Below are 57,671 nucleotides of genomic sequence, written 5' to 3'. Positions count from 1 at the left end.
TTTTCTATATTTTCCTTAAATTCAATTATTGAATAAGCTAGCAGGCTTTTTAGAATAGATATTCTGAGAGCCTGCTTTCATATTTAACTGTCAATTGTATAAGTATTTGATCCCCTCCCTTTTAAAACTGCGATCCTACTTCTTATCAAATTCAAAAACCACAAGATAAGGCTGTTTCAAGAGAGAAATATCTCTAGGGGATACTCCCTTTATTACTAATCTTCTTAATCTCCCCATTAATATATTTTTTATCAGTATTTATAAAAACATTAAGTTCTCTAAAAATTTGTCTATCATAAGGTGGAATCTTCTGATTTTTTAGATGTATCCATCTCACTTGCCACCTCAAACTCCTCTCCGCCTTTCACAAAGAGATTTCTATAAACTATCGATCTCTTTTATTTATAAGTAATTATTACCTATTTTTAATACAATTAAAAATTTATAAGAGCAGATATTTTTCTATGACTCCAATAAATCAAATGATGTAATACTTATTTTGTTAAATTAGGACAATGGTCAAAAAAAACTGTAATTTTATGCCAAATAATACACCTAGGATGGAAAGAAAAGTATAAACTACAGAATACAGTGAGAGAAGTGTAAATTTATAGAGGGACTTTATAAGTGGTGTCTCTGAAGCACGGAGCCTCATATTAAGCAAAAGAAGTATAAGGAGGAAAAATGAAAAAAACAATGCTAGCTTTATCCTTAGTAGGCCTGTTAATGGCATGTGGAGAAAACGGAGCTGACAAAACAAAAGGAGCTGATAAGATGGTGACACTAACAAAGGCGGAGAGGGAAAACAAAACAGAGGAGGAATTACTAGGAGTTCTGCTGTCAAAAGCAGTGTACAAGGAGGCAACTCAAAATCTGAAAGGAACAGAGGATAAACAAAAATTGGAATTTTTAAAGAGGAGGGCTGTCAACGACTACTATATCCTTTCGGTGGCAAATAAAAATACCGATGTTTCGGACGAAGAAATATTAACAATCTACAACAAAAACAAAGGGGATCTCCAGGGAAAAGCCTTAGAAGATGTTGAGGGTGCAATAAAAAGCTTGATATACGAAGCAAAATTAAAGCAAGAAATAGGAGTTGTTGTGGGAGAAATCAGAGATAAATATGCTCTGGATGAGCAACTTAAAAAATACTTAGAGGATAAATAATACTACAGAAGAAGGAGAGGCCCTGAGATGAAGATGAAATTGATTTTACTAGTAGCAGCACTTTTAATTACAAGCTCAAAACTGGGATATTCGGCGAGTATTGAAGCTGGAGAAAGTGTAGCGATTGACAACAATGGAAACCCTCAATTGAATGAAAGAGAAGCTTTAAAAAATACAGTTTCGGGAGAGCTAGTTGAAAATAGAGGGGAAATTTTAATTGAGGGGACTCATCCTTCAAATAACAGCAACCTGGCAGGGATAAGAGTCGACGGAGCGGATGTAATAAATAGCGGTACCATAAAATTGACAACTTATGATGCGGGACAAGGAATTAATGCAAAAAATTCCACAGTTGAAAACTCTGGGAGAATAGAAATATCGGGGGGGAGTACCAGGGGAATTGTGGCGACAGATAGTGAGATAAGCAATAGCGGTGAAGTAGATATTATAGAAGGATCGCGTATGGCTACCGGGATAGAAGTTTTTGGAGGAAGCAGCACAAACAGTGGGACTATAAGTGTAGGAGGAAGTATGTCCAACGGAATGTCAGCTTGGGAAGGAGCAGTTCAAGAAAACAAAGGTGAAATAACAGTTACCGGAGATCAGAGTGTTGCTATGATAAGCCAAGGAAACTCGACATCTTTAAATACAGGAAAAATTACATCTGAAGCTTACCAGGGGAGAGGAATTATTTCTTATGAAGGTTCTCACCTGGAGAATAGCGGAGAGATAGTCATGGGTGGCTACCAAAACTTTGGGATGGTAAGTGATAACAAATCAGGGGCTCCGTCGACCAACAATGTCGTTAATAATGGTGAGATACGTATGACTGGAGATATCAGTGTTGCAATGGCAGGGATGGGAATAAATGAGATTCAAAATAATGGAACTATCTATATTGAGGGCTCGGGTGGAGTAGGAATAAAATACAGTAATGTAAATGATGTAAAAAATGACGGTGAAATAATATTAAAAGGAACTGCAAACTGGGCGTTTGGAGTAGACATAGTTAAAGACACTGAAGTAAAGAGCGTGGGAAACATATCGATTATTGATTCAACATCCTCTGGAGCAATTAAGGTAGAAGGAAGCGTAGAAAAAGGGATCAATGAAGCAGAGGTAAGCGTTAAAAACGGAAGTGGTATTGCAGTAATTAAGGTTGATAATACAGGCGAAGCGATAAACAGAGGAATTATCGATATAGAGGGTGGAAAAAATAACTATGGGATCCACTCTAAGGATGGAAAAAAAGTATCAAATGAAAATCTGATTTCTATTGGCGGAACACAAAGTGCAGCTATCTACAGTCCTGGAGGGGAGTTTATACAAAACACAGGAACAATAGAGCTAAAAGGAGATACTCAGACAGGCATATACTATGAAAATGAAGATGCGGGGCTAGTAAATACGGGAGAGATTATTATAACGGGGAATAATGGAACAGCCTTTGATGTGAACAGCGAGAAAAACACAAGTGTAAGAAGTGTTGGAAATGTCACGATAGCTGAAGGTGCAAGTAACTCTTCAGCGGCTTATGCAAAATACAGTATCAAAACCGCAACGAATGAAGGAAGTATAAAGGTTCATGGAAAAAAATCGTCAGGTCTGACTGGACTGGACGGGACCACCCTGGAAAATAAGGGGACTATTTTTGTGGATACAAATGAATCTTATGGAATTTATGCGGTTAATGATGCAACGGTCATAAATGAAGGGCATATAAGCAATATTGCTGAAGATGGAATAGCTATATTTATGGGAGTAGAGGACAGCAACCTGTATATGGATACAAACTCAACGATAACAGGAAGCGTTTACTCTGCAGGAGGGGTAGCAACTTTTTATGGGACAAATACCAACGACAGTTTGGCTGTTCACGATATAAACTACGATTTAGTCAATTTTTCCCACCTAGACCTTAAGGAGGGCTCCTTTAATGTGGGAAATGATACTCTCCTTATAGCCCCTAAAAGTAATGTATTGGCTTCGGATCACTTTGATACATCGGAATATAGCGGGAGTCTTGTAATATCTGAAGGAGCAGAGGTGACGATGCAAGTAGGAGTAAATGAAGGATTGAGCAGTACTATTCATGCAGAAACTATGAGTATCGAGGGGAAGCTAAACTATATGCCGATAGATCAGGTGTATGTGACGGAAGAGGATGAAATAATAATTACAAATATTTTTACAGAAGAGGAGATAACCGGAGTATCGGATGAGACGGTAGACGTGATAAATGTAGTAGAGGGATGGTCGGGAGACTACCTTCTTTCAGAGGACAATACCAACTTAAGCTTGGTGCTCACAAGAAGTAGTGAGGGGAAATACCTGCCAGATTCATACTATGATGGAGTCTTCAACTATCCGCATACATACTTGGATGTGAAGAACGTCAATGAAGCAGCTCAGATAACGCGAACATTTGGGGTTATAGATAAAATTCATAATGAAGAGATACCATATATGTTTGAAGTAACTGCAATAGGCGGTGCAGGAAATTATGATGGTGGAGATGGAAAGGGTAAGTTTAACTACCGAAGGTATGGGAACGAGGTTAAGTTTTATAATAAAATTACAGACGATATTTTATATGAGGGAGGGTTCTCCTATATAGAATCCAACATAAAATACCGGCATCTGAGTAAGGAAAAGATGCAGAGTTACACACTGACTTCTAGCTTAGCAAGGGAATTTGATGACGGATTCAAACTAGGAGGATATATCTCCGCTTCTCTAAATAAACATGATTTGGAGAGAGGGGTTACAGGGAAAAAAATAATTTTAAATACCGACTACGATACATTTACCGGTAAGGTGGGAACCGCTTTAGGGCATGAGTATAGAGTAGACAAGAATACGCTGTACACTTCCTACCTCGATGTTGGAGTACTCTATCAATACACGGAGGACTATACAGAAAGGGGAGATACCAACTACGCGATGCATATAAGTGAAAACGAGACTTTTACCCCGGTACTTAGTTTAGGAGTGGATAGAACGGTTCGTGACAAAAATATAAGAACTAATATAGGCGCCAAGCTAAACTACTATATGGGGGATCCTATGGAGAGAAGAGAGAGTTACTTCCTGTTTAAACCTGAAGTAAGATATGATGTTGAACCGGTTAATATGCCGGAAGTGACGGTGGCTTTTAACATGGGAGCGGAAATAGATCTATCTACCAGAGTTTCAGTGTTTCTTAATGGAAAAATAGAGGCTGGAAAGGATCTCTGGGAAGCTTTGGGGAGGATAGGGGTGACATATGAATTTTAAAAGTTTTCTTTATTTAATGGCTATATTTTTAATCTTTGGAAGCACTTCCAAGGCAGATGATGCTGTAAAAGTAGAGCTGGTGGACAGGAGTGTCAAGGAGTTAAGAAGGGGAGGAAGCATCGAAACAGAGGAATACCTAATAAAAAATGAGGTTGGCAACAGAGAAGAGGAGAGGTATTACTTTAAGGTTGAAAGTCTAAAGAGAGAAAAAGTTATGGAGAAAAAAGTATTTGTCAAAGGGGAAGTTTTTAACAATGCCACTGGGGAGAAGGAAACAGGGATTCCTACCTGGCGTAAGATTTATCAGATAAAGATGGTGAATGACACAGAGGGACGTATAAAGAAGGTGTTTGAAAAATCCTATGTCATGAGTCTAGAAGGCAGGGAAGTGATAATGTATGTTCCCATAAAAACCATAAAAAAGAGGCACAGATACTACGATTCGGTTGGAAAATCTGGTGAAAGAGAGTCTGCAGAAGAAGTGGATATAGAGAAATTTTACAGGAAGATATTTTATGGCTCAGGGGAAAAAAGCTCTGTGAAAACCGAGGCGCTGTTGAAGGAGATAGTTCCTGAAAGTACATTGATGGAGTATAACACCTTGGATTTGGGTGATTTAAAGGAGGTGGTGGAGAATGAGGATGAGGAGGAGTTTTTTTTAAAGGGTACTATAAAACTTTAATGAGGTGAGAAGATGAAGTATATACTTTTGATGGCAGTGGTACTGATTGTGACCTCCTGTAAGCCTTATCAAGAGAGATTAAGGGTTGTCAGTTACGACAAAGTAAAGCTGCCTGAGGTAGAAATTAAAGCGGAGGTCGAGAGTGGACTTGGAAAGAAGCTCTTAGTTTTAGATGACATATTGGGGACATTTGATTTTGATAGGGGAACCTTGCAATACTCTACAATAACTTCAGAGACTGTAAGGGAAAGTGTTGTAGATAAGATCTTTAATAAAAGCGGTGTACTCACGATAATAGGTCATACAGATAGCATAGGAAGCAAGGAGTACAATGTAAGTCTGTCATACAGAAGAGCCAGTTCGGTAGCCGACCTAATAATGAGTTTGCTACCTCTAGACTCTGGAGTAGAGGTTGAGATAATCGGTAGAGGGATGGAAGACCCGCTGGTTCCCAATGACAGTAGATCAAATAGAAGAAAGAATAGAAGGGTAGAGATTTATTTTGCAGAGGGGGAGGCTGAGTGAGGAGAGGAAGAAGCCTGATCTATATAACTTTATTAATAGTAATAATATCCCAAGCGGTAGCTGCGAAAGAGGTGAGAAGTTCTGCAGAAAGAACCCAGGAGTTGGAGATGAGGAGACTCAAAGATGAAAGGGTTCAGCAAGAATTAAAGGGTGAGTTAAAGAAGTTGGAGACCCAGAAGGAGGAGGAGGAGAAGCTAGAGATTACCTCGGACCAGAAGTTTTATATATCAAAAATAACCTTAATCAATGCAGAGCTCATATCTACCAAAGAGAAAAGAGCAATAATTTCAAAGTATGTTAACAGAGAAATAGGCCTAAAGGAGATAGATGAGCTGATAAGGGAGATAACTAATCTTTATATAAAAAAGGGGTATGTTTCAGCAAGGGTCAGCATCCCCACGGATCAAAACTTGAAATCTCAGGAGCTAAAGCTTAAAATTTTTGAAGGGAAAGTAGAGGAAATTAAAATAAACGATGGGGGAAGAAAGGATAACCTCAAAAAGAAGTACAACTTACAATTAAAAGAGGGGGACGTGGTAGACCTAAGAAAGATAGAGCACAGTGAGAGCATAATAAACGGTGTCCCTAAAAGCAAAGGAGTCTATAAGTTGGTCCCGGGAGAAAAATATGGCCAGACAATTTTGGAGGGGGAGACTGAAGGGAGTAAGATAGGAAACTTTGATCTCACCTATGATAACTTGGGGCAGGAAGGCACTGGCAGGAACAACGTGAGAGCAGGCTACAGTCACGGAGATATAATAGGAATCAGTGATGTCTTATATATTCAAGGTTCGACGACCCTTAAGGATGAGAGGGAACAGTACAACAGAAGTGTTTTTGTTGACTATAAGATCCCCCTGAAGCTTTGGGAAACTGGATTAGCTTACTCCTATTCTCGGAGTAAGGAGCATATAGATGGGGATGTAAGCACTATTCTTCAAGAAAGTGAAGTAGAAAGCATAAAGCTAAAATTGAACAGGTCACTCTATAATGGAGCAAGGGGTAAACTGAAGATGGTATCTGCTTTTACTGTAAAGGAATCCGACTCATATATCCAGAAAAGCTGGGTGGAGACCACCAGTTATAAAAGCTCACAATATGATATAGGAGTTTCCTACACAGGAATTATCTCAGGTGGAAGTGCCTATGGAAAGGTTAACTATGTAAGGGGATTAGGAAGTCTGGGAGCAGACAAGGACCCAGATAACAGTGAAGCAAGGAGGCAGTTTGACAAAATTAAGCTTTATGGAAGATACTACAAGCCTTTGAAGTGGTTGGAAAATTCATTGGCATATGAAACTACATTGGAAGGTCAGTATAGCTTAGACGACTTATATAGTTCAGATAAATTCTATATAGGTGATGACCTCACAGTGAGAGGATTTCAAAATGGTGTAAGTGGTGAGAATGGAATGTTTGTCAGACAGCAGCTCTACTACAGCATTAACTCGGGAGGAATGGCAGGAAAGTTAAAAGTTATTCAAGGAGCTCAACTTTTTATAGGAGCGGACTATGGGTTTGCTGATAACAGTATAAATAAGGAGAGCAGCCAATACCTCAGCCGAGAAGAGGTGTTTTCAGTTTCTGTTGGAATCAAAAAGAACTTTGCTAGAGGAAGCTTGAGTACAACATATTCTGTACCAATAAAAGCACCAGACTATGTGGAGAAAGACGAAGGAGGAATATTTTATATTTTAGCGAGTATTTATCTTTAAAAGTTATGAGGAGTTGAGTGAATAATGAGGAGTAAATTAAAAGAAAATCGGGTAGCTAAGGCCGCTATAGGGTGGGCCATATATAACATAATGGTTCCATATAATGTTACTGCGTATGCTGCTGGAATTATTGTTGATAAAAATACTCTGGAAAAGCATAGAGCAACCCTTGGAAAAACAGCCAACGGAATAGATCAAGTGGATATAGTAGCTCCAGATAACAATGGACTCTCCCACAATAAGTTTTTAGAGTTTAATGTCAACGAAAGAGGAGTAATATTAAACAATTCAGCGGGCATGAGTTTAACTACACTTGCCGGTCTTGTTTATGGTAACTCCAATATAACTCCTGGAAAGGAGGCCTCGGTCATTCTATCGGAGGTTACAGGATTAAAAAGATCTGAGATAGAAGGCTTTGTAGAGGTAGCTGGAACGCAAGCAGACTTTATCCTAGCAAATCCCAACGGTATTTATATGGCAGGTGGAGGGTTTATAAATACCCCCAGAGTTACTCTGACAACGGGGGAAGTTATTAATGGAGTAGATGGCAACCTACAGCTGAGAATAATGGATGGTATTGTAGAGGTAGCGGGAGCAGTAAATATAGAGAATACCGACTACTTTGAGATATTATCTAGGGCAGCAAAGATAGGAGGAGCATTAACAAGCAGTAGTGGAGAAAACAGAAGCACAAAGGAATTGAAGGTGTTAACAGGAGACAATACCTATGACTATAACAGCTCAACCTATAAAAGCCATGAAAGTTACGGAAAGTACGATTTTGCAGTTGATGCCAGCGAACTGGGCTCGATGTCAGCGGGTTCCATAAAACTTATATCTACGGATAAGGGTGTGGGTGTAAACAGTGAATCGAAGATTGTAGCAACACTAGGAAATGTTGAGATAGATTCACGGGGAAATGTAGGCATAAAAAGTGCGGTCTCTCGAAAAGGGGACATAAAGATAGAGAGTAGAGAGGGAGATGTACGAATAGTTGGTGAAAAGGCTAGTATTCAATCAGCTAATAACTTGGAGATCAGCGCAGCGGAAGGTGTAGAGATAGCTGGAACAGGATTTTCAGACCCTTACAAGGGGGGGGCGCAGGCAACAAATAAGGTTGATATTACAGGAAGAAATCTGAAAGTATCGGATGGAAACATGGTTTACAGCGAAAAGGGGAGCATAGATATTAAAGCCGATGAAGCAGTTGATGTTTCGAAAGGAGCAGTTTTGCTCTCAGAGGGAAAAGATATTAAAGTAAGTGCCCAGGAAGTAAGCAATACAGGCTCCATTAGTGCAAAAGAGAATGTATATGTCCAGAGTGATGAGATGTATAACAGCGGTCAAATGCAAGCTAATAAATCAATTGTTTTAGAAGTGGATAAGCTGACAAATTCAGATAAAATACTGGGGCTTGGGTCCATAGAAATCAGTGGGGGGAAGCAAGTAACCAACGACAGTTCAGGAGAGCTTCTCAGTAATGGAGAGGTCAAATTAGAAGGTTATGATAAAGTTGTAAACTCCGGGGTGATCCAGGGGAAGGATGTTAAGAGTTCGGACAACAGGAGTTTCCTCAATACAGGGAAGGTTTCCGGGAATACCTCTGTAGAAATGAAGGGAGAAGAGTTAATCAACAGCGGAGAAATTACCTCTGCGGGTTCCCTGAATTTAGATATGGAAAAATTAATAAATGAAAAATTTATTATATCTAATAAAAAGATGGTAATTAGCAGTGAAAGGATCTTAAATAGTGGCCAATTAAGTAGTGGAGCAGGGAACTTGAGTATAGAGTCGGAGAGCTTGACAAATAGCGGGGCAATTATTTCAGGCAGAAACCTGGATATAAGCGCATCGAATATACTGGAAAATAGTGGGTCGATTGTTTCAAAGAATGATCAGGTTATAAGATCTGTAAACTTAAGAAACAGCGGCTCTTTTATTTCCGGTGGGAGTTTTGATGATGAGGGCAATCTTGTTCTAGGTGAAGGAAGTTTAAGTCTGATAATAGAGGAAGCCCTAAGCAATGGAGGATCTCTAATAGGAGGTACAGGTCTAAATATAGAAGCAAAATCCATTGGAAATACAGGGAAGATTCAAAACTTTGGAGATGAAGGGAGTATAAAAGCTGGAAGCGATCTCGAAAATAAAGGCAGTATCTATTCAGCGGGAGAACTTTCCATTGAAGCGGCAAGGATAGAGAACACTTCTGCAGAGGGAGGTGAGGTGACCGCTTCAATACAGGCCGGCGGGGATTTAAGGGTCGGAGCATCGGAATCCCTGAGTAACAGCGGAGTGATGGCCTCGGTCAAGGGGTTAGAGATAAGCACCGCGTCGACACTGGAGAACAGTGGGCAGATAAGTTCCGGGGAAGATCTGGATCTAAGGTCTGAAAGATTAAGCAACAGCGGGAATATCCTTTCGGGTAAGGGGCTAGAGATAAGCGCCACGTCGATACTGGAGAACAGCGGTTTGATCGTCTCCGGAGGAGATCAGGCTATAAGATCTGGAGAGTTAAGCAACAGCGGTTCTCTTATCTCGGGGGGAAGCTTTGACGAGGAGGGCAATCTTGTACTAGGCTCGGGAAGTTTAAGTCTGATAATAGAGGAAGCCCTAAGCAATAAAGGATCTCTAATAGGAGGTAGAGGTCTAAATATAGAAGCAGAATCCATTGAAAATACAGGGAAGATTCAAAACTTTGGAGATGAAGGGAGTATAAAAGCTGGAAGTGATCTCGAAAATAAAGGCAGTATCTATTCAGCGGGAGAACTTTCCATTGTAGCGGTAAGGATAGAGAACACTTCTGCAGAGGGAGGTGAGGTGACCGCTTCGATACAGGCCGGCGGGGATTTAAGGGTCGGAGCATCGGAATCCCTGAGTAACAGCGGAGTGATGACCTCGGTCAAGGGGTTAGAGATAAGCGCCGCATCGACACTGGAGAACAGTGGGCAGATAAGTTCCGGAGAAGATCTGGATCTAAGGTCTGAAAGATTAAGCAACAGCGGGAATATCCTTTCGGGTAAGGGGCTAGAGATAAGCGCCACGTCGATACTGGAGACCAGCGGCTTGATCGTCTCCGGAGGAGATCAGGCTATAAGATCTGGAGAGTTAAGAAACAGCGGCTCTCTTATCTCGGGGGGAAGCTTTGACGAGGAGGGCAATCTTGTACTAGGCTCGGGAAGTTTAAGTCTGATAATAGAGGAAGCCTTTAGGAATGAGGGGGCCCTGATAGGAGGTACGGGTCTAAGCATAGAAGCGGAATCCATTGAAAATACAGGTGGGATTCAAAACTCTGGAGGTAAAGGGAGCATAAAGTCTAGAAGCGATCTGAAAAATAAAGGCACTATCTACTCAGCGGGAGAGCTAGAGGTCGAAGCAACAAATATAGACAACCAAGATAAGATTCAGGGCGGCGAGGTAAGTTTAAAGACAAACATCCTGTGGAATGGAGAGAAGGGGCAGATATACAGCGAGGGGGATGCAAAGGTAACTTCGGAGCTCATTAACAACAAAGGATTTATAGGTGCTAAATCGACTCTTTCAATGGAAGGCAATAGGCTGACAAATGAAGGTGAGGGGCAGATAGCGGCAGAGGATATCTCCATTAAAAGTACGGAAAAACTCAGCAATTCAGGTATAATTTTAAGTGAGAACAGCATCGACATAGAGGGTTCGGAGGTGACCACGGAAAAAAATTCTGTAATTAAAGGAAAAAATATCTTAATTATTAAAGCGGATCAAATAATTAACCGTGGAACTCTTCTCACAGAGGGAGAGGGAAGGATAAAATCCAAGAACCTGGACAACCAAGACAGTGGCTTCATAGGAGCGGTGGCCGCGGAGAACACTGAAAGCAAGGAAGGTACAGAATTCCCAACCTCTCCTGTTATGAATATAGAGGGCGGGGATATAAAAAATTCAGGTGAACTATACAGTGGTGAAGAGCTGAATATCAAAAGTGAGTCCCTTGAAAACACGGGAAAGATCAGTGCAAAGGAAGACATAAAAATTATTACGGAGATTCTCAAAAATAGTGATTCGGGGGTTCTGATCTCCGCAGCCAACATAATTATGGAAGTTAGTGATGGAGTAGAAAACAGCGGTGAAATCCTCGCCAACAAGGATATTATTGCTGCAATATCAGGGGTAGGACTCATCAATGATGGAGGGGTTATCAATGCATCTGGTAGTGTTTCTATAGTAGCAGAGTATGTTAATAACATGCAGGGGAAGATATATTCAGGGGTGGAAACAAGGATCTACACGATGAAGCTTGACAATGCCGGCGGTGAAATAATAACGAACGGAAGATTGATTATAGACCTTACCCAGCTTGGAAGCCACTCCAATGACCTGGAGTTAAAAGGGAAGATCTATGGGGACACTCTGATAGAGCTTAAAAACTTCAATGATATTATCAACAGGGAGATAGACCTCATGACCAATGGTGATATCAGGCTGACCTCCGATGGAGATATAGTAAACGATAAGAAGATAGTGGCACTGGGTAACCTGGAAGTAGCGGCAGGCGGTTACGTTGAAAGCAAAGGGAGCCCGGGGGAGGAAGCCCTGCTGCAGTCTGGAAAGGACCTGACCATAGATGCAAAGAACTATAAACACAATGAGGACTCCAAGATCTACGGCGGGACTGGGAAAACGAAGATTAATCTTCAGGAATCCTTTGAGAACAAAGGTAAGATGCTGGGGCTAGGAGAGATCTCCCTAGAGGTTGCAGATGGGCGAACGGTGACAAATAGCGGACAGATCCAGTCCAACGGGGACCTAAGTATTACAGCGGATGAGATACTGCTGAAAGCAGACACGTCGATCTACGCTTCGGAGAACATGAGCCTAGTGGCCCGAAGGGGAGATATCATCAATGAAGCGGGGGCCCAGATCCTGACCCTCATAGGGGATCTGGAGATGAAAGCTGGCGGTAGCATCTATAATAAAGCCACCGAAGAGAGATCTGCAAGTATAAAAAGTGGAGGGAACATAGTTGTAGAGGCAGTTAACTTTTACAATGAAGCAGTCAGATACAGCGGCGGCTTGAGTGCAAGAGTAGACTTTTTAAACATGAGTGATGATGAGATATATAAATTTATACTTAACGAGGATATAGTGAAAGCTATATATGAGGGTGAGGCGCTTGTTGCAGACAGGTACATGGTCATTCAGGGGTGGGGAAAATTCGTAAGTATTTGGGAAGAAGAAGCCTTCAGAGGTCAAGATTGGTGGAATAAGGACTATTATTTTGATGTGACGTATAACTCTCATAATTACCATAATTCCAACCTGGTGAAGGGGAGTTTTCATGTAGATTATTATAATAGTGAGCTGGACACCAAGAAACATGCTGAAGTAACAGGTAGTTTCAAAAATAGTCTTGATGCAAGCGACATTCTAGTGAGGCAGAGCTCCCTAGAAGCTGGCGGAACTGTGACTATGAATTTGTCAAATAACCTTGAAAATGGAGGGGTGATAAGGGGGGACCAAGGAGTCGAAATAAATGCAAATGAAATAAGAAATATAACCTTTGCAGATGAAATGGAGTATGTCAGAGAGATTTCAGTAGGGTTTAAATTTAGCAATATGTCATTCAACCCACACCATAACTGGACAGAAAAAAATGGGGTAAAAAGAGTAACTGCCACTGAGTATTTGGTCGCCAAGGATAAAGCATTAATAAGTTCAGGGGGAACGGTCAAGCTAAATGCAAAAAAAGTAACGAATGAAACAACAGCGGGACACGGCATAAGAAGTGTTGAGGAGGGGAGTTCCGACAGGGTAGATCAATCCGATAAACCTGATTTTGAAGAGCAGGAGACAGTTAAAGAAACAAAGGTTGATGAAAGCACCGTTATAGTTGAAGATAAAACGGATGGGACGGAAGTAGATGACATCGATAGGGAGATACCGGATATGGATGTTGAGGGTGTCGATACAGGTGTTGAAAGCAGCGGTACAGAGGTGCCGAAGATTGAGGGCGTCGATACAGATGTTCCAGAAACTGGCAGTGAGGTAGATCCAATCAAGGGAGTTGAGGTCGTAGTCGACCCATTGGACAAGATCGAGATACCGTCGGGAAACAATGGTATCTTCGTAAGGAATGATGATACATTGGAAAAAGCCGATAGGCCCCTCATAGAAACAAACATTGATTTCATCAATCAAGACAACTACTATGGAAGCGACTATGTTTTCGAGATGTTGGGAGCGGATCCAGAGGATGGGGTCAGACGGCTTGGGGATGATTACTATGAGACCACACTTGTAAACCAGATGTATCTGGAGGCTACAGGGGGAAGAAAGTTTGAGGGAGAGGAGTATGACGAAGTTTCATTGATGAAGGCTTTGCTGGATAACTCGGTTTTAGCTGCCGAGGAGCTGGGGCTGGTTGTGGGCGAACCTCTGACGGAGGAGCAGATGAAGGAGCTGGACAAGGATATAGTCTGGTATGTAAAGGCAGAGGTTGACGGTGTGGAGGTCTTAGTTCCTCAAGTTTACATCTCATCAAATAGCCTCGCAACAGGAAGCACAGCGATAGACAGCAGCATAACAGGGTCTGTAATCGTCGGAGATGTTGTGGCTGTGGAAGCGGACAGGTTTGAAAATATAGGATCGACGGTAATAGGAAGTGAACTGGTTCAGATCGAAGCGAACGATATCCTCAACCAGTATGGTGAGGGATCAGGTGCTAATATCTTAGGAGGAGATATCTACCTGACAGCAGAAAATGACATAAAAAACGTGGGAGGTACGATAGCTGGAACAGGAAATGTAATTCTAGAAACCACAACAGGGGATATAATCAATGAGACTGTGGTAGAAAGAACTGATTCTGTTTATGGGTATGTGGACTCTGTTAAAGCTGTTGGAGCAATAGCCGGAACAAATGTGGTGATAGATTCCGGCAACGATGTGATCATAAAGGGCGGTGTAGTAGACGCGACAGAAAAAGTGAACATCTCTGCAGAAAACGACATAAAAATAGACACCGTAGAGCTGGAGTACTTTTCGGACATAGATACTACAACGGAAAGATTCACAGAAAGCGCCACTGTAAACATCGGAAGTCAGATAAGTGCCGGAGAAGGTGTTGGAATTGCAGGCGTTGGAGATGTTGACATCCTGGGCAGCAGCATAACCAGTGAAAGGGGAGACATAATAGTAGTCGGAGATAAGGTAACCGTCTCAGGAGTAAAAAATACATCGGAGAGCAAATATTCCAAGAATAGTGGAGACGGAGTGTTTTACAAGGACCAAGAAGATATATACATGTACAATGAAACCTTAGAGAAGTCAACTATAGACGCAAAGGATGGAAACTTTAAAATATCTTCAAACCAAGATCTGGACATTATGGGAAGCTCCCTCAAGGGGACAGGAGATGACAATATCCTGTTATCCAAGGAGGGAAGTGTAAATATAGGAACCATTGAACTGGAACAAAAGTATGAAAGGACGGCGGAGAGTTGGGGATTCGGAGGAGTGGATACTGGGATCTCCGACACAATTTTAGGTGCAAGGGAGGATGTGTTAGGCTCATACGATGACACACAAAGTGGAAACGCAAGGACGGGATACTGGTCGTCTCCAGGTTTAAATGAGAGCGCAGAATCCCTTCACGACAAAGGGTTTAAAACGGGAACATCTCTAAGTGAATTTGGGGCAAGTGGCTCAGCAACGGCAACCATCTTCGAATATACCAAGGTCGAGGAGACACTGGATGCCAAACTCTATGAGCAGAGCAGTATTGAGGGTGGCAGCGTAACTATAAAAGCTAAGGAAGACATAAACCTGGAGTCTGTAAAGATAGATGCCGACAATACGGTGGCCATGGAGAGCGAAGACGGGGATATAAATATGACCTATGTTCAGAACGAGATAAACACAAGTGCTGAGCAGACATCGGTGCAGGTGGGAGGTGAGGCAGGGTATGAAGTTCCACTTCTAGCCATAGCAGAAACGATAAATGATATGATCAACTATTCAAATGAATCGGAGTATTCCAGCGGCGGAACCGATCCAGGGGAGGTAGTGGCAAGAGCTGTTGAGCTGGGAGGAGTACTCTCAAAACAGGACGGGACACTTGTGGACACGTATGTAAAAGTAGGGGTTTCCGTGAGTGATTCAACAGTAACCAGCAGCAGCAAGACGGCTATAGACTCCCAGATAACAGCCGAAAATATAATTCTCCAGGCAGAAAATGGAAGCGTAGATATTGCCGGTGCTCAGATTGTAGCTGAGGATGCAATCACTGTAAAAGCTCAAGACCTTAAGGTGGAGGCTTCGAAAAGTGAGTATACCCAGAAGGAAGATGGATATGCCGTAAAGGCAAGTGTAGGAGTAGGAGGAACTGTAGGTGTTACGGATGCAGTCTCAGGTAATGTAACCGGGATGGTAGAGGGGTCTTTCGTGGATTCACATACCGACTCCCTAACCCACAATAACTCCAACATAAGCGGAGCAAATGTCAATTTAGAGATTTCAAATGACGTCACACTGAAGGGTGGAAATATAAGTGGTGAAAATGTAAGGGCAGATATTGGCGGAGATCTGAAGGTAGAGAGCTTACAGGACACCCTGGATCACAACCTTAAATCCACGGACTTCTACGCATCTGCAAGTGTAGAGATGAATGTCTTCGGAGAGGTAAGTGGAAGCGGAAGTGTCGGAGTGACTCATGGACAGGTGGTAGAGAACAAAGAATGGGTAGGTACACAGAGTGGAATCACAGGGGATAACGTTAATGTCAATGTAGATGGGAACACAAGTTTAACAGGGGGAATCATAGCAGCGACCGATGGAAACCTCAACTTCACAACTGGATCTCTAACGACGGAGGACCTCAAGGACAGCAGTATGAGGGACGGGGGATACGCAGGTGTGGGTGCTGACTTCTCTTCAGGTGGAATAGACAGTGTAGATATAAAGGGAGGAAGAGTAGAGGGGTACTACAAGGAACAGGATGTAAATGCCACAGTAGGACAAGGAAATATTGTGGTAGGGGGACAGAGTCTTGAAGATTCCGGAATAGATGTAAACAGGGATCTTGACAAGGCTACCGAAGTAACCAAGGATGAAAAGCATTTTAAGTGGGATATAGACTATACCCTCAATAAGCCTGACAGCTCAAAAAATGAGAACTCGGAAACCCTTAGAAAGAGAGAGAGTGACACTACGGGCACACTTGCTGATAAGAGTGAGGTGGAAGGATTTACACCGACAATAAGTAAAACACCGACTGTCAGCAGGCAGGAAAGCAATAAAGTGAGTACTCCGGTTGCAAATAGCAATAGCAGTCCTAAGATAAGCTCGGATCAGTTACAGCCTAACACCAATGGAGCTACTTCTATAGAGAAGGATAATATAGTCAAGGCGGAGGTTGACACGGATAAGATAAATAGCGGCACAGCTAGTGGGGTAAATAAGGTAGATGTTACAGTACCAAAGGTAGATGTTACAGTACCAGAAATAAGCAGTGGCCAGCAGGTACAACCTAGCACCAATGTAACTACCTCTATAGAAAAGAATATAGTCAAGGCGGAGGTTGACACGGGGAAAGTAGATAAGGTAGATGTTATAGTACCAGAAATAAGCAGTGGTCAGCAGGTGCATATAAATACTGAAAACCCTACAATGAAAAGCGTCAAGCTCAATACTTATAATGTGGAAGCTCCGAAAATAGATGCGAGCAGTCAATTAGTGGATAAGGAGATAACTCCTGTTGACACTAGCAGACTAGTGTTTGAAACGAAAACGGAACACCTCAAAAAGGAGACAGCGGAAAAAGTAACAGTTAAGACGGAAAGGCTGGAAATAGGTGGTATCGACAGCGTGAAGCAGACAGATACTGTAAAAGATGCGGCAAGCCCAGTCCCAGGCATCGGGGGGGCAGGTAGTATCGACAGCGTGAAGCAGACAGGTACTGTAGTCCCTGGTATCGGCAGAGTTGAAATGCGGAATGAAAGAGTTAGGAGTGATCAGGAGTTCCAAAAGCTAACAGGCAAAAAGTCGGGGGAAACAATAAAAGATTCCCAGGGAAGCGAAGTAGACTTCGGTGAAGTGGAAAAAAACAAGACGCTGGTGAGTAAAGGGCAAGGAGCCGATCAATATAGTAGTGAGCTGGATCTAGGTGATGGCAGAGTAATCACCTATGAGGAAAGAGTCTTCAAAAACACGAGACCTGGAAGCATAGTGGGTGTAGGAAGTGGAGTTGCCTTTAGAAATTCAGGTTCAATAGATGTAAAGGGACTGACAGGTGTAGGTAAAAATAACAATGTATTGTTTGATTCCAGTGAGGTCAAAACCAAGGTAGCGAGGGATGTTAAACTGGTAACAACGGTGAAGGAGCAGGATATCTCCTTTAAGGATGAGGTAACGGGAATAGTGGTGAGGGAAGGGGAGCTGGCAAAACTTCCCTATGACAGCACTCTCGGAGGTAAGGTAGTTAAGACAAAGGATCCAGACAGAGTTATTCTCTGGAAGGATGGAGATGCGGAGCCAGTGGTTGTAGTTCGCCCTAAAAACAACCTTGAATCTGAAGAGTTTAAGTTCAGCGATGATATAAGTGGTAAAACAGTGACAAAGCAAGAACTAGCAAACGCCCCCTTCAACGAATTTTTAGGGGGAAAAGCTGTAGATCTTGGAGGTGGAAGATATCTTACACAGGACTCCCAGGGAAGTCTGAATACTGTAGCGGTCAAGGAGACAAGGGAGGTTCCAGAAAGGATCTACGACCCTCAGACGGACAAGACATTTGACGGTGAGGAGTTTGACCGTAGAAAGGAGTTCAATTCCGACCTCGAGACGGATGCTTTAAAGATAGGTGAGGGAAGGTTCTTTATTAAGGATAAAAATGGAGACCTGCAAATAGTCCAACTGAGTGAGAGCAAAGTCCTCCCAGAAAGGGCAGTGGACTCTTCAACTGGCCGTGAGGTGACAAGAGAGGAGTTTGACAGAGAAAAGGCCTTTGATGAGAAGCTGCAGAGGGATGCTGTAGAAATCGAAGATGGAAGGTACTTTGTAGAAAACGGATCGGGGAAGATAGAGATAGCCGAAATAAAGGTTGTAGGAAAAGGCTCCGATAAATATTCGGATCCTGAAACAGGCACAAGGATTGATAGTGATGAGTTTGAAGAGAGGAAAAGCTATAATGAAGCTCTTAACCGTGATGTTGTTGCATTGGGAGATGACCGTTACTTTGCAAGGGGAGAGCATGGAAGGATTGAAATTCTTCAAATAAATAAGATCCAAGTAAAGCCTGCAGTTGCCAAGGACCCTGTCAGCGGTGCTGAAATGCCTGTAACAGCTTTCACCGATAATAAGGTGCATTCCCCAGAGTTAGGACAAGATGTTGTTAAGATAGATGAGGGCAGGTTCTTTATAAAGGATGAAAGGGGAGAGCTGGCTGTATTAGAGGTAAGATATACGGAGAGAGAGGATCTGGGATTTGAAGACCCCCTGACCGGAAAAAAACTTACAACTGAAAGGTTTGACCAGCAAAGCATCTACAATGAGGACCTAGGAAGGGATTCTGTAGACTTGGGAGACAACAGGCACTTTGTAAAGGACGGGGAAAGCACCTTAAAAATACTCGAGGTAGATCAGGTTGCAAGTGTGGTGGACCCTGTCAGCGGAATTGAGGCTAGGGATTCGGATTTTATTTACCATAGCGAGCTCGGAGAAGAAGGAATAAAGATAGGGGAGGACAGGTATTTTACCAAGGATGCCCAAGGCAATATTCTTATCACTGAAGTGATGAAGGGTGAGACTATCTATCGGGATGAAAGAACCGGCAGAGAGATAACAGCTGGCGAGATAGGAGAAGCCCCTGTAAATATCATGCTGGGAGAAAAGGCGATAAAGGTAGAGGACGGCAGATACTTTACCCTCGGCGAAGATGGAAGGGTCGAGGTAGCAGAGGTCGGTTTAAAGGAAAGAGTAGATTACGAATATACCGGAGGTGGTATCAGAAGGGAGCTTACACAGGAAGAGATCGATAGCTTAAAAAGCAACCCTGCACTGAATGGAAAGGTTTTAAAGGTAGAGGGAGACAACTACCTTGTACTAAAGGAGGATGGAGAGGCATACATAAGTACAGGGGAACAGCTGGAAAAAACAGTATACAGGGAAACCGTCAGCGGTCTTCTGAAGGACGCAGTTGCAAAGGAGGATGCAGGAAGAGTAAAGGAGATAATTTCTGAATCCTATGAAAGCTCCAAACTCTCGGAGACGCAGCAAAAGGATCTTGAGTCCCTCAAGAGAATCGGAAGGGACAAGGGAACAAGCGACAAGGAGTATCTGAGTATTGTGAAAAATTATCTGGAGAGTGAGCCTGGCGGAAACTATATAGATGATCGTAGCGGAAAGGTATATGGCGACCCAGCTGGATACCCTTCTGAAAAGATTTCGTTTTCAGGGGACGGTATCGTGGAGGTAGAAGTCAGCAAAAATGAAAAGCTGGTAGTAGACAATGAAAGGGACGAAGTCAGACTAGTGACGAAAGCAGATTCGCCAAATATTTTTAAAAGGTGGAAAAACGAAGCTGCTAGCAACTGGGGGGCAGTATTCGACAGGATAAAGGGAATCTTTTCAGATAAGGAGGAGAGAAGGAGAGATGACGCATTAACAGGAGAGGCTGGAGAACCGCTGTACTTCGAGTTGGAAGAGCAGGCAGGTATGGTTGACAATGCTCTTCAAGATAACGACCTATATGACGGTAGTTATAGTGATACTAAGTCAATTTATGCCGAGATAGGTGGAAGCCAGACGGTCACCACTGGTATTGATGGTAAGGTTGTGGTTTCTGCCGATGTGCATAGAGGGGAAGGTTCCTCAGGGATCATAGCCTCCAATGGAGTAGATAGTGGAACAGACACTTCAAGGGAAGTCAGTAACAGGGACAACATTACTAGAGAGGAAGCCCGTCGAGAACAGTATAGAAAAATGGACGAGATAGATCTGAGAGATGGTGCAGCTGTAAAACCATCCGCCTCTGAAGATGATAAAGTATTTGCTGAAGCTGTCGAGGCGAAGATATCTGGGGTAAAAGATCTAGAAGTTAGTAATTTAAGGGATGAGCTGGGCGAATCCACAACACGAACACGTATTGTAGGAGATGATGTGGAATTTACGTTTGATACAGGGGTAAATGGTCTTCAAGAGAAGGGTCTACATGAGAGGAGTGATATTGCAGGCGATTTGACCAATGACTTAGCAGCTATTTTGGCCGAGTACGACTCGGCGGACGGTGTGGCGGATAGTGAGAACGACCTATATGAGGGCAGTTATAGTGATACTGAGTCAATTTATGCCGAGATAGTTGAAAGCTCAATGGATGAAGCTGCAGCAGATAATTCAAGAGGTGTTGTAGGTGCGAATGAAGGAATAATTGAAGGCGGAAACTGGATACTTTCTAGCAGGCAAGATAATCTAGGATGGAGCAACTCTGGTATTGTTCCAGACTTCAGAAATGAAGGTATGATGAATGTTTTGGACAGTTTAAGTATTCCAAAGAGGAGAGACAGTGATGGTGATTCAATTTCTTTCGAGGCCGCTGATCCAATCTATGAGGAGATAGTACTAGGTGGTCAGCTGGATAATGGTCTGGACAATGCCGCTGATTCAATCTATTCCATGCTAGATGAAGGATTGATGGATGTTGAGTCAGTTTATAACGAGATAAATGAAAGGTTAATGGCTGGGTCTGGAGAGGCTGTAGTCGGTCCGGACGGTGTGGCGGATATTGAGAACGACCTATATGAGGGTAGTTATAATGCCGCTGATTCAGCTGATTCAGACTATGAACCGGTGGAGATGGGGGGTCAGCTGAAACAAGCTTTGCCTGTGGACGTTGTGTCCAACAGAGAGATGGCCACAGATGTTGCTCAAGAGAACTATAGAGCTGAAGGGCTCAAGGCTATGATGAAGGGCAGTGAAGGGGCAGCAATCCAGGATCTTACAGAGAGGGCAAGGGCAGAGTATAGGGCGTGGTACGGCAAGGAGGTAGAGGATGCCAGTACAGCTGACAAGATAAAGCAATTGAAAGACTTGGCAACGATAGCCAATTATGGTACAACTGTGCTGAATGAGTCTCAAAATCTTCGTGTCATTGCGCTGGAGAGTAACTTGGACCTAAGCAACAGTTACCTTGAACTTCAGAAAAAGGTGAACGAAAAGGTTGAGGAGAAAATAGCGGGGAATAAAGAGTTTGCAAAAGATATCTTAAGCTCTACTCTCAGAGAGACAGCATTTAAGGAGATACCGGAGGACAGAAGAGAAATCTTAGTGAACAAGTACCTAGAATACAGGATGGCTGCGTTCCAAGAAGTTAGCGGTATAGATGTTAACCCAACAATTCTAAAACTTGAGAAAGCAATGCAACTAAACGGGTATTTTGATGAGGGCATAGTTAGGGATACTACTTATGCCAATGGTGTAATAGATGAAGTTGCGGTTAAACCTGAGGCAGGCCTTCCTATTTATTACAATGAAAATAGTAAGAAGGTGAGTTTAAATGATGTCTTAGAAACTCTGACCCATGAACTGACCCACAAGGAGCAAGCAGAGCTTATTGCGAACAAAAGTAAGGCTGAGGGTCTTGGGCTTGGTATAGACAGAAAATTATTGAAGTACAGTGGTAAGGTCTATCCAATAGACAGAAGTGACATAAATATGTATGGAAACAGGTATCTAGCGTCGATCCAGGAAAAAGATGCTTTTAGGAGACAGGAAGATCTCCCACTTGCAGTAAGAGTTTTGGCCGATGACAGCCCGTACGATACCTTGGTACCAAGGCCAGACAATGCCGCTGATTCAGACTATGACGATGTGGTTGTTTCTGAAGCAAGGCCAGACAATGCCGCTGATTCAATCTATGAACCGGTGGAGATAGGTGGTCAGCTGGATAATGGTCTGGACAATGCCGCTGATTCAGACTATGACGATGTGGTTGTTTCCGTACCAGCCCCAGACTATGACGCTGATTCAATCTATGAACCGGTGGATGTAGGTGCTCAGCTGGAGCAAGATTCGTCAAATCTTGTTCAAGAGAATGATCTATATGAGAGCGGTGATGTTGATTCAATCTATGACGATGTGGTCGTTTCCGTACCAGCCCCAGACAATGACGCTGATTCAATCTATGAACCGGTGGAGATAGGTGGTCAGCTGGATAATGGTCTGGACAATGCCGCTGATCCAATCTATGAGGAGATAGTACTAGGTGGACAGCGGGAAGAACCTCCGCGTGTTTCTGGAAACCTTAAGAAAATTGGAGACAGAATAGCAGGATTAGCTTCCCGAATAAAAAAAATCTTCACCGGAAAAAATTCTGTGGCCAATGTACCCAACCTAAAAGCGGGCATAAATAATCTTCAAGAGAACGATCCCTATAACAGTAGTTATAGTGATAATGATTCAATCTATGAGGAGATAGTACTAGGTGGTCAGCTGGATAATGGTCTGGACAATGGCTTAGCATCTATTTTGGCCGATTACGACTCGGCGGACGGTGTGGCAGCATCTTCGGATGATGGCTCCAACGATGTGATAGAGAAAGTTGGAAGCTTTGAGACTACCGAAGACTGGAAGAAGCTGAAGTCAGCAACCAATGTAAGGTATATCCAGAAGATTGCAGAAGATACAGAATTAATAAATACTCTCAAAGGATACATAAATGGAGCGGATTTAGAAGGTGGCATTGGGGACGTGCTGGAGGCAGGTATGAAGAAAGGAGAGAAGGAGGATTTAGTAAAGAAGCTGGGGGAAAAAAAACAGCATGCCTTCAATGAAAGTGCTAAGTTAAAGAGTAATCCCGATGCCTCAATAAAATTTGAAAAATTGCAAAGTGAGAACGAACGGGGGAAATATTATCCAAAGGAAAATAAAGTTGCTTTTAAAGAAAACCTAGGGTTACTTGCCTGGCTAACTATTCTGGATCATGAAGTGGGTCATAAATATCAAAATGATCTCTTGGCAAATAAAAAGTTAGCTGAGTATGGAGATCTTGGAACTGACTACACTCAGTTTGGCTTTGACAGAAAAAATTATAACTCCACGGACCTGGCTTATTATAAAGCGAGTATTTTAGAGAGGGACACTAGAGAAAATGAAGGAGTTACAATAAAGGGCCTTGAAATTATAACAAGAGAAGTATTGGAAAACCAAGATTTTAAAGCTGAAGAAGGATATACAGCAATTTCTAAACCGATACTAACCGATGATGTGAGGGAAAAAATTGAAAGGCAGTTAACACCAGTCTCTGAGGAGCATAACAGAGGATTTATTCAGGAAGTATCAGCAAGTGAAGAAAAACAAAAAAATATTGAAAAATATCTGAATAAACAAGAAAAGGAAAAGTTCGAGAAAATAGTCAGCTCCTATGAAAACCTCCAAACCCTTAAAGAAGCAGACTGGTTCAGACCGGAAGAAGTGGAAAGTGAGCTGCAAAGATTAGACAAGGAGTTCAAAGAGCTGTGCTCCTCGAATAAGGAGCTGTCAAGAATTGTAGATGAATCCAGGTTAATTGATAGTCTAGCACACTCAAATTATCCCAGTGGTACCGAGGAATCGGTGGATAGTTTAAACGAAGTAGAAATCATTAGAGGTGAAGGGATCAAGGCTATGATGGAGGGCAGTGAAGGGGCAAAAGCTCTGGACAAGGTTCAATACATGATAGATCTGGGATCTCTTGAAAGGAGGGTACCGAAAGAGAGGGAAGACAAAGTCTTAGATATGGTATTTAAAAGGGTGTACGGGAAGCCTTTGGCAGAGTTAAGTCGGGATGATAAAAAGGAACTCCTGAGAAAACTGTCGGAAGTAGAGGCAGGAATAGCGACGGACAGTTTTGAAGAAGGTCTGGGTAAGTTGAGAGATGATCATATAAGGAGTGTCTTAGAGTTGCTTGGTGAGGATATTAATAAGGACAAGGACTGGTATATTTCCGAAGGATTGGACTACACCGGTAAACTCCTTGCCAGTGTACTGGAGAGGGACCTGGGGTTGAGCAAGTGGCATGATGAAGTGAAATCCAAGGTCGAAAGGATTTTTCTTGCTAAGCTGAAAGAAGCTGAATTTGGTAGTGTTGACCTAAGAGCACCGCTATCCAAATATAGTGAGCGGGAGATAGACGCTATAACTGCCGACTATCTTGGGAGCCGTAGAGAAGCTTTTACAGAAGCTACCCAAATTGAGTTCAGGCCTGTAGATCTCATAATAAAGGGTGAAGAACCGACAGAAGTCAGAAGCTGGATTAATCCAGGGTCGACAAAGGATAAAATAGTTTTTATTAAAAGAAGTAATGATACACTTGGAAATTACTTAAAGGCACTGTTGCATGAGGAGGTGCACATTGAGCAGCGGGAGCTGATTAGAAATAAGGCTATAGCAGACAGCTTGGGACTTGGTGAGGACCGAGAGTTACTAGAGTACAGCTGGAGGGTAGCTAACAATGACTTAGATGTAGGGTACAAAAATTCTCTGATAGAAGGAGATGCCTTCACAACTACAAGGAGTTGGAGTAAGAGGAAGGAGGAGCTAGGGCTTTTGTCTCTGGGGTTTAACTCTGATTACAATGGACCTCATAAAGAATCACTTGAGTTTCTGACCTCTCAAAAAAAATTTAATAAAGCCTTCAAACCGGGACCTCTAGAGATGCAATACGAAGATCTGAGAGAGATTGATAGAGGTAGATTAGACAGAAAAAGGGACAAGGAACTGATCGGTCTGCTGAATTCGCTGGAAGATGAGCTAGGGGGGGTGACAAGTTCCCTCGACAAAGCAAAATCAAAGTTTGAAAGCTCAAATAACAGGAAGAAAAAAACAAAGATACTTCAAAATTTGAGTGAGGCACACGCAAAATATCTAGAAGCCCTAAATAGTCAAGAAGCTCAGATAAAGAGGGCTTGGCAGCTTGAGATAGCAAGTAAGGGAGCAGAAAAGGCTTACTTGGATAAGGTTAACAGGGAAGTTAAAAAAAACTTAGAAGAGTTTTATAAGAAGAACCCTTTAATAAGCAAATACCTTGCAGCAAAGGGTGTAAGTGAGCTGTCCAGCCTGAAAGAGTATGAAGACAAGGTCGAAAAAGTTAGAAGAAGGTATGAAGAGGACCCGAGTCAAGAAAATTATTCTAAATTTCTTGATAAATATTCAAAGTTCCAGAATAAGCTTAAGGAAAAAGAAGATAAGCTGGATAAGATTTTGAAGTCTAATGAGATAAAGGTTGAAAGTGAGAGAAGAGCAGGTAACATTCTGGCGTCATCAGAAGGTTCGATGGCGATTTCTAATGCAGAATGGACTAGATTCTTCGATGACCAGGAAGGAGGTTTAGGTCAAGCAGAGGGCGGTTATCCAATTGGCAGTTCTTCATTTCAGGAGGAGCCTTTTGGAGATAATGACAAGAGGCCGCTGGTAGATGATAAAGATGAGGAAAAACCTAGAAGGAAGATATTATTTCCTAGGGAAAAATCAAGGTCTCTAGTGGATTTAAGTAAGAATACTTCAGAGAAGCCTGTTGGAAGAAAATCGGAGGAGAGCACAGGTGTGATATTGTTGCAGCATAGGGCAAACAGTGAGACGGAAATCTAGACTTAATAGAAGAAAGGCTGGGCGATAAAGAAATAAGGAGTATCTCTAAGGTACTTGGTAAGGATAGGGAAAAAGAAGGAGACAGGTATAAGTACGAAAATGAGGCTTATACCTGTAAACTTCTTGTTAGCGCACTGAAGAGGGATATGCTTGAGCAAGTAGTGTGATGAAATCAAACCTAAAGTTGAGAGGACTTTCTGGCTAAGGGAAAACGGGCTAGGAGAGGTGATGTTTTTCTTCGATAAAGGAAAATTAAAGTGTGAAGGATTATAGTGGCTATAACAAATGATGAAAATGAACGTACAGAGGTAGACGGAGGTTCAGGTATCTTTGGCTATTACATAGAAAATACAACTATAGCTAATAGATCTCGGTTTGACCCCCTAATTATTGGACTTATTTGGTAATATAAATAGTTTTGTATTTTTAGATCCCTCCCTTAATTACCTTGATACAACAGTATCACCCAGTAATTAAGGGAGGGATTTTTATGTCTGGATTACCAACGATATATGAGATTTGAAGTTTTGCATGTCAAGTGAACCCTAAAAAGACGCGGATGCACATGACATGCTTTTTTACTCTGACAGACTTCTTTTATGCACATAATTGATAGCTCCCAATAGCCCCTTTCTAGCCTCTGGCGAGAACTTATAATATAGTTTTCTAGCCATAAAAAAGCCTCCCTTAAGTAATGTACTTATTACCACAGGAAGCTAATTATTTAAAAGTATTTACAGAATTTTTTGCATAGACCCAATTTACATGTAATTTGGGAAAGGCCCTAAAAATAAAACCAGATAAAATTTCAGTTAGAAATTTTTATCTGGTTTTAAATATTTTTAAAAGGTTTCGATTAGTTTATACCTTTTTCCAATTTCCTTTAAATTTTTAGGGGTATAAGGGTAATGTTTATTATTTCTTGGATTAACAACTTTTATTTTTCCGCGAACTAATGGAGAGATGAGATCACAAATTAAGGGATACTCACAATTAGAGTTGGAATGAACTTTTATTTTTCTAGGTTTGCTATTAAAAAAAGATTGATGCTTATGAATTATAAGCTCACTAGGTAATGTTTTTATTTTATTTCTCTCATTTGTAAAATTAATTTTAGAATAATTTCTACTTCGGATATAACTTTCCAAACGATCAATCATATAATTCAAAGAAAGGTCTCCTATTTGGCATTCATTTTTATCATAGGAGCCTCCAACGTCGGAATGGACACCAGGAAACCAGACTTCCTCAACTCCAGGCCCCATCTTTATAAGATCGGGTTCAAAAATTTTCCTATTCTCATCAATACTAAGAATGTGGACAGCCCTTTCAACATTAAGAGAAGTTATGTCTTCATCTAAGATAATTTTTTCCCGTCTATTTCTTAGTTTAATCCCCAAAACCCTAAGGGGAACTGAAAAGGCAGAGACAGTATCCCAGATGCCTAAAAAGGCTATCTTAATTCCCATTTTGCCATTGATCCCTTTTTTTTCGATATCTTTTGCAAATAATCTTGCACTAGCTGCACCTCTGCTAAAACCAAAGATGTAGATAGTATCTCCATCCCTGTATGTTTTTTTTAAAAATTGCATCGCTCTGTGTCTTTTTTTTCTTTCCCCTACAGCAAAAACACCCTTAACAAACATTCCCAAAAGTAAATTTTCTAGATCACTTCCCAATCCCCGGCTATAATATACTATTTGGTTTTCACTTGGAATAATGAGATTTTTTAATTTAACTATGTTAGAAACCACTTCATTATTAAACAATCCTTTTTCATCATTCCATGTTCCGTCAAATAAGATAAATAACTTTCTTCCCATAGATTACCTAATGTTAATCATGTGACAAGTCGAGTTTTGGTGAGGGGTTTCAGGGGAAGCTTTGTCGGAGGCTATGAATTCAAGACTAAAGATCATTAGTTTTAACTTTTGAAGGTTTACCTTAGTTTTGAAAAAGCTTTCAATCCCAAGATCTAGTGTCAGTGTTTTAAGTGAAACTTTAAGTAAATTCAACTTTTCTTCAACTGTCTGTATCTGAATGTCATTACCATAGTTTTTAAAAGCTGCTTCTACTTCAGTTATGAGGGTGATTAATTCATTTTTTAGAATACCCACTTCATCCTTTAAATTATTAAGATTTATATTTTCCATAAAATCCTCCAAAGACATTCAAGGGGAAAATTACTTACCCCTTGAATACAAAGTTATATCTTTAAAAGTTCCTTTACAGTATCCTTGAACTGCCAATTATGGTAGGCATCCCAGTCGATAGACCAAGTCATGAATCCTTTTATATTGTCGATGTTTCTGCTGAGAAGTTCATTCCAGGCAATTTTTATATCTTCCATAGAAGGAACTCCAGTACCTGCAGCACCACGTCCAGCAGGCAGCCCGATCATCAGCTTTTCTGCTGGAAGCGGGCCAACATGGAAAGTCTGTGCAACCGACTGTCCCCAACCGGGACCGTCGTGTCCTAGAATAAGGGCCTGTGTAAATGCAGGGATGAATTTTTTCTGATCACGGCAGTCTACATATATGCCGTCAAAGTCATAGACTCCAGTACCAGGAGCATTATAGTATTGTGGATGAATGGTGGTAATTAGATCCATAGTTTTCTGTATAAGTTTTATATAGAAGTCTCCAAATCCTCTATGGATGAGGTAGGCTACTTCAGGGGCCAAAGAATAAACGAACTCAGGATCGGCGAGTCTGAAGTGCTCTACAATTTCCTGAATAGCCTCAACTATTAAATCATAATTTCCTGAACCTCCAATAGCCCCCCCTTCAAGGTCGATGTCAACTCCATTAAAACCGTATTCCTCTATAATTGAAATAACGCCCCTCTTGAAGGTTTCTTTTTGAGCCTGATCACTCAGCTTGAAGACTGCAGCATCTCCTCCTAGGGATATAATGACATCATGTCCTTTTTGTTTCATTCTTTTAACCTTTTCCTTAAACTCTTCCTTGGTTACTCTTCCAGAAGCGGAAGGATCAAATTTAGGAGTGCATCGGTCTGCTTCATTGAGAATAAAAGCAGCAACAATAGTACCATATTCTGAAGGGACGTCCTCAAGATCAATATAAGAGGTAGGGCCGTTGCCACCCCATGAGGACCAATAACCAACTAATCCTTTTTTGATGGTGGGGTTTTGAGTATGGATGATCGATACTGAATTACTCTCATAGAAAGTTACAGTGTTATTTTCCGTCGAGGCAAAAACGACACTGACCTGATTATTACCTGCAATTAAAGGTAGATCAGCTACATCGATGAAAATATCAACTGTAGTATTATAGAGCTCCGAAGGAAGCTTTCTTCTAAGCGCAATGGAATTATTAACATAGACAGCGTACTCATCGTAAATTTCATCTGAAGGCAGGTAGAATTTTCCATGGACACTTGAGCTATCTTCACCAATCCTTAGAGTTCCTACTGTAACAGCACCACTTATAGGCAGATTATCCGGGAAATCAACCTCAATCTGCTCTCCAGGATTAACCACATCATAGATAGCTTTTAAAAGACTGTTTTTATCCTGAGTATCGTGGGATAACTCCCAGGCCATGATGCCATTTCCCTTCTCCTTGGCTAATCTGGTTTTTTCCTTAATGGTAGGAATTCCGTTGTAGTACATCCCCTCCACTACGTCTTTTTCCGGAGCAGAAGGATCTAGCTCTACCAGCTCCCTGTAAGCTTTGAAGGCAGGTCTTGAGTAAAAGGGAACTCCCAGTACCAGCTTTAATTTATCTATGTTTCTTGTATTTTTCCAGTAGTCCATGGCAGCCAAACTCTGAGAAATTGGAGAATGAAGTTCTCCATCCCCACCGGCATATGCCATTATATTAAGCCAGTCAACGTGCCTAATAGCCTCATCGGTGATGGCCATGGAATGCCAATTCTCCTGCCAGGAGGTTCCAGAACTTATAACACCAGCTTGAACTGCCAGGGTTAAGAGGTGCCCTTGAGGCTTAAGTTTTTTGTTAAATTCTAAGATTAACTGGGTAAAGTTATCGTCATCGCTACCTCTTTGCGGGTGCTCCCAATCAACATCTACACCGTCCAGTTGGTAGTGGTTTACAAGGTTAAAGACCTCGTTTACCAGAGTTTCACGACCAGCTTTAGTCGAACAAATTTCAGAGAATACCGGCCCTAGGAGCTCCTCTCCAGAGGACCAGCCTCCAAGAGAGATAAGCACTTTAACGTCACTTTTCCTGGCTTTATCCACAATTTCTTTGAGCCTGTCGGGATCAGGTAAAGGCATTAGAGAACCATCTTTTTTATCGGTGTCTGGAAGAGCAAAAGCATAGATTAAATGAGTTATTTTGTCCCACTGAATTTCTTTTGAAAGATCACCGTCTTTCCAGTAGGGATAATATCCTACAATTTTAAAGCCTTCTGTTCCTTCAGTGGGGAGAGTATCGACTGTAAGTGTTTGAGAAGTCTTCATAATACTCCCTACCTGAGATTCTCCCTGATAGTGAAACTCCCCTGAAAAATAATAGCTACCAGGCTTAAGAACCGTATTGAAGACAACTTCGGAAGAAACATTAGCTGTTTCCCTGGTCTCTAAAAGTTCACCAGATTCATTCAAAAGTTGGTATATTGTCTTTTTTAACCTCAGCTGTGGGTCAACCACTTCCATAGCTTGCACCGATGCCCTGTTATCCTCCCTTAAACTTATTTTGAGCTCACCAATATTAGGCAAGATGATCTCCTCTTCATCAATTTTTTCTCCATCAAGATAGAGGTGAACCGGCCTTCCATTTAGTAAGCAGTTTGAAATAACGTCTTTGCTGAATGGAGCTCCACCTGCAGATATACCATGGTAGATGAACTTACCGTTTGGAGGCAGTGATATATGGGGCCTACCAGACCAGTCTTTGGCAGATGTGAGCTTCAGCCCCTGGGTTGTTCTTTCATCTTCAAGCTGCCAGTGCTGAAATGACGTTAGTTTAGTGTCAAAGGTCAGTTCCCAATCTCCACCATAATTTTCATCTGTATGGGAGATTACCTCCAGTGTAGCTGCAAAACTATTTCCCCACTTTCCAGGGGCATCTAGTTTAACAGTGGCAACTTTGGCAGCTTCTTCACTCACTGTAAAAATAGAAGATATTTTTTCTAGAATTTCTAAATTATCGCTTCCCTGGTAGAAAAACTTTCCAGAGATATAATAGTTATCAGATCTTAAAGTTCTATTAAAGTGAACTTCAGCATATACATTTGTCTCCTTTATGGTATCGATTTCTTCTCCAGATCCACTAAAAAGTGTGTATTCCACAGATCTTAATCTTAATTCGGGATCGGATATCTGAGTCGATTGAACAGAAACTTTTTTGTCATCTCCAAGTTTAGTCAAGAGATCCCCAATAACTGGAACTATGTAATCTGGAGTTGGGATGACGTAATCCAGGTTGAAGATCATATCTTCAACTTCTTTCATTAAGGCAGAGATCTTTAAAAAGTCGTAGATAGCAGATTCCATAGTCAACCTTGAAGCGGCTGCTTTTAATTCCTCTATTTTTGCCTCCACAATCTGAAATTCACTGCTTAATGCAAGAGACGTTAAGGCATCTTTAGTGTTACTTCTAATCTTTTTAACTTCGTTATTTAAATAAGTAACACGTTCTTTTAAGTGTTTTAATTCATAATTTTTTGTCACGATATTCCTCCTAATAATAATCCAGTATGCGGAGCCCTCATGACTTTTAAACCAATCTTGACAGGATAATATCTCAGAAAATTATCTTTGTCAATTCCAAAAAAAAAAAAATCAGAAAAAGAGTGATTTTTATTGTTATTAAATGAAAAGTCTCAACTGTCTTAGAGTGGTGATATAGGCTGTATTTAGGTTGGAGCACAGCCCTGTTAAATTTAACTAATCAATGTTTTTTAGAAAACGGTTAATTTTTTTTAACTGTTTCTGAATTTTTAATAATTCCCTCTCCTTGTCTTCTCTGCACTTTACTAGTAGAGAGTAGCTACTTTCAGTAGAACCTAAAGAAAAGAAGCATTTTATTTTTTCTATATCCAACCCCAAACTTTTGAGTCTGACAATTAGATTAACTTTAGATAGGATTTCTTCAGAATAGTAGTGATAACCATTATCTGCAATATACTCTGGAGACATTAGATTCTTCTTTTCATAATATCGAAGAGCTTGAACAGTAGTGTTTGTCAGACTTGCAATTTTATTTCTCGTAATATAACTATTTTTTTTATTTTTTGTAGAATTGTTAATTTGATTTGACACAGTATTTTTTCTCCTTCTCTTCCATTGTTGAATTTTTTATTTTGTAAGTTTTAAATTTTAACAAGAGGAATATTAACAGAAGATTATCTATGGACTTATCTCATTTGGAATAAAATTATAATTTTTATTTTTTTTGAAAATGACTATTGACTGTGTTACAGGAACACAGTTTAGAATAAGAACATGTCAGATATTATTTGATTAATTAGGGAGGATAAATGTCACTTTTTAAAAAAATTTTAAAAAAAGGTAAAAAACAAACCAACACCTTAAAGTTGCAAGAAAGTTTACGTATCGAGAGGTTGGAAGTAGCAGCAGAGGAGTTGATGATAAAGATTAACTCTTTGGAAGAGAGAGAAGATGCTCTCTACAAAAAGGAGTTAGAACAACTTGAAGAAAAATGTTTTCTTTTATCAAAAAAAATGGATTCTTTAAATGAAACTTTGGAAAAGGTAGAGTAAAACTCGGAAAAGATAAAGTTATTAAGAAAATGCTCAAAGCCTGATTAACTTTTAAACCAATCAAAATAAATGATTAATGAGGAGGCAAGATACAATGGCAACTAACAATTATAATGAAGAATTTTTAAAGATAAAGTCGACAGATGAAGCCAAGCTGAGGGAGATTCAGGAGAGGTATAATAAAATACAAAATCCTGCACTTGATCTTACTGAAAAAGTTAATAAGCTTAAGATCTTAGTTAATGACTTAGAAATAAGTGATACATTAAATTATCATTTAGAGTTAAAGCTTCTTGTTCAGGAGATAGAGAGAATCCTCGAAAATGAAGAGGAAGGATTGAAAAAAATACCAACAGTGGAGGGATTTGATCTTGTACTCAAAGACGGTTCTTTAGAGGGAGCACTTTTGGGTGTTTTTGATCCTGATTCTGCAATATTGGAAGTTAGATATTCATTATTTAAGGATGGCAGTGTTGTTGAGGAAGTTATCAAAAATTATCCAAGTGAAGTGGTTAGGTTTAATGAAAATTCAGTAGGCTCTTATTATTCAAAGGCTACTGTTGTCTATAACTTGGAGGATGGCACTGCAGATAAAAATATTATAGTTGAATCCAACTATGTAGATATAGAAGAGGAGGTTCTGCCTCTTGAAGAACCTAGAGTTGAAGGTATGATGTTAGAGGATAAAGGAAGCCTAAGTGGAAGTCTCATAGGAGTACTTGACCCTGAGCAAGCGATAACATCGGTTGTCTACAAACTAAAAAATAGAGCAGGAACTGTAGTAGAAACAAGAGCAGAAACTCATCCAAGAGGTAGTGTAGCTTTTGATTCCTACCAAGGAGGAGAGGAGTATCAGTGTTGGGCAGAGTACTACTATGATTTAAACGACAAAAAAGGTGAGCAGTTTAAGGTAGTTGTATCAAACAAGGTGACAATCAACGAAGTGACAGAGGAGAACTTCCCTGAAGATCTTCCACACTCAAACCTTTGGGCCTATGCTAAGGTGGTTAATAACAATGTTGAAGTAACTCTCAATAATACGTGGGGAATCATTTCAGACACCTATGGAGTATATGTGGATGAAAAACTTGTAAAAACAGGAAAAGTTAATCATACCTCCATCAATAAGGGATCGGCAGAAAATAGAGTCGATATTTCATATTATAATAGAGGAGATGTCAAAGTTGTCTATAAAGTTACCTATGAGAGAGGGGATGGCCCAGATAAAGTTGTTTACTATAAGAGTACTACAGGCAATATGGCTCCATCCTTTGAAATGGGAAAGGAAGTTTGCAAATATCCAGAATGGAATCCAAATAAGGAGTATGGAAGTTGGGGAAACCCCGAAAATGGAGGAGAAAAAGTCTATTATAAAGGGAAACACTACCACCATGTAGGATGGGTTAAGAAGGGAGAGGCTCCAGACAGATCACAATGGGGATGGAGGGAGTTTTATTATGCAGAGTGTCCGGAAGATCACGTAATGGATACTTTAGGTAGCGATGCCAATGCTCATCTCCAACCTATGGAGGTAAACAAGGTAGTTGGTTTAGGAACTCCAATGGAAAAGAAGTTTATAGCTTATACCCCAGAGTGGGGGAAGTGGGGAGGACTAAACTATACTCCAAAGATCTCACCATGGGACAAGATTACCCATATGCAGTATGCTTTTATCGATGTAAGACCAGATTACACAAATGGTTTCAATGTAGATCCAGATGATGACCATTCAGCGTTGAAGCGGGCCAACAAAGATTGTCCAAACTTTACAGGGTATCCGCTGGTTACGCCAAACTTTTTTGACGGAAGCGCTGCTTTTTCAAACTATGGAAGCACCAATGCCTTCCATACAGAATATGTAGAGTACAGTAAGAAGTATCCATATGTAAAGACAATACCTTCCTTAGGAGGGTGGTCCAGGTCTGGATTCTTTAGAGATGCCGCTTCCGACAAAAACATAGCCTTCTTCACGGAAAGGTGTGTTGAACTGATCAGAAGATTTGGATTTATGGGTATTGATATCGACTGGGAGTATCCAGGAATCAAGAGAGAGGGAGACAAGGTGGACAACCACTATGATATTGGATGCCCTAGAGCCACAAATGATGAAGGAAAGATGTTTACCAAGCTTATGAAAAGCCTAAGAAAAGCACTGGACAGTGCAGGGGAAGAGGATGGAAAATACTACTTCCTATCTTGTGCTATAAGTGCGGGAAGACAGAAGATCGAGCTCAGTGATGTGGAGAACTGGCATGCTTACTGTGACTATATCAGCTATATGACCTATGACATCCATGGAGCTTTTTCCGACAGGACAAATCATCACTCATATACACATCAAAATTCCATGGAACCTGCACAGGAGTACAACTCCATGTCCATTGAAGAGCTCCTGGACTACCTAGAAGCATACTACGGAGTTCCTCAGCATAAGATCAACATAGGGACACCGTTCTACTCAAGGGGATGGTCCAATGTGAGAAAACCTTCATCAGGATGGGAGATTCCAAGCCTTCCAGGACTTTATACAATGGTGACGGCTACAGGAACCCCAGAACAGGGAAGGGCTGCTCCAGGAACCCTTGACGGAGGAAGGGGTGCCGGAGTACTTCCGATTAGCCATATCAATAAACTTCTCAGGGGAGAAAATGTAAATGTGGTGACCCTGGATCCTGTGGTAGGACCAGAAAATCCATTTAGAGGGACCACTCTGCTGGGACGTAACTTCAAAAGATATTATGATTCGGAAGCCAAAGCTCCTTACCTATACAGTGAACAGGATGGAATATTCTATACCTATGAAGATGAGGAATCTTTATCTTATAAGCTGAGCTACCTAAAGAAAAAGGAGCTTGGGGGAGTAATAGCCTGGGACATCAGTATGGATGACTTTGGAGTGAACACCATAGGAGACCCATCCCACTATGATAGACTTGAAGTGGAGGATCACATGCTTTCAGAAGTAATATTCGATAGCTTTAAGTCGAATGCAAGAGTAGTAGCCCAGAGTAACTACAATAAAAAGTGGCTTAAATAGGTAGAAGCAAAGAGGAGGGTCTGTAGCAGTGCAGACCCTCAATAAAAAGGCGGTTAACTGTAATGAGAGAAGATGAAATATTAACAAGGGTGGCTGGAGCTAATGAGGTTAAAATTATTAGATGATAAGTCGTCTGTAAAAAAGGTATCCTTTACCTTAAAAGGGCTGGAAAAGGTATAAAGAAGCAGTCATATTCAAAATTTCCTAACTTTGTATCCTGTGAATATTTTTCAATGGGAGAGTATGGGGTTGAAGTTTTAATAACGCTTGTAGATAGTTCTGTAACTAAATTAAGGTCAAATAAGAAAAAACTAAATAAAGTTATTCCTCAAAAGACAAAAGCAAGAGGAAAAATATTGATTTTAAGGGAAAGTTGAGGATTTGAGATCCAGCTAAGCTTCACAGGTTAATAGTTAAGTTTGATGAGGGATGGTTTCAAAAGCTCAATGAATTCAAGCTTTTTTAACCTTTATGCAGTATTTTTGTGAATAAATTAATGTGGAAGAGGCTTCTTAGCGACACTGAAGTGGAAAGGAGATTGGTTAATTAATGGGAGAGAAAAAGTGGCAATCATAAATACTAATAATAGATATACTTTAAGGTATAAGGGAACCGGCTTTGTAGCTCCCATGTGTTTAGCAGCAGCTCTTATACAGTTCCATGCTAAAAATACTTATGGCATTACACTAGGACTGGAGGAGATGAGAGAGGTTTTAGTTGAAACCGGAATAAATAGAGTTACTCCCCACCAGACAAGAGTCACATCAGACGTTGAAGCTGCTATTAAGTGGATTGATGAAAATTATGGAAAGATTTTAAAAAAAGAGGCTCCTAGTATAGATTCTGTGGAACTTTAAAACTTAAATAACCCTTTGAAGGGACAGTTGAAGAATATTAGAGATCCAGATAAGACCATAGTGAGAGTAGATTACGATCAAGAGATGGAGGGAAGAGTTGGGACATAGAAGAGAGTAAAGCAGTTAAACATGTAGAGCCTGTAACCTTTAATGAAACAGGGACATATTACTGTACAGCTAAGTATTACTATGATCTACTAGATGGTGCTGGATAGAAGATGGTTTCCCTAGGCCTTTCGAATCAAGTAAAAATTTGGGAAAGAGGATGATAAATCTTTTTAAGATAAAGGCTGCGGCAGAAGCGAAATTTGATAGGATAATAAAAAGGGATTAACTAACCACCTGCAAAGCTGGAAGAGCAGCGGGAAGTATTAGAAGAAAAAGTAGTAGGTCTGATTCCAGAGGACTCTCTTAAACCTTATCTCGAGTTAAAGCTTTACAGTTAGAGGATAGAGAGTTATTGGAAAGTCAACCTTAAAACTTTATTATTTGGAATTAATATTATTTTAGGTAATAGTTTGTTGTAAAAAGTCGTAATTTGAAATTTAAGGATCTATTTTTTTCAAGGAGGTTAAAGCGTAGTGAAAATTCATGAGAGTATTTCGGAAATAGAAAGCAAACTCGATTCATTAATAAAGAAATTTGATTTGATAAGGACAGTAAAGGTTGAAGAAAAATATCAAAAAGAACTGGATATAGTTAAAGGAAAGATAGAAAAGTTAATAAGAATGTCCCAGGAGCTGAGCTTAGATTCTACTATAGATAGCTTTTTACAGTGGGAGGCAAATTTTTATGAAATAAGAGACATAATTTTTTGCCTTGAATGTCCTATAGAAAGTGAGGAAACAGCAAAAAGAATGCCAGTGATAGAAGAGGTGCTGCTGAATCATGATACCGCTCAAAAGAGGTTTGAAGTGTCCACTGTGAAATATCAGGATCCGGATAGAGCTGTTACCGGAATAGTTTATAAGCTGAGAAAAAATGGCGAGGTTATAGAAACAAAGTATACGAAAGTTATTTCGGAAACAGTGGCCTTTGCTTCAATAGCCGAATCTGGACACTATCAGGTAGAGGGAGAATATACAGCAGACCTACAAGTAGGAAGTGAACCAATTAAAGTTATCAGGCACCTCTCCAATATTGTAAAAGCTCAAGAAGAAACAGTTGAAAGAGATATCGAAGTAAATATTAATATAGCCAACAGATACAGTGATTTTGGAGGAACGGTATTTGTTACAAATAAAAGTGGAGAAGCTATCAATGGGTGGACTTTAGAATTTGAATCTGACTTCAGAGTTGTTAGTGCCTATTCTTCAAACTACAGCTTTACTAATTCAAAACATGTATTTAAAAACGCAAGTTGGAATGGTAACTTAGGATCGATTAATTTTGGATTTAATGGGAGCCCTATAAATAGAGAGGATACCATTAAGAATTGCTTTCTTAATGGAAAACCTTGCCTTCTAAAAGTAAATGGTAAAGTTGTAGATGACGTGGGAGAGATCCTTCCAAAAGAAAAGCCTATAATAGAGGAAGTGGTGTTATCACATAATTCCAATACCAAGAGATTTATTGTATCAACGGTGAGGTATCAAGATCCAGATAAGGCAATTACTGGAATAACTTATAAGTTAAAGAAGAATGGCGAGATTGTTGAGGTGAAGTATACAGGTCTGCTTTCTGAAGCTATAAGCTTTAGTGCATTATCGGAACCAGGGAACAACTATCTAGTGGAAGGAGAGTATACAGTTGACCTGCTAGGCGGTGGTCAAGATCTCCAGTTTATTAACCATAATTCAAATACTGTAAAAGTTCAGGGAGAGGAAGAAGTTAGGGAGAGGCCAACTATAGAGGGGGTTGATTGTCACGTTGATAATTCTAGTAGGGAAGTTACGGCCTATTGCTATCTTAGTGACCCTGACTCTGCTGTAACAAAGCTTACTTATAAGTTATATAACATTAACGGAAGTTTAGTGGAGCTTAAGGAAGTAGAAGCATGGGAGGCTTCTATAAAATTTAATCCAGTTGAAGAGCCTGGAGATTACTATGTGGAGGTAGAAGCAGAGTATTCTTTAAATGATGGAAATTTATATCCACCACTATGGAAAAGATCAGCAACTTTTAATGTTAAATTTTCAGTAGAGTACCTGCAATTAGATTATACAGCTGAAAAAACATTAGAGGTGCAGCCTCTTAATATATTTGGTACTGAAAAAATTCAAACGATCACCTATACTTTAAAGAATTGTAGTGGAGAGGTAGAAACTAAGACTTCTACAGAATATGACAAAGCAGTATTTTTTAACCCTAGACATAACGACTTTTATTATGCAGAAGCAAGTTTTAGACTTATAGATGGAGAAGTGGTAACAACCTTCTCAAACGGAGTCAAGGTTATTTAATTTTAATATTTGAGGAGTGGTAAAAGTGTTAAATATATTACTTACTAGAAGTGCTGAAAGTGACGGAACTCTCTACGGGGAGATTCTTTCTAATGGAAGTGAAAAAAAAATAGAGAAGATAACTTATATTTTGAAGACTGGGGAGATAATAAGGGATATAAGGGCATCACAAGATCCTAAAGAGGTAGTGATCTTTAACTACACAGAAGCGCAGATATATAGGCTAGAGGCTAGAATCTTATATGAAAATGGCGATACGGAAGAAGGAAATTCAAATGTATTAAAGGTAGGAGCCCCAGTTGTTTCCGATGAAAGTAGATTAAAGAGGAGGATTCCTAATCTAAAGGGGAATCTAAAGTTAGGTGACCCAAAGAAGGAGCATAGACTATTGGTCAAGTTCAAAGAGGGGGGGATTGAATACCTGAAAAAAAATCCAGAAACACTGTCCTTTTATGATCTATTAAAGGAGAGGGTTGAGTTTCAAAGAGTTCTTGAGGAGGAGAGTGTAAGAAGGATCAGGGAAAGAAATCACTCTGACCAAGGAGCCTTAAACTTATACAGGGTATCGCCAAAACTTTCAAATCTAGAGCTGCTTAAACTGGCAGAGGAGTTAGAAGAGTCCAACTTTGTAGAGTACTGTTCCCTAGAGAGCGGAGAGGCTATACCAGCAATAGTTAGTGGTATCTCTGGTGTAACGGGAGCAGCTACTACTCCACCTGATTTTCAGCAGAGGCAGGGGTACCTAGATTCCTATCCGGGAGTAAATGCTAAAGCAGCTTGGAGAAAGGGGATTAAAGGGCAGGGAAGCGTTGTAAGGCACCTGGATTTTGGAGTATACAGGCACCATATAGACTTATTGGGGAATATAAATGTGGTAAGCAGCAGGCCGGAGACAGAAGATTGTAACCATGGAACTGCATCCACAGGAATAATTGCCGCCAGGCACAATGGCTACGGAGTAATGGGAATAGCCCAGACCTGCAACTTTAATTTTTATGATACAGGAGACATGCTCAGGATGGAAGCCGATGCAAACCCAGGAGATATTTTAAGCTTTGATATACAGTGGCACATTGGTGGAAAACTCCTTCCCTATGATTACCAAAAAAGTATATGGGACTGCTTCCAGAGGATGACAAAAAGGGGAGTAATAGTCATCTGTGCAGCTGGAAACGGGAGTAACAATCTACACAATTTTCCAGAATATACCCAGTGGGGAGAAAATGGAGGAATGCTCATTGGAGCAGGAGAGAGCTATTCCGGGCATAAAAGACTGGGCTTTAGTAACTACGGTCACCAGGTATATATAAATGCCTGGGGACACAATGTGACAAGTACCGGGTATAAAGATCTATGGGGGAATAATAACGATAACAGTTACACCAGCCGATATAGTGGGACAAGCTCCGCTACCCCTATTTGTGCAGGGGCTTTGGCATTGATACAGTCCTATGCCAAAACAAAACTCAACGTTACTCTTGGACCTGCAAGTATGAGAGAACTCCTTCTAGAGACAGGGATAAAGGGCCCTCACAGTCACGAGATAGGACCAAGACCCGATGTGGGAGCAGCCATTGAAATGCTGGAGGAAAAGTATGGCTTGCCAGGTTCAACTGAAGCGGTTAGTGACAAATTGAAGCTAACGGAGAAATCAGGTGTTTTCACCGTAGAACCTGTCAAACTGAAATTTGAGGGAGCTCTGGATAAAATAACTTACTATTTAAAGAGCTGTACAGGGGTGATAGAGAAGGTCATAACTACTAATACAGAAAGTGTATCTTTTAAGACACCTGCTCAAGATCCAGGGGTATTCTTTGTAGAAGGAGTTATCAGGTCTCTATGCAGCAGCGGTGGCTGAGGAGGTGGTGTAACTCCGGTGGAGTTAACAAAGTACTCAGATATAATTGAAAAGCAGGAAGATAAGTTTGATGTGGAAAAGGAGGAAGCACTTAGACTCATCACAGATCCCAATGTAGTGGTATTAGATGTTAGAACTCCTGAGGAGATCGCCGAGGTGCCATCTCTTGTGGAGGATCCACTAAACATAAACTATTATGATGAGGACTTCGAGAGTAAGATTGAGGAGTTAAACAGGGAAGGTGAGTATTTGGTCGTCTGCAGAAGCGGAAACAGGAGTATGAGAACCTGCTTCATGATGGAGGCAAAGGGGTTTAAGAAGCTGTATAACTTAAAGGACGGTATGGATGGTTGCAACGCCTGAGGGTAGAAGTGGGTCTTAGGTTAAGACCATAAAAACTTAAGGGAGTGATCTGGAACTTAGAATTATCTCAACCCCTTTACACTGAGTCAAGACCGAGTGTGGTAGCATTTGAGTGTAAAGGGGTATTTTTATGCAAAGAAGAGAAAATTCGAAAGAGTTTAAAATAGGAGTTGCAAATAATGTTCACCAAGGTAGTAGCTTCATTAAAATTATATGTTTAAAGTAATTATTAATTAAATGAGACTGCGGGGCAGGCTCATTAAAAAGCAATATTATAGTAAAGTTTTATATAAAGTGGTAAAGTGAAGCTAGTATAGATATATGGCTATTCAAGTGAGAAAGGATAGATGTAGATTTATAGTTAAATTGCAAGTAGAAGGATAAAATGAAAAAAATCTTATTATTGGCAGAAGTTACAGCAGTAGCTCAACTAAGTATGCCAGATGTGATAAGCTACTGAGAAGGCTTATGAGATTGCAGTACAGAAATGACAGTAGAAGTAGCTGTTGGAAGGAATCCATTCCCATGAAATTTGTAAAGGGGGCCCAGGTAATCTTAATGTTATTTCAAAGCTGCTTCCTGGAATTGAGGTAGGGAGGGTTATAGAACTTCTAGATGACAACTTCTGTTCTGGTGCTTCTCTTGCAGGGGATACCTCCTGTATGGATAAACTTACGGAGATGCTCAAGTATCACGTAATGGGTGAGGGAGAGGGGACATTAAGAAGATTAAAATGGGACAAAAAGCTGGTAAGAAAGTACTTACTTTTAGTGAACACACTTGCAGTCGATGTGGGTTTTGTACCTCATCTCTCAATTAAGTAAGGGAGGTAAGAGAGGTATGTTCTTTCCTTGCGCATGGAGACGGCTAAGTGAAAAATTAGCTTCAGAACAGGGAAATTATTGCTAGTAGAAGGAAAAATATCATAAGGTATGTTTGCTGGGGAGTCATTAGATTTATTTCTAAGAGCTCCCTTTTACTTTTCTACCTTTATTTATTCATCTTTTCAGGATAAATTACAACCAGCATTCTAAGTATCTTTTCCCATCCTCTGATCTTTTGAGTCCGTTTTTTCACCATGTTTTTAGAGGCAAGGTAAGGTAATTTCTGAAGAGAGTCATCTATTGGAAAAACAGCCTTAGAACAGCTTACTTTCCTAAATTGACTATTTATACTTTCTATTACATTCGTAGATGGATAATCTTTCTGATCTCTTGTGGGTATTCGAAAAAGTGGCTTAATTCATTCCAGTTGTCATATCAGGATTTAAGCGCAGGAGAGTATTCAGGGTATTCTTTATTCAGTCTTTCTAGTGAATCAAATCCAGATTCAGCGTCGTGCGCTCTGTAAAATTTTTTTAGTTCCTGAGCAAAGAATTTCCTTTCCTTGTAATTAAGAAATCTCAGAGTATTTCTAATTTGGTGGACAATACATCTTTGAATTTTTGTATCAGAATAGATAGCCTTGATAGCTTCCTTGAACCCAGGTAAGCTATCCACAGAAGCAATAAAGATCTCTTCCACGCCTCTGGATTTAAGGGAGTCTATCTCTTTAAGCCAGAATTTAAAGCTTTCATTTGCCGCGACAGTTATACTTAATATATCTTTCTTTACTTACAGATCTATCCCTACAATTATGTATGCAGCTTTGTTAATTACCTTGCCATTAGTTTTAACTTTGAAGTGAATACCGTCTAAAAAAACAAAGGTCTTGATTTCCACGGGTTAGCTTCCTCAATTACTTTATCGGTTATCCTGATTATCTAAAGCTCACGCCATAGATTTCTTCTAAGTGATCATTAATATCTGTGGTGGACATACCACGCCCACACATGGATATTATCTTGTCTTCTATATCCGATATATCACGGGAATATTTAGGAATAACCTGAGGCTCAAAAGTTCCCTTAGGGTCACGTGGAATATCCAGGTCGACTTCTCCTATACAGGCTTTTACCCTCTTATTGTTATAGCCGTTTCTAGAGTTATCTGCTGCATCATTTCTAATAGTCTAGTGCCTCATCCATTTCAGCCTTCAGCATAAGAGAAACCATATCTTTAAACATACCTTTTAGAAGAGACTGCGCGTTAGCAATGTTTTAGATATCATTTTCTTGAAAGATCGTTTTAACCAAAGAATTAATATTTTTAGCTTTTCTACTCATACAAAAAACCTCTTTAATCAATAGATTATATTTCTAATGACTAGGAAGGCCATATTAAGTTTGCACTAAATTCGGGAAACCCTCAAATTCCTTGCTAAATGCCATTGTCTTGATCACATTTAACAGGTTTTTTATGAAAGATTTTTTAGAGTACTATATCTCATTTGATAATATATTATTGCATCTAATTATATTGTTCAAGTTTAAAAAGAATTAATTAAAGTTTCATTAATACATTTAATCAGGTTATGCAAGGAGATAATATTATCTCTAGAGTTTTTATTTAAAAAATAATCTACCCAGCAGTGGGCATTGGAAATTAGTCTTTTACCTTTCAAGGAAAGAAACAGAGAGGATGCGTTTCGAGTCTTCTTATCTATTATTAAATCATAATATTTTAAATTTTTAGTCATCTTATTAATCATAGCTGGAGAGACATATGCCACTTTAGAGAGAGCTAACTGATTCAGTCCTGGATTGTTTTTTATATAAAAAAGTAGGAGAAATTCAGAGTAGCTTAATGTTTGGATACCATTCTTCTGTAAAAAAACCTCAATTTTCTTTTCAAGAGTTCTTCTGGAATTTTTTAGAGTTATAAGATCAAATAAAGGTGTCATAAAAAATAACCTCTATTTTACTAATAATGATTGAATAGTCATTAATTATAGAATTAAGATTTATATTCTTTTGAGTGAGTAAATGACTATTTAACAAAGTTTTGGTCATATAGTCGCGATATTCAGAAAGTATTTTAAAGGACTCATCTTTTAGAGATAAGGAGTATTCTAAAGGAGAGGAGTTAACGATCCTTTTTTTTACTAACTTTCTATCTTCTAAAGAGCTTATCGAACTGCTGATTTGTGAAATTGTGAAACCTAGTATATTGGATAATTGGTATAAGTTTATATTACTGTTATAAAAGAGAGTTTGTAGAATTAATAGTTCTAAGTGATTAACTTTAGAAAGATGTGTTTTATTAAAAAAATTTTTCAATGAAGTGTTTAATAAAAAACTCCCTTTTTGAAGTTCACAGGCGAGATTAAAAAAATGGTTGTTCATATTATAGCTCCTTAATCATATTGTTTATAAGTTTTAATTCAACTTTAATGTTAAAGTGAAATTTGTTATTAAGTCATTAAAAAATAAATTAAAATCCCCTAAAAAACATAGCATATATTTTAGTAACTGTGATTTTATCTCATTTGAGAGTATAAGTCAAGAACACCTTCGATATAATAAATAATAACTAATGAGAAAATTTATAATTTTAAACTGGTATATAAGATGAATCTTAAAATAACTAACTTTAAAAAAAAATTTTTCGTTTAATTTTTTATTTTTTAAGCTTTTTAAATTTAAATGGTATACGGCGAGGAGCATGGTTTACGAAACGTAAGGGTATTTAAAAAGAAGTTCTTACAGCCTGTATTAGAAGGAGATAAAAGATTTTTTGATAAGTTTAGATGAAACTTTTTAAATTTTGGAGATAGAAAAGAACAGGACAGAAGGCTATGGGATTAGAGCTTCACCTGAAAGGAGAAGAGGCATTTTTATAAGGAGTAAGGATATTGGAAATACTTTCGAAGACTTATTAGGCAGGATGAGATTTTAGCAGATTAAATGTGAAAGTTAAAACAGAAATAAGGCTTCTAAAGTAATTTTTATTACACCTGGAGGCCAAGGAGGTTATAGACGGTAGGTAGTAGTCATTTATACTGGGGATAATTTATCTGGGGGATAGTCGGTATGGTCTAAGGGATAGAGGAAGTGCTTAAGTATGAATTATATTGTTCCACTTCTATATGGAGATTTTAATATAAACAACGCATATGTAGATGAAAGTTTTGATATAGGCAACGTTAGGTGGAGGAGAGATATAGGAAATGTCTTTATCAATGTAGAAACCGAAAGTTTAAAGAAATTAGCACTCGTCTCTCTAATTGTAATTTTTTAGCAGGAGCTGAAGGAGGAGCCCAACATGCTGATAAGAGATTAGGATTTTCTAACTTTACTATTTCCTCAGCACTCTTAAATTAAGTTAGAATGGATTTTAAATAAGAATAGCTTTAATAGAGGGATTAATCTGAGAAATAGCAAAAGAAATAAAATCTCAACAAGCTATTGCTAAAATTGATTAAATGATCAAAGAGCTAAATTTTTTTTATTTTAGCTCTCTAGTTAGTGTGGTGAGTAGATTTTTAATTAAAGAAGGAGGAAAAATGTACAAATATTATGTCATAACTGAAAAAGTCAATGGATTGAAAGGCGTATTATTACGAGAGGGTTACTCTTTAAAAAGTTTAAAAAGCTATAAGAAAACAGGAAAAGAAATTAATGATTTGTTTTATGAAGACTCATGTTCTGAAATTAGAGCTTTTCGACAATTAAGCTCCATAAAGCCTTATTATTTCCATCAGATAGAAGTTAATGAATTGAGAGGAGTAAAAAAAAAATTACCCGATTTTTAAATAGAAATAATGAAGGAATTATGTTAAGAGTAAGGGAGAAATAGTCAGTGATTTATATATTTTTATTAGGAAAGATAGAGTCTCTTAAGAGAGTTTTATCTGTTGCTTGGTTTTTATAAAAAGATAGTTAAATATTTAAGAAAATACGGAGGTTATTTATATGAAGAAAACTATAGTATTAATGTTATTTTTATCAGTGCTATCATTCGGCTCTAGATCCTTTGAGGTCATTGAAGATATTCTTGAGGCAAGGTTTGATTTTGAATATTCCATTATTAGTGACTCAAGGTATGATGTTCGTGGTCTAGATTATGATTTGACCATTTCTTACGGTAGTGCTTATATGGAAATAGAAATCGACTCAATGTTTGGAGGTTCTACCTGGAAAAAACTAAGCCCCTCTGTAATTGAAGAGTTTATAAGTACACTTGTAGACATAATTAGAAAAGAAGTTAATAACCCTGATTTAAGAGTTATTGTTTATGTAAAATCAGATAGAGAATTAGGTAACGATCAAATACTGTTTAATAAAACTTACTGATAATGTAAATAATTTTGTGTATTTAAGAATTCCTCTCTTGATTACTCAATGATACTAATATATCAATTAAGATATCTGGATTACTAAAGGAATCTATTAGAAATTTTTTCAGAGAAGAAAACTTTAAATCCATTAAAAATATTGAAAATGGGGTTTTTGGGTCTTTCCTAAATTACGTGTAAATTAGATTTCTAGCCGTTAATGGGAGCTTCAGCTGAAGCTCCTTTTAAATTAAATGTTTATCCATCTTTTCAGGAGAAATTACTACTAGCATCCTAAGTATCTTCTCCCATCCTCTGATCTTTTGAGTCCACTTATTCAGCATGTTTTTAGAAGGCAGATAAAGAACCTCCTGAAGAGAGTCATCTGTTGTAAACACTGCCTTAGAGCGGCTCACCTTCCTGAATTGGCGGTTTATTCGTGGTATAGATGGTCTTTCTAATCTCCTGAGGATACTCGAAAAAGTGGGTTAATTCATTCCGGTTATTATACCAGGCTTTAAGCGCCGGAGAGTATTCAGGGTATTACCTTATTTAGCCTTTCTAGCGAATCAAAGCCATATTCAGCGTCATGCGCTCTGTAAACATCTAGCTTCTGAGCAAAGATCTTCCTTTCCTTGCTAAGGAACCCTAGAGTGTTTCTGATTTATCTCTGTACCTTTGTATCGGGATAGATAGCTTAAATCCAGGTAAACCATCCACAGAAGCAATAAAGGTCTCTTCCACACTTCTGAAGCTAAGGGAATCTATCTCTTTAAGCCATAACTTCCTCCAACTAGATGTCTTTTAGTACTAATTATACCTCCAAAAATTGCTAAGAGTTAGAGCTCTGCTGTTTGAATTCTTAACCCATTATAAATTCAACTAATTTTCTAGAGAATCTACTTTTTGATAAGTCATAGTTAAAATGTGGAGAATCACTAAAAAAGTTTAAAGTCTTTTAAAAGTTTCCATTGAAATGGATTCTTGCCACAATTGCAGCTGTAATAACTTCAGCATCTTTCATTTTAGTTTGAGAGCTTTCTTCATTACAAATTAATTCAAGTATAGATGATACAAATTCAAGTATTTAAAAGATTTGTTTTTTCATATTTTATGCCTGTTTCTTAAGTGTTATTTAAGCATATTTTATAAAAAAATTATTAAGGTAGCAACTTAAAATATATATTAATTCGCGCAAGAATCCAAGCTATCTAAGGGTCAATAAGCATAGAAAAGTTTAGGGTTCAACGATATTTTTTAATGTTTTTCTGTGAATGCATTAATGTTAAGAAGAAAAGTGTTGACTGTGTTCCGGGAACACAGAGTATAGTTAATTAGATATGTAAATAGCATAAGAAAATTATTACTGGTAAGGAGGAAAAAAGATGGCTGACAAAGTGAAAGAATTTTTAAGAGGAGGAGTGGCAGAGGACCCCAACGTGGATCCAAGTACGGGTAAGATTAATTTAAATATACCCTTCTTCGAGCTCAGCGGAGTGAGTCCAAAAGTTAATATTGGAATTGGTTACAGTTACTCTATGAATACAAAATCTGAGGTCAGAAAGAATGTTATGGAATGGGAATCAGGGTTACTGGGAGTTGGATGGAACATCAACCTTGGTGGAAGGATACTGAGAATGACTCCTATGTTGGATGCTACAAAGGAGAAATACTTGTTTTTCTACGGTGGATCTTTTACGGAGCTTATTTATGCGGAAGAAAACAGGTTAAAGGGAAGAAGATATAAATCCAGAGAGATGGACAATTGGTTATTTTATCATAAAGTAACTGATGAGGGCTCTTCATATTGGGAAATTATTGACGATTCTGGAATCAGCTATTTTTTCGGTTACAGTGAAACAGATGATGAGAATGACTCAGAATGCTATGATAACGTGGAAAGAAAATTGATTGAAGTCAATTGTGAAATAGGAGGTGGGCATGATAAGAACTTTTATAGAGAGGGAACAGTAGAATATGGTGTGTATAGAAAAGAGAAAACAAGATATTATCCATGGATGTCTAAAAAAACCGCAGGGTCCGAGGTTTTAGAGAATGTCTGGAATCTTTCATCTATAAGGGATAATTATAATAATGCAACGAAGTTTTACTATATAAATGATTGTCAGAAAATAGGAGAAGGAGAAGAGTGGTATACAGTACAAAGTTATCTATATAAAATTAAAAACTCCAATGGAGATTACATTGATATTGAATATGGAAGAAAACAAGAAAAGGAAATACATATTGAAGATTTGTCAGCACATAAACCTAATGGAAGACAGGAGAAGATTAGTAAACTATATATTAATTTAATCGGACTTCTGACACCTCAAAACAGAAGAACTAAAGAAATCGAATACAGTACATTAGACTCCGAGGAAAACCAGGGTGTTTATAATACTAAAAGATATATTAAGTCTATAAGAAATGTTATAAATAATAATTATCAAGATGAGCCGAGTTTTGAGTTTGGATACTATCCTTCTCAGGATGAGGATGTACCACTCGCCTTAAAAAAAATAACATATCCTACAGGAATTTCTGTAGAATATGAATATGGAAATAAGGAGTTTAAGAATATTTCATTAGAACACACTTCTAATTTATCTGGATTGAGTGATATAAAGTATATGATATTACCAAAGTATACCCTAATAAGTGGAAAAAATAAATCAGGAGATAGTGTTTTAAGGATTCACTGGTGGAGTACCCTAGGTTGGAAAGAGGTAGAGGTAGAGGTGCGAGAAGGGACACACGACTACTTAGGACAATACAACTTAGCTGCAGGTGAAGACGAGTTTATTTTTGAGGGTCGGAATGGTGTATCCAGAATTTTTTCTTTAGAAGAAGATTCTTTGACGTGGAAAGAAAACCTACTGGACGCAGACGAGTATAAGTCTAGGAAGATTTTTACGATGAATAAAGATTATATAGCTTGCTTCGGTCAGATTGATCAAGATTACAACCTAGTAATCTATAAAAAGAATCATTTGAAAGATAGCTGGGAGTGCCATAATAATTTGAAGATAGGGAAAGAGAAGTTCCCTGAATATACTGAATACCTTGAAATTGAGTCTCCGGAGCATGCTAAAAATAACTATAAGGATCGTAGAGCTTGGGCGATAGCCTTAAATGGGGATAAGGTGATGATAGCTAAATATCACGCTGAGCAAAAAAAGCCTTGTAAGGAGGCGTATGATATAGAACTTCAAGGATATTTAACACTTGTAGGAGTTCAGTTTTCACTGGAAGAGATTAAACTACTTGAGGCGGTGACACACGCTACTCCAAGCATCACAAGTTTCGCTACTTTTGGAGATATACTTGCTTTTAATACATCAGTGGGGATGAACCAAAATCAGATCTTATCTGACAAAATGGAATATAGCCTTTCTTTCAGAGACTCAATTATAGAGTTCCGATATTTAGCAATTCCGTATTTAGCTGCACGAGGTTGGGACAGTGGTAATAATACGCGGGCAGAAGTAGAAACTGGTAATGCACCTTTTTCACTTTATTATACCTATGATCCTGATACACTAAAAACTGAAGAACATGAAGTTAATTCACTTTTTGAACGATATACTGAAGTGGATTGGAAGCATGCTTTTGGTTCTAATGACAGAAACTATAAATTTAAAATCAGCCTCAATAGATCGTTTGTTTGCACGGAGAATCTCTTACTTGTTTCAGATACATTTGGATGGGCAGAATGCCCTACTAACATGCCGAATCAATATGTCATATACGACAATGGCCATGGAGATATACTTCCAAGTATAGAAACCAGTGTAGTGGGATATAGATATGAGGACGGTGAGTGGAACAAGCTAGACAGCTCTGACTCTCTTTTATTCTATGAAAACCAAAACAAGGGATTTGTTAATTTTACATTCTTTGACGAAGATGTCATTGGCAGAACTAATAATATAGATGTGCTTAACAATATAGAGAATATTACCAGGAACGATCTTGCATTTATGGTTTATGATATCTCTAATAATACTTATAGATTGAGCTTATTAAATAGCAATTTGCCGCAGCACGATAAAACTCTAACTCCTGAAGAACAAGAAGCTATAAAACTTTCCGAAATAGAGAACGGAATAATCAGAGGATTGGCCACACTAATAAATATAGGTTTTTTAGTGCTTAATCCAGAGGCAATTTTTGGGATTTTAGCTTTTCAAATGGCAATAATGGGGGTCAATAAAGGTATAGAAGCCGCATTTAACACTGCAATCATAGCCCAGTTAAATGCGGCAATGAATAAAGCCATTCTCCAATATGGTGGTAATGAAAGCATGGGGAGATATATAGTGAATGGAAATGCTATGTTGTATAGGCAGACTGAGGATACGTTTTCAACATTAGTTGGAAATTTGACGGAAGAAATCACAGGAAAGATGATTGGATCATATGGAAACGATGTTGAAGGTCCGGTAATTCCATTTCTAATGAAGGACGGAGATAAAATTACTTTATATGCCAGAGAATTACATGGTAAAACCGTTGGAAAAGTAAAAGAGGTATATTCAACAAAAGAGTATAGTGATAATGCTATAGTAGTTGATTCAAATGGTTTTGTATTGATGTATGATAATGAGGATAAAGGTATACCTAAAAGCTATAAACTGTTCAAAAAAATGTATGACAGGATAAGTGGAGATTTTAGTGATATTTATGTATCCAAATCCACAATGAAGACAGGTGAGGTTATAAATGGCGAGGAAAGGATATTTGAATCATCCTATGAATATGAGCACATTGGCAACATAGCTGTTCTAAGTAAAGATGGAGCCATTTATGACACAACAAGGATTAATCTTGGGGATGAAAAAACAGTTGAATATACATATATTACAGAAAATACGGATCTAAGCGATGATGTGGTTAGATATCCAAGCTTAAAATAGAGAGAAGGAGGGGTTATGAGAGTTAGTGTTACAGGTGATAAAAAGATAGCCTATTTAAAGGGGGCTCTTTTAAGTAGGCGTATTGTTAATAAGAGGAAAGAAGAATTACTTAAAGAAAGTAATGCTTATGATTTATATCATATAGCAGAGGCGGACAGATATGTAAGACGGCTGGGGATAAGTGAAAGTAGTGAATCTAAGTCAGAAGCAAAGTCAAGTACAGAGTATGAATACAATAAAAGATACCAATTGGCTAAGAAAACAAACTTCTTATCTGAATATGATGGCAATGACTTAAAAAGAATAAAGGTAGAGCAATCTATGAATTACCTGTGGGAAAATGACGGTATAGCTGCTTCTAAGAATAAGCTGTCTCAGATAGAGAGAGAAGCAGTAAAAGAGTTTGACAGCACAGGAAAGGATCTGAGAAAGTCGGTTAAAAGATATAGATATGATGACAACAAGAATTTAAAGTGGGTAGAGGAGCCAAGGTTTCACGAAGAGGATAACAAGTGGTATAGGACTTGGGAAGCAGTAGGGCGTAATAAGGAAGGACTGGTGACCGCTTCTAAAAGTAGTGTTTTGACTGATGGAACTGGTCATTCTTTGGAAACTGGAAGCTTTGTAATCTATAGTGCTGGAAAAAATTATCCGATTGCAGAGTTCTCAAATTTACCTATATTGAGAGGGTGCCAAGCACATGTATCTTATATAGGGTTTGCAGATTATGAAGAATCAAAAAATCTATCTTCACTGAAGGATATGGGGTGGATCCTAAGTGTGAATGATTTTAAGGTTCTCTCGAGTGGAGGAGGGAAGAGTCGTAACAATGTTTTGTTAGCTATGAAAGAAACAGAGATAAGAGTGGGGAAGGACACAGTATCTGTTGATTCTTTTGTGGGTGGGTTTGTTAATCCCGGTAGAGGAGAGATTAGAGTTGAGGTTGATGGCGAGGCTGTACTAAAAGTAAGTGGCGAGAGGTGGCAGTATATAGAGGTTCCTGTTCAGTCCGGTAAAGGCCTTTGCTTAAGTTTGCCGGAAGGAGCTATTGTTGACATGCTTTGGTGTAAGCCAGAGGGAACAGCTATTGAGATAAATACCTACACAAATGACCAGAAACAGCAAACATATAAAATAAACAATAATGTAGGAACAAGGTTTTATTACAATAATGCAACAGGGCTTTTAAGGACAACGTATCAAGAAGATCTCCACAGCGGTGAAACAATGGAAGCTTCGATTGCTTTAGGGGGATATGGCCGATTTGGCAACAAGATGTATATTGCCAAAGGGGAGGAGATTAAAGCTCCCACAAATGAAAACTATCTGTTTTCCCTTCAGAGTTTAGGAGAGAAAATTCTAAACTTGGATAGTTTAAATGAGATGCCTCCTATAGATGGAGGAGTATTCTGGGAGGGGGAGTGTGAAGAAGAGCACTTTCATAATGAAATATCCGTAGAGATTAGCTCCAATAATTTAGGAAAGATAGGGAAGATCACTTATCAACCCACCTCAAAAGAGGAGAGTGGAGCCCAAAGAGGAAAATATATTTTTGAGCAACCAGGTGAAACGGATAAAATAATAGTTGAAGATGCCTTATTTTACAAACAGTGGAATGTAGTTTTGAGTAGCGGAACACTTCTTTTCTTTGCAGGAGGGAAGCTGCTTTTAGCCGAGGTGTTTTCTAAAGAAGTTGTAGGGCCATACAGCCTAAGTGCAAATAAAAGTTTTAACAATAATATTATATTTGATTCGCCAAATATAATGGTTGATATCTCCAATGGAGCAGGGGATACAATACAGAAGCAGGGAATAGTATCGATAGACGGTAAGCCTCACTTAAGAGCAGAACAGATAATTTATAATGGCTCCGGGGATGTTATTTTAAAGAGTAAGAGGATATCTCTGACCCATCAAGATGTCAAGTTCTTGGAATATATTCCTGACTTGGTAGAATTAGATTGGAACAATGAACTAAGAATAGGGGGAAGAGTGGAGGAGTATTATATGGATATGAAGCTTTCCACTGCTCCAGCTGCATATCTTAAGCTTGAAAGGGATGGAGTGGGAAGGGTTACTAAAGAGACAAAAGATATTACGGATCTTGGCTTAGTTGCTGGTGAGGGGGAGAGGCAAACACTAGTATCTACCTCCTATAACTCTACTTCCGATTCCTTAGGTAGAGACTACAATAAAGAATATTACAAATCTAAAAAAAGAGAAATGAAGTATGACATTAAAAGGAACAGTGAAACCAATTTTAAGATGGTTACAGAGGATATTGGAACAGATCTTCAAGGCCGTGAGTTTTATCGGAGCCTAAAAGGTCCAACAGAAGAAGTTACTAAAAAAATTGCTCATGAGCGTGGAAAAGGAGCGGAAAGGATAACCCATGAAATTGTCGAAGGATGCGAAGAATCAAGAGAAATAAGCACAACGGTTTTACCAGACGTTTATGACAGAGTGATAATGCGAAGTGAGCCTGACATAGTTGGTGGTGTCATAACAGTAAGGGATAGCCTTGGAAGAAAAAGGTTTGTAAATGATGTGTTGGACGGGGAAGGCAATAGATCTCCTCACTGGAGATATTTTCTATATGATAGGATCGGAAGGCTGAAGGAGGAGGGAACAGTATCTGGATTAGAAGCTTTAGATAGTATAGAAAAGCTTGTGGAGGCTGCAGATAATATCGAGTTCCCTGAAGACGGCAAGAATACAACCATTTCCTATTTTTATGGAATTGAGGGAATGCTTGAAACTAACAGCGATATGGAGCAGCTAAAAAATTTAGATGGAAACCTCACTAAGGTAGTAACCTTTACAGGGGTTAAAGAGGTCACAACACACTACAGTTATGATGGATTTGGAAGGATTACAGGAATAGGAACAAAGCTAAATGATGAAAAGATGGAAGTTGTTTCTTACGAATACAATGGAATAAATAAACCAACGAAGGTCAGCCATCCAAAGGCAGAGATACTATATAAATATGATACCTTAGGAAGAATGGAGAGTGTGACCGTAAACGGAGTAGTGGTTGCGAGTGACTATATATACGATTTGTATGACAGGGTCGTGGAAAAGAGGATGTCAGAAATCATCGAAAGGCGTAGATACAATTTGAATGATAGTTTGGAGCATGTAAGGTATTTTACGAAAGAGGATTCTGCTGATAATTTACTGTATAGCGAGAGTTTAGATTATGATGGGGATGAGTATAACCAAGGTTATATAACTGGAATAGAAGAGAGGACTAATAGTAAGAGGACAACTAAGAAGTATGCCTACGACTACAGGGGCAGACTAATAAGTTCAGAATCCAAAGATGAGGACTCAGGAATAACTGATTCCATTACATATTCCTACGATCTATATGGTAACATGCTAGAAAAAAAGAAAAATGAAGAATCAACAAGTTATTTACATGAGAATTCCAATAATCAGTTAACGGTGTATTGGTCAGACGATAGAGAACCAAATTACATTTCTTACAATGATATGGGTGATACTGTTAGCAAAACCTTCTACAGTAGTGAAGCAGGGGCTTGGAAAAAGAAAACTTATAGATATGAGGAAGGGACGAGAAGACTAAAAGAAGTTGTTTTAGAAGATGAAAAGCCAGAAACAATTCATGGTTCAATGAGTTGCAAAGTTACATATGTGTATGATCATTTAGGAAGAAGAGTGTCGAAAACTCATAAAGATGTTCCAAGGAATCCAGATGATATTACAGGAAGTCGAATATATAGTGCCAGACAATTTTGCAATATGAATCCGTATGGGAACTACGAATTGGTGTGCGATATAGATATGAATGAGATTACATCTGACCCAAGTGCAGGCAACTATCCTAAGACGGATGTAATTTTCAAGGGAACCCTAGATGGGGGGGGGTATACTGTCAAAAACTTGAGACTTGATGGAACTTCACTTTTTGCTGAAATGAAAGGAGGTGCAAAAGTAAGGAATTTGAAGTTTGAAAATGTAAAATTTTTAGATAAGTCGGATAGTTACCTCATCGCATCAAAAATGTACGCAGGAACATTAATAGATAACGTTTTAGTTGACGGTCTTTCGAGTGGGCATGGATCTACAAGTGCAACCTTTATTCGCCGGACAATCTCAGAATCGGGAGTTGAACCACCAACAATTAAGAATTGTGAAATTAGAAATGCAGAGTTTGGTTGTAATTTATATGCTATAGCGCACTCATTTAGGGGAAAGCTTTTAAATTGTGTAATTGAGGGAATTACTGGTAGTCATTATAGATATATGCCTTTCCTTTTTAGCATTATATATGATGAAGCAGATATTGAAAACTGTGTAGTGGCATTAGGGAATCGTATAGGGGAGGATATTCGTATTATATCTATCGGGACCAATCCAACTATAAGAAATTGTTATATTGATCAAGAACGGTATGCGAGTTCTTATAGCGTTTTTCCATTTTTAAAGGAGAGCACGAGAACTTTACAAGATCCTCAATTTTATAGGAGCATTAACTGGGATCAGAATCTCTGGGATATGAAGGACGGAGAGTATCCGACTTTACGGACTTTTAAAGGGGAGTGTCCACAGAAGCCCCTGTAAGTTAGAGGCTGATTTCAGTGAAATCTTCACTAGTTGTTTTGGTTGTGTCTTTATATATTAAGAAGAGATTGTAAAGGATATTTATTGGAGAGTATAGTGAATTAAGATAAGAAAGGGTCAGAGGCTTCAGCATTACTTGCTGAAGCCTCTACTTTAGACTTGAAGGGAGTGCTAATAATAGAGGACCTTTGCTTTATTACTTTATTCTTCCTTAGATAGCTTGGACTCTTACGTGAATTAATATCTAATAGGTTTACCTTAATATTAAGAGGGAAAGAGAAAACTAAAAAAGATATTCAATGGAAGGAGAGGAAGGAGGTATAAAATGAAATATATTTATGGTTTACAGCACCTACCATTTGTGGAGCTAGATGAAGATGGAGACCTTAGAGTAAACATATTCGATGGTAGCGGGATGATAGGAGTAGTGGAGAAGAATAGGGTCAACTACCTGCTGAAGGACCACCTGGGGTCAACGAGGGTTGTAGCAGATGAGAGTGGAGTAAAGAGAGGAGAGCTCAACTACTCCGACTTTGGAGAGACAACAGTATCGGGAAATGTAGGGGATATAAGGTACAGGTACACGGGACAGGAGTGGGATGAGGAGGCAGGGGAGTACAACTACCTGGCAAGGGAGTATGACCCTGCAACGGGAAGGTTTAACAGCCCTGACCCAGCAAGGGAGGGATTCAGTCCCTATGTGTATGCAGGGAATAATCCTATTAATTTTATTGATCCCGATGGGGAGGAGTCAATCAAATATACTTTGACTTTAGGTTCTACTTTGAGTTGGCCGCTTCGAAAAACAAGTGAAGTGTTAGACATGCTTCCCGGAGGACAAGATAAGCTTTATAGATTAGCAAAAAATGTCTCTCGTCCTGGAGGTAATAAGATTTTTCATGAATTAAAGGATGGTTTATTGATGGAAAAAAATTCGGAAAATGTTCCTCTGGAAGGGACGTACTATTTTGCTATGAATGGTAACAACAAGATAGCTCTCATGAAGAAGGGAGGGAAGTTTAGTACAAAGTATGAGGAACGTTATTTTTTATTAGATGGGGAGAGAATGATAAATCCTTCACTAGTAGGAAAAATGAATATCAAAAGTGGACTAATTAAAGCAATAAAGGTAAAGTCTAGTGTTCATGCAATAAATTCAGAAAGAGACATGAAAGTAAGAGTTGGTCAAATGCTGAGATCTATTTATAAGATAGAAGGAAACAAGACTTCTCATCTTCCAGATACGCTACTAACCCAAGAAATTAAAACTAGAATAGATATAAACGCTCCGGAAATTTCTAGGCATGCAGAAAGCCGAGAAGTTGTTGAGTTAGAAGGGGCTCATGTGCCGTTTGTAGACTTTGAATCTATAAGGTGGTAGAAGAGTTAGTAAGTTTTATATATGGGAAATAGACACATTCCTGAACTCTGATGAAAAGGAGGTCGTATACACGGATTTTGTGCTATATGTGTACTGTTTGATTTGAGAATAAATTTTAAAATGATTGAATTTATTGGTACAAGGAGGGAAAATGAGATATCTTCATGGATTGGGACGACTGCCATTGGCAGAGATAGATCAAGATGGAGACCTTAGAGTAAATATATTTGATGGTAGCGGAATGATAGGAGTAGTGGAGAAGAATAGGGTCAACTACCTGCTGAAGGACCACCTGGGGTCAACGAGGGTTGTAGCAGATGAGAGTGGAGTAAAGAGAGGGGAATTTAATTACTCCGACTTTGGAGAGACAGCAGTATCGGGAAATGTAGGGGATATAAGGTACAGGTACACGGGACAGGAGTGGGATGAGGAAGCAGGGG

Annotated in this window: 26 protein-coding genes; 19 read left to right on the top strand and 7 right to left on the bottom strand. The window is 39.2% G+C overall.

Annotated elements, in window-relative coordinates; genetic code table 11:
* Nucleotides 1-684 precede the first annotated feature (684 nt).
* The 6 genes from QMG11_RS14685 to QMG11_RS14660 are packed head-to-tail and all read left to right on the top strand — an operon-like array spanning nt 685 to nt 25,956.
* A complete protein-coding gene (locus tag QMG11_RS14685; protein ID WP_281837004.1) occupies nt 685-1,170 on the top strand; it encodes a hypothetical protein in 486 nt (161 codons plus the stop codon).
* Between the two features lie 27 nt (nt 1,171-1,197).
* On the top strand, nt 1,198-4,446 hold the full coding sequence (locus tag QMG11_RS14680; RefSeq protein ID WP_281837002.1) for an autotransporter outer membrane beta-barrel domain-containing protein: 3,249 nt from the start codon (nt 1,198-1,200) through the stop codon (nt 4,444-4,446).
* Nucleotides 4,436-5,128: a hypothetical protein gene (locus tag QMG11_RS14675; RefSeq protein WP_281837000.1), complete on the top strand. Its 693-nt coding sequence runs from the start codon at nt 4,436-4,438 to the stop codon at nt 5,126-5,128. The genes QMG11_RS14680 and QMG11_RS14675 overlap by 11 nt, the downstream gene beginning before the upstream one ends.
* Nucleotides 5,129-5,140: 12 nt before the next feature.
* Nucleotides 5,141-5,653 carry an OmpA family protein gene (locus QMG11_RS14670; protein WP_281836998.1) on the top strand — a complete coding sequence of 171 codons (513 nt, stop codon included), beginning with the start codon at nt 5,141-5,143 and terminating at the stop codon, nt 5,651-5,653.
* Nucleotides 5,650-7,368, top strand: coding sequence for a ShlB/FhaC/HecB family hemolysin secretion/activation protein (locus QMG11_RS14665; protein WP_281836996.1), 1,719 nt, complete (start codon nt 5,650-5,652; stop codon nt 7,366-7,368). Before QMG11_RS14670 ends, QMG11_RS14665 begins: the two co-directional genes overlap by 4 nt.
* 24 nt (nt 7,369-7,392) lie before the next feature.
* On the top strand, nt 7,393-25,956 hold the full coding sequence (locus tag QMG11_RS14660; protein WP_281836995.1) for a two-partner secretion domain-containing protein: 18,564 nt from the start codon (nt 7,393-7,395) through the stop codon (nt 25,954-25,956).
* 842 nt (nt 25,957-26,798) lie between these two features.
* On the opposite strand, the gene QMG11_RS14655 is transcribed toward QMG11_RS14660, so the two are convergent.
* From QMG11_RS14655 to QMG11_RS14640, 4 genes are all read right to left on the bottom strand, one after another.
* Complete coding sequence (locus QMG11_RS14655; protein WP_281836993.1) at nt 26,799-27,779, bottom strand: phospholipase effector Tle1 domain-containing protein; 981 nt, start codon at nt 27,777-27,779, stop codon at nt 26,799-26,801.
* Nucleotides 27,780-27,782: 3 nt separating this feature from the next.
* Entirely contained in the window at nt 27,783-28,109 is a 327-nt protein-coding gene (locus QMG11_RS14650) for a hypothetical protein (protein ID WP_281836991.1), read from the bottom strand.
* A gap of 53 nt (nt 28,110-28,162) precedes the next feature.
* Complete coding sequence (locus tag QMG11_RS14645) at nt 28,163-31,618, bottom strand: glycosyl hydrolase family 18 protein (protein ID WP_281836990.1); 3,456 nt, start codon at nt 31,616-31,618, stop codon at nt 28,163-28,165.
* 216 nt (nt 31,619-31,834) lie between these two features.
* Complete coding sequence (locus QMG11_RS14640) at nt 31,835-32,209, bottom strand: MerR family transcriptional regulator (RefSeq protein WP_281836988.1); 375 nt, start codon at nt 32,207-32,209, stop codon at nt 31,835-31,837.
* 218 nt (nt 32,210-32,427) lie between these two features.
* Between QMG11_RS14640 and QMG11_RS14635 the strand changes: the two genes are divergently transcribed.
* The 7 genes from QMG11_RS14635 (at nt 32,428) to QMG11_RS14605 (ending at nt 42,011) form a co-directional block, all read left to right on the top strand.
* Nucleotides 32,428-32,670, top strand: coding sequence for a hypothetical protein (locus QMG11_RS14635; RefSeq protein WP_281836986.1), 243 nt, complete (start codon nt 32,428-32,430; stop codon nt 32,668-32,670).
* Nucleotides 32,671-32,764: 94 nt separating this feature from the next.
* Nucleotides 32,765-35,707: a glycoside hydrolase family 18 protein gene (locus QMG11_RS14630; protein ID WP_281836984.1), complete on the top strand. Its 2,943-nt coding sequence runs from the start codon at nt 32,765-32,767 to the stop codon at nt 35,705-35,707.
* 563 nt (nt 35,708-36,270) lie between these two features.
* Nucleotides 36,271-36,564 (top strand): hypothetical protein, encoded by a 294-nt coding sequence (locus tag QMG11_RS14625; protein ID WP_281836983.1) that lies wholly within the window; start codon nt 36,271-36,273, stop codon nt 36,562-36,564.
* 581 nt (nt 36,565-37,145) lie between these two features.
* Nucleotides 37,146-38,966, top strand: a complete 1,821-nt coding sequence (locus QMG11_RS14620; protein ID WP_281836981.1) for a cellulose binding domain-containing protein — start codon at nt 37,146-37,148, stop codon at nt 38,964-38,966.
* Between the two features lie 25 nt (nt 38,967-38,991).
* The gene (locus tag QMG11_RS14615) at nt 38,992-40,824 is read left to right on the top strand and encodes a S8 family serine peptidase (RefSeq protein ID WP_281836979.1); all 1,833 of its coding nucleotides are present in this window, start codon (nt 38,992-38,994) and stop codon (nt 40,822-40,824) included.
* Between the two features lie 18 nt (nt 40,825-40,842).
* A complete protein-coding gene (locus tag QMG11_RS14610) occupies nt 40,843-41,187 on the top strand; it encodes a rhodanese-like domain-containing protein (RefSeq protein WP_281836977.1) in 345 nt (114 codons plus the stop codon).
* 506 nt (nt 41,188-41,693) lie between these two features.
* Nucleotides 41,694-42,011, top strand: coding sequence for a TSCPD domain-containing protein (locus tag QMG11_RS14605; protein WP_281836976.1), 318 nt, complete (start codon nt 41,694-41,696; stop codon nt 42,009-42,011).
* A 166-nt stretch (nt 42,012-42,177) separates the two neighbouring features.
* Here QMG11_RS14605 and QMG11_RS20075 read toward each other — a convergent pair whose 3' ends face one another.
* The 3 genes from QMG11_RS20075 to QMG11_RS20065 form a co-directional block, all read right to left on the bottom strand.
* Nucleotides 42,178-42,411 carry a transposase gene (locus QMG11_RS20075; RefSeq protein WP_373877239.1) on the bottom strand — a complete coding sequence of 78 codons (234 nt, stop codon included), beginning with the start codon at nt 42,409-42,411 and terminating at the stop codon, nt 42,178-42,180.
* 35 nt (nt 42,412-42,446) lie between these two features.
* Nucleotides 42,447-42,788 carry a transposase gene (locus QMG11_RS20070; RefSeq protein WP_373877238.1) on the bottom strand — a complete coding sequence of 114 codons (342 nt, stop codon included), beginning with the start codon at nt 42,786-42,788 and terminating at the stop codon, nt 42,447-42,449.
* A gap of 157 nt (nt 42,789-42,945) precedes the next feature.
* Complete coding sequence (locus QMG11_RS20065) at nt 42,946-43,194, bottom strand: transposase (protein WP_373877237.1); 249 nt, start codon at nt 43,192-43,194, stop codon at nt 42,946-42,948.
* A gap of 2,376 nt (nt 43,195-45,570) precedes the next feature.
* Here QMG11_RS20065 and QMG11_RS14600 point away from each other — a divergent pair.
* From QMG11_RS14600 to QMG11_RS14575, 6 genes are all read left to right on the top strand, one after another.
* Complete coding sequence (locus tag QMG11_RS14600) at nt 45,571-45,819, top strand: hypothetical protein (RefSeq protein WP_281836974.1); 249 nt, start codon at nt 45,571-45,573, stop codon at nt 45,817-45,819.
* Between the two features lie 160 nt (nt 45,820-45,979).
* Nucleotides 45,980-46,360 carry a hypothetical protein gene (locus QMG11_RS14595; protein ID WP_281836972.1) on the top strand — a complete coding sequence of 127 codons (381 nt, stop codon included), beginning with the start codon at nt 45,980-45,982 and terminating at the stop codon, nt 46,358-46,360.
* Nucleotides 46,361-47,726: 1,366 nt separating this feature from the next.
* The gene (locus QMG11_RS14590) at nt 47,727-51,260 is read left to right on the top strand and encodes a hypothetical protein (RefSeq protein WP_281836970.1); all 3,534 of its coding nucleotides are present in this window, start codon (nt 47,727-47,729) and stop codon (nt 51,258-51,260) included.
* Nucleotides 51,261-51,275: 15 nt separating this feature from the next.
* Nucleotides 51,276-55,850 (top strand): ZmpA/ZmpB/ZmpC family metallo-endopeptidase-related protein, encoded by a 4,575-nt coding sequence (locus tag QMG11_RS14585; RefSeq protein ID WP_281836968.1) that lies wholly within the window; start codon nt 51,276-51,278, stop codon nt 55,848-55,850.
* Between the two features lie 325 nt (nt 55,851-56,175).
* Complete coding sequence (locus tag QMG11_RS14580; protein WP_281836966.1) at nt 56,176-57,231, top strand: RHS repeat domain-containing protein; 1,056 nt, start codon at nt 56,176-56,178, stop codon at nt 57,229-57,231.
* A gap of 151 nt (nt 57,232-57,382) precedes the next feature.
* Nucleotides 57,383-57,671, top strand: a 289-nt coding sequence (locus tag QMG11_RS14575) for a hypothetical protein (protein ID WP_281836964.1), incomplete at its 3' end; no start/stop codon positions are given.

This window comes from Propionigenium maris DSM 9537 (genome assembly GCF_027925155.1).
In the GTDB taxonomy this organism is placed as follows: domain Bacteria; phylum Fusobacteriota; class Fusobacteriia; order Fusobacteriales; family Fusobacteriaceae; genus Propionigenium; species Propionigenium maris.
Note: the sequence above shows the minus strand (reverse complement) of the source record. Positions and strands in the feature narration are given on the sequence as shown.

Excerpts from the sequence above, each read along its gene's own strand:
- QMG11_RS14650 (WP_281836991.1), bottom strand. The coding sequence starts at position 28,109 with ATGGAAAATATAAATCTTAATAATTTAAAGGATGAAGTGGGTATTCTA.
- QMG11_RS14675 (WP_281837000.1), top strand. The coding sequence starts at position 4,436 with ATGAATTTTAAAAGTTTTCTTTATTTAATGGCTATATTTTTAATCTTT.
- QMG11_RS14590 (WP_281836970.1), top strand. The coding sequence starts at position 47,727 with ATGGCTGACAAAGTGAAAGAATTTTTAAGAGGAGGAGTGGCAGAGGAC.
- QMG11_RS14585 (WP_281836968.1), top strand. The coding sequence starts at position 51,276 with ATGAGAGTTAGTGTTACAGGTGATAAAAAGATAGCCTATTTAAAGGGG.
- QMG11_RS14580 (WP_281836966.1), top strand. The coding sequence starts at position 56,176 with ATGAAATATATTTATGGTTTACAGCACCTACCATTTGTGGAGCTAGAT.
- QMG11_RS14595 (WP_281836972.1), top strand. The coding sequence starts at position 45,980 with ATGAAGAAAACTATAGTATTAATGTTATTTTTATCAGTGCTATCATTC.
- QMG11_RS14670 (WP_281836998.1), top strand. The coding sequence starts at position 5,141 with ATGAAGTATATACTTTTGATGGCAGTGGTACTGATTGTGACCTCCTGT.
- QMG11_RS14680 (WP_281837002.1), top strand. The coding sequence starts at position 1,198 with ATGAAGATGAAATTGATTTTACTAGTAGCAGCACTTTTAATTACAAGC.
- QMG11_RS14685 (WP_281837004.1), top strand. The coding sequence starts at position 685 with ATGAAAAAAACAATGCTAGCTTTATCCTTAGTAGGCCTGTTAATGGCA.
- QMG11_RS14655 (WP_281836993.1), bottom strand. The coding sequence starts at position 27,779 with ATGGGAAGAAAGTTATTTATCTTATTTGACGGAACATGGAATGATGAA.
- QMG11_RS14660 (WP_281836995.1), top strand. The coding sequence starts at position 7,393 with ATGAGGAGTAAATTAAAAGAAAATCGGGTAGCTAAGGCCGCTATAGGG.
- QMG11_RS14600 (WP_281836974.1), top strand. The coding sequence starts at position 45,571 with ATGTACAAATATTATGTCATAACTGAAAAAGTCAATGGATTGAAAGGC.
- QMG11_RS14630 (WP_281836984.1), top strand. The coding sequence starts at position 32,765 with ATGGCAACTAACAATTATAATGAAGAATTTTTAAAGATAAAGTCGACA.
- QMG11_RS14635 (WP_281836986.1), top strand. The coding sequence starts at position 32,428 with ATGTCACTTTTTAAAAAAATTTTAAAAAAAGGTAAAAAACAAACCAAC.